Here is a 57,548-nt window from a genome sequence, read left to right as displayed (position 1 = left end):
AGTCGGACAGATAACGGATTGCCTCCTCCTTCTCTGAAAAATAATGGCATCTGACACCCTCCGGTTTTGTTTCATCTACCGCATAGCGCCCAAGCACTTCAATCATGTGCCTGGGCGTATCAGTTTCTCTCAGCACACCGCGGCACATAAAGCCGACACGGTCGCAGAGTGATTCAGCCTCTTCCATATAATGTGTAGTAAGAAGAATCGTCAGATTCTGTTGGTTCAGCTTTTTTAAAAGATTCCACATCTGTCTGCGGGCCAGAGCATCCATTCCGGCTGTTGGCTCATCCAGCAATAATATTTCCGGTTCTGTTAACAGTGCACGGCAGACCATCAGTTTTCTTTTCATTCCGCCAGACAGCTTCCGGACGGTTCTTTTCCGGTAATCCAGCAGTTCGCAAAAGTTCAATAATTGTTCTGAACGTTCCCGTATTTTTTTTAATGGCATATAGTAAAGACGTCCCTGATATTCCATGATCTCATCCATAGTCATGTCCTGACGCATCGAGTACTCCTGTGTAACGACGCTGAGCTTTCTTTTTAACCGGTCATTTTGCCTGGTCAGCGGTTCTCCGTCAATCTGAATGGAGCCTTTGGTAGGAAGCAGAAGTGTAGACAGCATGCTGATCGTTGTTGTTTTTCCTGCACCATTTGGCCCCAGAAGTCCAAAAAACTCTCCGGTTTCGATCGTAAGGTTCAGATGATCCACCGCAAGGAACTTATCATATTGTTTCGTTAGATCCTGTAATTTAATCATGCGGTTCCTCTTTTACAACAATAATAGAATAGTAGCTTGCCTGATCCGGTATTTCGTCAATACAGTGATAAATATGCTCGTCCGGCATGCCGCAATTTTCAATCATAGAGCAGGTTGTATTGCTGCGTTTTAGAGCTTCCTTTACAAGCGGCATTTTGGAAGCAGCTTTCATCAGCACTTTTGTTCCCGAAAGGTTCAGTGCATCTTCGACTCCATAAGTAGATGGGATGATATGAATCTGCTCAGAACGGTCAGCAAGACTATCTTCGAGTTTGGCACTGACAGCACAGAATGACGGAATTCCATTGATGATCTTTGCGTCATATCCGCGGGCTTTTACCAGACGGTGAATGTAAATATAAGTGCTGTAAATGGTCGGATCTCCAAGAGTAAGACAGGCTACATCCAGTCCCTGTTCCAGCTTTTCTATGATTCGGTCCGCTGCAGTCTGGTATGCAGCGTCCAGAACAGCCCGATCCTTTGTCATGGGTGTAGCAAGGTTCAGACATTCTTTCTGGTCGAGATTCTTTACAACGCCGCTTGCAATCCGGTAAGCGACTGCCTTTCCCTTGCCATCTGCCGGTACCGCCAGGACCGGACAGCACTTAATTGTGTCGACTGCAAGATAGGTCATAAGGCGAGGATCTCCAGGACCAACACCAACACCGTATAACGTTCCATTCATAATGTTTCTTCCTCTCGTTCTTAAAATTAAAGAATTTTATATACAGCGTGTTTCTTTGAATTGTAGTTACCGGTAAATCGTATTTTGGTTTGATATTCTTCGGTAACCAGATTGAAAAATTTACGACCAAATTGACCGGCCATACCATTTGGAAGGTTCCAGTCTTCTCCGTAGATTTCCGGAACTGAGAATAACTCGCCTTTTTTGTATTTTTGCAAAGCTCTTTGAACTGCATCGGGAGGGGTGATAGTAATCTGACCAGGGAATAGAATGCTTCTTATAAAATCCTGGAGTGAATTGGCACCTGCTCGTCGAACCAAATCGTCATAGTTGTCATCAGATACAGTGATTTTAATTGTTTTTGACATATGAGTACCTCCTTAAACACAAACTCATGGACTTTGCAAACGCGTGTCCATGCCATCTATGCCTGTATAATAACGCGCTACCATGCCTTTGTCAACTGCAATTTGCAATTTTCATTTTGTAAAAACACTGCTTTGTGAGATTGACAATGATTGTCTGAAGGTGTAATTTTCAGAACTTATTTCTTATCTTTTGGTATTCTCTAGGTGAATATCCTTTTAGCTTGTGGAAGAGTCGGCTGAAATAAAGCTGGTTATCATACCCGACAATCTTAGAAATCTCATTGATGGAATAAGTTGTTGTTTCAAGTAAAATCTGAGCATTGGTGATTCGGATTCCTACTGGATAGTGGATTTGAAAGTCAAAGAACGTTTAACCGAACATTTAAAGAAAGATACAAAATATCGCCGAGTGACTATCGGAGTAAATGCGTGAAAGATATGTTGTTATAAACGGTTCTATTAATGGAAAAGAGCTTACTGTATCCACAAAGAAAAATCCGGAACGGAAGTTGCAGACGGAAACCCATACCGTTATAGGAAAAGCAGTCGGAGACTTCCAGAACCAACAGAAGATCCAGAAAAATGATCGTGAACAGAGGCTGGCAGGAATCTACTACAACCGAGGAAGAAATAGGAATGTCCTATTCAACCTGTCAAGCGTATGGTTATCGAGGACTTTATCCTGAAGCATCGCATGTTGAGTTATTTCCCGTTCATGTATCGTTTTCCAAAGCGGTGTATAGTCAACCATGATCCGTCCTCCTACGGACAATCATAGCGAATGTTTTCACAAATCCATATTGTGTATACAAAAACAGAGGGGAACACATTTACAAAGAAAATTGGCAGACAGTCTATGATGTCCGTTATCATTTCAATGAAGATACAAAGGAAACAATGCAGGAGAAGATTAAACGGATGCCGGTTACAGAAGCAAGCCGAATGGCAGTGTACTAAAATTTGGTGGATGTAATTGAAGAAAAAATATGATATAATGTGAGTAACAAGTCGGAATTTGCCTGGCTGTATCCGTCTATCCATGAGAATGACCTGATGATCCAGATGTATGGAACGGAAGTCTATCATACAGTACGCCTTCTGAATGATTATTCGGAATATGGAGGATGATAAAGATTTTTACAGCAAGAATTCCGAAGATGTGCGCAAAACGAATGTTCGTCGGCGGTGTCTGAATGTAAGTCAAATGTCTGTGGGACTTAAGAAAGGAGGAAAATGTGCGTATGAGCTTGAGTAATAAAAGTAGAAGGAAAGCAGGTCTGCTGATACTTGCCGTGACAGGCCTTTTAGCTGTAACGCCTATGCTGTCTGGCTGCGGCGGCAGCGGGAGGGAGGAAGCATTGAAGCAGGCTATTTATGTAGGAACCGGCGGATATGATCCGGCCAATGATGGAAAAATCGTCATTGTCTGCGGAAAACTGGAACTTCTGGAACCTGCCTATGATGAGGATCTGGGCATCACCATTGAGGCACCTCGTGTGATGCGTTCCGGCCAGAAACTGAAAAAGAAGGAATTGAATCAGGGCATGACCGGCAATAACATGGAATGGAATTCTAATTTTCAATATGGTGATTTTATCGGAAAAGCAGATGTGGGCGAGTTCCATCTGGGCGAGGATTTCTTGCAGAACATGATGGTGAGATATGACCCTGACTTGGATGAGAAGATGCTTGAAGAGGCTGGATATGCGATTGTAAGGGATTTTAAGGGTAATACCAGGGAGGAGGATAAAAACGCAAGGCCTTATGTGGGAACTGCCAGAATGGGCCGGGGTGTCTATGAAGAAGGGGACGTCCGGTATGATTATACGGTTCCGGGACCAAAGCCGGGAGAGATGGTGACCATCATAGGCATTCAGAACCAGGATACTATCAATTATGTAGAGGGAACCTATGAAAATATGTTGAGTGGAGAGCTGGATAAGGACACGGCGATCCATAAAACAACACATCCTTAAGATTGTTCGTATTTGAGTGAAAGTGAATGTCCGTGAAGCTTCAGTTTGCCGATGCCAAAAGCTTAAAACAGAATATCGCGGAGACGATGGCATGAATAAATTATACGATTTATTAAAATATATTATCTATGCGAGTTTCTACATGATTGTGATTACATGGCTGCCATTCGACTTCAAGTACCAGCTACTATGTCACGTTTCAGGTAGAGAGCGGTGACCGGATGGAACTGCCGGTTTCTGGCAGAGAATATGGAATGCTGGCGGAAGGCGACATTGGGAAACTTACGTTTCAGGGAACGAGATATCTGTCATTTGAGCGCGTGTGATTCTGGAGGTGTTTATGAAAAAGTTTATGTCCATTATCTATGTTATAGCATTTGTTATTGGTATTATCTTCATCGTAACAGCAGATACAGGCTTGATTACAAGTTATTATCCTGCTTTGATTGCAGGCATAATCATTAGTTGCTTTGCGGGAGTGTTCATTGCTATCTACTTATATGCTTGGCATAAGCAATCTAATTCAAGTTAACGAATCCAGAATTAATGTCGCGATGGTCTTCTAATAATGAAGAACCCATGTCACATTATTTGAATAATTCATGTTACCGAGCACTCTGGAAATGCCCTGATTGTGGTGGCGAATATATACGTTCTATTCGAGATATGGCAACGGGAAACGTGGATTGTGTGTATTATTCAATGAAAGAAGTTCTTCCGGGTGTTAATTCCTTTGCCGTATTGCATCCGGATTTAATGAATGAGTGGAACCATTTGGATAACTATTTGTTATGTGATCCTGATCAAATTTTGGATAATTGCATAACACCTGTTTGGTGGACATGCCCAGTGTGTGAACACGATTATAAGTGCTCACCAAAGCAACGGATTCTTTATCAAAAACGAAACATGGATGCTTGTACTTTCTGTAAAGGTTTGCGAAGAAAGGAACGGCATTATATTTGACTAAGAGAAGGTCACTTTACATCCCTCAAAATGGGTAAAGAGACCTTTTTATATTATCTTTTATTTAAAGGGAATCATGTATTAGAAACTATTATAATAGTATAATTTAAAAATCTTTATACTTTATACAGTTTTACTTTTTACTTGGCAAATATGAATTTTGAACTTTATTTTAGCAAAATACTTTTCCAAAGTTTTACTTTAAACGGAAATAAAGTACATTTTTTGCCCAAAATGCTGAAAAAAATTTTTTCCAAATGATATTAACTTAAATTTCCCGCAATTTCACTACATTTCTGGCACTTCTTCTCCGTTCATCTTCCAGTGCAGCGTAGTGTTTTTTGGTGGTGTTTACATCGGAATGTCCGAGAACATCTGCTACAAGATAGATATCGCCTGTTTCCCGGTACAGATTGGTGCCATAGGTACTGCGCAGTTTGTGCGGGGTAATCTTTTTGAGCGGTGTGACGATACGAGCGTATTTTTTAACCAGGTTTTCTACCGAGCGGACATTCATGCGTTTGCGCTGCATGGAAAGGAAGAGTGCCTGCTCGCTTCCTTCTTCCGGAATGATTCCAAAGCGTTCATCAAGATAGTCCTGAAGTGCATTTTCTACTTCTGACCCGAAATACACCGTTACTTCTTTTCCGCCTTTGCGATGAATATGTATGCCACCGTTTTTAAAGTCTACATCGTTGATATCGAGACCGACACATTCGGAAACGCGGATTCCGGTTCCGAGAAGCAGCGTCAGGAGTGCCAGATCACGAAGCCGTGTACGTTTATGAAAGGTTTTTTGTTTTTCAGTCAGGCCTTCTCCCTGCTCTACGGCATCCAGAAGAAGGGCTACTTCATCTACATCGAGGCGGATGATTTCTTTATCATGCAGCTTTGGGAGCCGGACGAGAGCTGCCGGGTTTGTTGCAAGCTTTTCTGTTCGAAAAAAATAATTATAAAAGCTTTTCAGAGAAGATATTTTACGCATGATACCTCGTTCCTGATTCATAATCTCATGATTCTGTTCGTTGAATCGGTATTTCAGGTATTCCATATATTCTTCAAGATCCGTCACCGTGATCTGGTCCAGCTGTTCCAGCTGAAAATCCATTCGTTCCATTTTGGAAAAGACAGGATTTTCTTTTTTCAGAAAGTCAAAGAAAACAGATAAGTCATAGGCATAGGCAATCCGGGTCCTTGTAGAGGTGCGCGGTTCAATCCCACGGAAAAACTCGGTGCAAAATGGAGGAAGCTCTTTCATCATTTCCCTGAGCTTTTTGATATTTTCAATGTCTTTCTGCTGATAATAAGGTATATTTGCCATAATTGTGTCTCTTTCCGAATTTGTTATTTATGTTTATCAGGGTTTTCCCATCCGGGAAGGTTTCCATATGATACTGCATGAAACAGTCGTTCCCGCACACCAGGTGCCTCCGCATTGATGGAACGGATCAGATTTTTGATTGCTTCGCGATTTGTGTGACCGTCCATCGGACAGGGATTTTTGCAGACCGGAAGCTGATACTTGTTCCGGAAGCCTTTTACATCGGCCTCGGAAACCAGCATCAGCGGCCGAATGACGGTAAGGTCTGTGCGGTCTAAATGGGTAACCGGTGGAAATGCATAGAAACGTCCTTCATAGAGAAGAGACATCATTGCAGTTTCGATGATGTCGTCCTTATGGTGGGCATAAGCGATTTTATTGCATCCAAGTTCCATGGCTTTCTGGTTTAGCGCGCCTTTTCTCATCTTTGCGCAGAGAGAACATGGATTTGTTTCTTTGCGGATGTCGAAGAGGATTTTTCCAATCTCGGTGGTCACAATCTCGTAAGGAATGTGAAAGCTGCTGCAAAGCGCCTGAATTGGTCCCAGGTTCATAGGTTCCAGTCCGAGATCTACGGTAATGGCAGATAATGTAAAGGGAATCGGATAGAATTTCTGAAGACTGGCGAGACCATACAGTAAGGTAAGGCTGTCTTTGCCGCCGGAGATTCCTATCGCTATGTGATCTTTTGCTTCAATCATATGATATTGGTCAATGGCCTGACGCAGCAGGCTGAGTAGTTTTTGAAGTTTCATCTTTTTTATACGAGGATCCTTTCTCTAAAACGTAAGACTATCTTACCACAAAAAAGCTTCTGCGTCATACTTATCTTTATTGAGCAATGTTTCTCATCTGACGAATATGAAATTGACAATCGAAGTTCTACTTTTTATACTAAATCCGTTATTGGAGTTAGCACATGCTAATTTACAGGATGAAATTGCGTAACGGAAGGGGAAGAAAAATGAGAACACGCAAGATTCAAAAACAGGCGTTTGCTGTATGTCTGGCTATTATGACTGCAGCTCAGACAATGACTGGTTACGGTGCGACGATCACAGCTGGGGGGCACCGGATCATGGAAGCTGGGTCTGTGAGGGGCAGAACTGGAGATACCAGGCAGCAGATGGAAGCTTTGCAAAGGGCTGGATTCATACGGCATCCGGCTGGTATTATTTAGATCCGGATACCGGAGTTATGAAAACAGGAAAAGTTGTTATCGATGGAAAACAATACTATTTTGACCAGCAATCCGATGGCTTTGAGGGAAGAATGCATACCGGATGGATCAAAGATGAGGCAGGTGACTGGTATTTCTACAGTACAAATGCAGATGTAACCGAGGGTGCTATGGTATCCGGATGGCAGTGGATTGATGGCAGATGTTATTATTTTGAGTCGGAATCCGGTGAATGCCCTGGAAAAATGTTTACGGACGGAACGACGCCTGACGGCTATCAGGTAAATCAGGATGGCGCATGGCTGGATGAAAACGGAAAGGTTCAGGAACGCCCGGGTCAGGGATATTCAGGGATGAGCGGACAAAACAGAGCCTCTGGCAGTACGCAGACAAGCAGTGGCGGTTCTTCAGGCAGTGGATCCGGCAGCAGCTCCAGCGGATCCGGCAGCAGCGCTAATGGATCTGGAAGCGGTTCAGGTACTTCTTCCGGAAATACGAACAGCAATCCATCATCTCCTGGTACTTCAAACGGACGGGATGAACAGCAGAGTTCCCTTCTTCTGGAAAGCCAGACCAGAGTCGTAGATCTTGGCTGGAGCCAATACGTGTCAGTTGCTTTCGCAAAAGGATATTCTCTGAATAACTGCAGAGTCATGATCGATGGAGTTGATGTCACCGAGGCAATGACTCCTGTGGATACGGACGGTACCATTGCAAAATGGGAGCTGACGGTTTTAAATCCCGGCAGTATTACTGCGATGGATCCAGAAGGTCACACACAGACCGTGTCCCTTGGAGGCAGTCAGAATGGTTCTGGCATGATTCAAGTGAGAAAGCATACAGCACCTTCTGCATTTCTTGCACATGGATCTGTTAATGTATGGGATTATCATCTGACCAATTATGATGATCATGGTCAGGTCCGTGTGAAGCCGTCAACAACTACTTTTTCGCTCGGACAGAAAAAAGATGAGATCCGGTATTATGCGCCGAAAGCAGAATTGAAGGACGATGAGACAGCAGACAATGTATATCATGTCAGTGGTGAAGCCATCGTGATGTTTAACTATACATCTGAGGCAGATAAACAGTGGTTTAACAGTATTTCTGATGTGGATCTTGTTTCCGGAAACGGAAATAAAAATACGATCAATGCGGATCTGACATGGAGCAGTGATCTTGCGGATCATCACGGAAAAACGGTTGGACAGATCACAGTGCCGCTTGGACAGACGAACTTTTATTCCAATGGTCTGTATTATCTTCGTGTAAAATCAGGAAATACGGATACGCTGATTCCGATCGAGGTTGTAAACGGCACGGCACCTTCCATGATCTTAAGTGAAGCCGGTGCGATCGTCAGCGGGAAAAATCTTCATTTTACAGTTCAGAATATGACGTATGGAGCAACGATGCCGGTGAATCGTGTAGAGCTGAAACGCCCGGACGGAACTACCGAAGATCTGGAAAAGATTCGTGACTGGTATCTGATCGGTGACAGCTTTGTTCTTTATAACGACGAATCTGCCACAAACGGCAGAAATAACATTCCGGTTCCGGGTAAATATACCATCACAGTTCATGCTACCGGATTTAAGGATATGTCTTACACCTTTACGGTATCTGACGCAGCAAGTGCGGTCCGTGAAGAAGCACATGCATCCTATACACTTGCCGCAGTGGATGCCATCTCCAGTGCAACGGTCAGCGGCGGAAGCAGCAGCGGAAGTTCTGACGGATCAGACGGTGGAAGCACTACGATGACTGCTGACCTGATTTTTGATGCGGATCTTCTCGCAAACGCGCTGATCTTAAGCAAGCTCCAGGTTGAAAATGAAGCTGCTGATGCGATTGCAGATCGCTGGTTATCCGATATGTCTGGTTACGATGCGGTTATTGGCGAGGACAGAAAAACCTTTTACAGCTTTAAAGCATACCGGGATGCAGTAGAGCAGGCAAAGAATGCCGGAACTTATTTAAGCTTTGCGGATTATTTAGCAGCAGGAAATGCAGAGACAACTCCAAATCGTCCTTATGCAGTGAAATATGTACTGGAAGATAACCTGCTTGGTGAGACACAGATGAATGGCAATTACCTTGGAAAAGAGGCTCCTGTGATTCATTTGACGGATGAGACCGGAAATACGATCACGGAGATCAAAGAAGGAACGGATGTTTATCTTTCCTGTGAAGATCTTGCTTATCTTAAGACTGTAGCGGAGGAGGCGAAGCTCTATGTTAATGGAGATTATCAGGAGCTTTCCAACACGAAATATGCATTAACGGAAAGTGGTCGTTTATTGCGGCTGGATGCAGATGTGTTCCGTCTTGAAAAGGACAGTAATACGCTTGTGATCAAGCTGGATGGCTATCAGGATAATACAGTTTCGGTACCGGTTGTAAAGGATAAAAAGGATGTTCATCTGTCGGTAGAGGAGAAGCTGAAAGTTGGCGATGCAGTGATCCTTACAAATGATGCAGACGAAAGCGGAGATATCTGGAAGCATATCACAAAGGTGTCATTGAAAAAACCAGACGGAACCGTGAAAAACATTCTTCCGGATGAACAGGAGAATATCTGGGAAAAAGTTGGTTACAGCATCAGTGAGGAACAGAAAAATCAGCTGATCCTTGGAAAAGACCTGTTTGATACGGATGGGGAATACGAAGTAACGATCGAAACTGCATATTATGAAAACCAGACGATCACCTTTGAAATTTCAAAAGCGGACCAGACGGATCCTGGTGAAACAAATCCGGATGAAGCGAAGGAGCCGCCGGCAGCAGTAGATGGGGAAGATCGTTGGAACATGGGGGCATATACCTTCCAGTTTGGCACAGCTTACGGTGACTGGATCAAAAATATCAGTAATGTAAGCGTCAATGATCAGCCATACGAAAAAGGAAGCTATGTTTATGGGTCTGCCCAGTATACGATTTCGGAGACGGATGGTTTTGTTATGCTCGGAAATCAGGAAATCACGGAAGATAAAAATAAAATTGTAATTTCAGCAGCAGGATACGAGGACCTGACCTTCTGTATTGACAAAACAGGAAAACTGGTAGACGAAACATCAAATCCGGATACAGAAAATAAGGAAACGCTTGCAGAACCTGTTGATATCAAGGGTATCTCCGATGGATTCGCACTTCAGTTTGATAACACAGATTGGTTTGACAAGATCACTTCCGTTATGGTGAATGAAACTGCGTATCAAAAAGCTGATTATGATTTAAACAGTAATAAATATCGCACGAGCTTATATCTGAACCAGATCTTATTAAGCAATTCTGCTTTTCATAATTCTGAGGAAAATGAAGTCGTTATTGAGGCAGAGGGTTATGAAAAGCTGGTTGTGACGATCACTCTGGATCAGAACGGAAAGATTTCCGACGGTTTGAATGGTGATATCGGAAACGAAGATGGTGAGGAAAATGCAGCGCCGGAAGTCAGTACCGCCGCAAAAGATACGTGGTCTGGCAATTATACAGTAACATTAAGCGGTGAAAAGTTAGATGACTGGTTTGATGCTATAAAATTGATCACCTTGAATGAGACGGAGCTTACTGCAGTTTCTAATTCATTCTATCTGGAACAGAATAAGTATCTTCTTAGGCCAACTGATTGCCAAATTTACATTGGTAAGAATTCCCTCACTGAGAGTGAGAACGAAATCGTAATTTCAGCAGATGGTTATCAAAATCTGACATTCATGCTGGATCAGAATGGAGCACTTATTGCTGAAGAGCATTCAGAAGCAGCAATTATGCTGGTCTCTGATGAGGAAGAAGCATCAGATGATGATCAGATTCTTGATGAAGATACGATCATTTCTGATGACAGCGATGAAAAATCCACAGACCAGGACAGAATGGATTCTGCTGAAGGCAAGGATTCGGAAGATAAGAAAAAACAGACAGATGCTGCAGAATCAAAGAATACGAATGATAGCAAATCAAATCAGCAGACAGCTGAGAACGATGCAAAGGAAGATGCAGAGGAAGTCAAGAAAGACACGTTAGTGGATGATGACTCTTCCTCAGAAGAAGCCCAGGATCCGGATACGGAAGACAACAAAGATGCAGTGGCAATCACCGAGGATCAAGCAGAAGAGTAGGAAGTATAGTATGATGCTCTGATGTTTCGGAAAACGGAGTGTATAACTCATGACATGAGCGATACACTCCGTTTTATTGCTGGATTTTTTATAAATACTCATTATAATTTAGTATGAATGAAGTACTGTATACAGTATTGCAATATCCATAACTATATGGTAAAATTGCCTTACTGAAAAGGATTTCAGTTATGGAAAAGAGGAAAAGTGCACATGAAAAAAAGAAAAATCACGATTAAAGATGTAGCTGAATATGCAAGTGTGTCGCCAGCTACGGTCTCACGTGTACTCAATGACTATAAGTGGATCAATCCAGAGGTAAAGGAACGCGTTCAGAAAGCCATTGACGAACTTAACTATGTGCCGGATTTTACAGCTAAGGCTATGGTACGAGGTCGAAGCCAGATGGTGATCGTGATCGTACCGGTCATTAATAATCACTTTTTCATTCAGTTGATTAATACGGTAATCCAGGAAATGAAAAGATATGGCTATTATGTAGTTGTATATACAACTGAATCTGCAGAAGAAGAATGTCTGTTTCTGGGAAGTCCGATTTGTCAGATGGCGGATGGAATTTTGAATGCTACTTCTTTAAAGGAATTGTTGCCGCTGCAAAAGGTAAAAAAGCCTATGGTGCTGATTGACCGTTACTTTGAAGGAAATACTTCTATTGACTGTGTTATGAACCGAAATTACGAGGCACTTTATCGAGGCACGGAGTATTTGATTCAACATGGACATCAAAAAATGGTATTTCTTGTTGGAGCTGAAGGAAATGGTATTGCTGAAGAACGAATCCGCGGATTTCGTGATGGCCTAAAGTCTCATGGACTTCCATGGAGGAATGAATATGTGATACAGGACTGCTGGAAGATTGAAGCAGGTATCCGGTATGCATCGCTGCTGCTGGAACAGCCTGATCCACCAACGGCTATCATAGCAGGAAATAATACACTGACTGTCGGAGTTCTTGAGGCTATTCGAAATCACGGGATGGTACTGGGAAAAGACATTTCTCTTATTGGATTTGAAGAATCTGACGAAGACGTACAGGCATTTGCCCGCTATGGAATCACCAGTTTTCGTCTGGACACTTCTGCAATTGCCAGTTCAGCTGTAAAGCTGTTGCTTGACAGACTGGAAGGTGCAGGAACGAATGCGGGTGCCTGTATAGAAAGCCTGGAATTAAAGTTTATTGAACGTACATCGGTCATTCATATTTCATAGGAAATTGCGTCCTATGAAATTGAAAGTGCTCCATATGGATGCGCATTCTTTTTTGTAATAGTTGGAGGGCAAAAAAATGTGGTCGTAAAAAGGCCAACATTTTTTTACTCATACTGAAAACGATTTCAGTATGGAATATTTTTATACTCACGGAAATTCCGAGAGTAAATAAAAAGGAGAAGGAGAAGGAACAATGAAACCAATAGGAATTATCGGAGGCAGTGGATTTTATGAGCTTTTAGAAAACCCAAGAATGTTTGTTCATAATAATCGATATGGGCGTTCCTCAGAGATATTTGAGGGTACTATTCAGGGACGTAAGGTTTATTTTCTTCCGCGTCATGGTGAGGAGCACAAGATCATTGTACCACGTATTAATTACAGAGCTAATATTTGGGCATTTAAGGAACTGGGGGTCGAGCGGATTCTGGCGACCAATTGTGTGGGAAGCAGTAACCCGGAAATTGAGCTCGGCAGTCTCGTGATTCCTCATGATTTTTGTGATTGGACCAGAAGATTTCCACGTTCCTTATATGATGATGAGGTGGAAGCATATCATGTGGATATGACCCCGGCATATTGTCCGGATTTAAGAAAGGCTCTGATTGATGCAGCAAATAAGGTAAAACCTGGTCATGTCCATGACAAGGCAGTTATTTTTGTCAATGAGGGGCTTAGATTTGAAACACCATTTGAACTGAAAATGTTCAGACAGCTTGGTGCAGATCTTATTGGCATGACTACCCTGCCGGAGGCTGTATTTGCAAGAGAAGCAGCAATCTGTTATGCACATATCTGCGTTCCAACGAACTGGTGTCTCGGAGAACAGATTGAAGCAGATGACTTCCCAAGATTACTCAAGCAGGGTATTGAGGACTTTAAGCAGGTTCTGTATCTTGCAATACCGACGCTTTCCGACGACAGAGATTGTCCGTGCAGTCATGCACTGGATCATGCAATATTGAAAAAATGAGGAGACAAGTTGAAATGTCAGGATATCAGGCACTGCTAACGGATCTGGACGGAACCCTGATCCATTCACAGGACTGCATCTGTGATGCACTGTTTGCTGCTTTTCAAAAGGTAAGCAGGGTGATTCCTTCAAAAGAACAGATCATGGGGATGTTTGGCCTTCCGGTTGAGGTCATGCTTACTACCCTTACAGATATCAGTCAGGATAACAAAGAAACGATCACCCAGTTTATTGAAGAATATAAAAGGCAGTATCCCATACATATGGAGCATGCAAGGCTCATAGATGGAGCGCTGGAAACGATGCAGTACATTGAGAGTCTGGGATGTCCCATCTGCCTGATCACATCGGAACGGAGAAAGAATGCCGCACATATCCTGAAACAAATGGGGTTGGATCGCTATATTCGATATATGGTTTCCAGAGATGATGTAACTTGTTTCAAACCGGATCCGGAACCAATTTTAAAAGGAGCTGCAGCCTGTGGGATGAATCCTGAAGATTGTGTCTATATTGGCGAATCCCCCTTTGATATCAAAGCAGGCGTAACGGCAGGTGTGTACACAGTAGCGGTACCATCAGGAAACTGGTCACTGGACTCCCTTATGGAACAGTCACCGGATTGTGTGGTAAATGAAATTAAAGAGTTGTGTTCTATTTTTGACCATTCAGAAAAAAGGAGAAGGATATGAGAAAGATGAGAAAGGTATTGACTGCAGCAGCTGTGCTTTGTGCACTTTCAGGATGTGCGGGCAAGAAGGAAGCTCCTAAGGATCCGGCACCGGCAGCAAGTGAGGCAAAAACTGAGAATAAGGATCAAAAAGATGAAAAGGAAAAGCCGGAAAATGAGAAACTGTTTACCTGTTTGATCTCTGAGGCGCCGGCTGGTGTTCCATTTACAGATCTGACCTGGACTGGTTTTGAACGGATTGCGGATGAGTATGGAGCGGATGTCAAGTTAATTGAAGCGCTTGATAAGGCTGAGTATTCTGAGCAGATCAGAGCCATGGCAGAGATGGGCGCAAATCCGATCTACACCATGTTTGATACGATCAATGAGGTGGCTGTTGAGCTGGCACCGGAATATCCGGATACCATGTTTTGTCTGATCGATAGCAGTTTGGATACAAAGTATGATAATGTAGCCAACGTATATGTAGACTCCCTGGAACCAGCGTTTGTTTCCGGATTTGTAGCAGCTAAGACAACGGAGTCCGGAACTATTGGATGGATTGGAAGTCTGGATATTCCGGTTATTAACCGTTTCCGTGATGCATATCTTGCCGGAGCAAATTATGGCAACCCGGATGTAGTTGTTCAGACTGCTTATGTGGGCGATGACAGTGACACGGTAAAAGCAGGAGAACAGACTAAAATTATGGTCAGCCAGGGCGCAGATATTATTTTCCAGACTGCGAATTTAGCTGGACTTGGCGTAATTCAGGGCTGCTCAGATGCCGGAATTAAATGCATTGGTGTAGACGAGTGGCAGGGCGATGTTGATGACTGTGTATTCTGGTCCTCCTTAACGGATATTAACGGAGCAGTATTCGATTCATTTACCGCATATAAAGAGGGAAATTTCGCAGCAGGTAAAACGAATTACGGAATTGAGACGCAGTCTGCAATTTATGATGAGAGAGATTATGATAAACTTCCAGATGATGTAAAGTCACAGTTGGATGAGCTTCTTGAAGCAGTAAAATCCGGATCTCTTGATATGGAGAGTTTACTGAAATAGCAGGTCATAGTGACATAAAGGAGGCATCTATGGACTTTGTGCTGGAATTAAGAGGGATAACCAAGCGCTTCGGAAGTCTGACTGCAAATGACAAGATCAGCCTGTCTGTCAGAAAAGGAACGGTTCACGCTGTTATTGGTGAAAATGGAGCAGGAAAGAGCACACTCATGAATGTGATCAGCGGTCTGTACCGGCCGGATGAGGGAGAACTGTTTGTACACGGAAAAAAAGTTGATTTCCGAAATCCCAATGATGCCAGTAAAGCTGGTATCGGAATGGTTCATCAGGAATTTATGCTATTCCCGGAATTGACGGTGCTTGATAATATCATGATGGGGTACGAAAAGAAAAAATGGGGTATTTTCCTGAACCGGGAAGAAGCCCGGCGGCATGTGGAGAACATTTGCAGGGAATACCATTTTAACATTCCCCTGGATGAATTTGTTCAGAATCTTTCGGTTTCGATGCTGCAGCAGGTAGAAATCGTGAAGATTCTGTATCGTGGAGTAGATATTATTATTTTTGATGAACCCACATCTGTGCTGACACCTCAGGGAATTCAGGGTTTGTTTGAAGCTATCCGTTTTCTGGTTAAAAACGGCAAGACAGTTTTGTTCATTACGCACAAACTGAAGGAAGTAATGGAAATCTCCGACAGCATAACAGTCTTGAAAAATGGACATTATGTTGATACAGTCACTCCAGATCAAACAGATGAACACGGCCTTGCTACTATGATGGTAGGAAGAGAGGTTATCCTGACTGCACAGAAGAAAGATAAGAAACAGGGAGATGCACTTTTAAAGGTCAGACATTTATCTATGCCGGATTATCTTGGAAGAGAAAAGCTCAAAGATGTTTCCTTTGAAATCCGCAGCGGAGAGATTCTCGGAATTGCAGGTGTAGCAGGTTCTGGCCAGCAGGAACTGGTAGAGGCCCTCTTTGGACTTAGAACTGGAAGTCATGGGGAAATTCTCTTTGATGGGAAAAATATTACAAGTTTAAACTGTCGTGAACACAGGCTATGTCATATTGGGTATGTACCTCAGGATCGAATCAGTGAGGGTATTAACCGAGAAGCAACTCTATGGGAAAATGCTATTATGGGCTATCATATTGTGAAGGGATTTGGTAACCGTTATCTTTTGAATCGAAAGCAGGCATTATCCTTTACCAATCATATCATTCAGGATTTTCATGTAAAGGCATCCTCACCGAACCTGAAGATACAGACTCTTTCAGGCGGAAATATACAAAAGCTGATTGTTGGACGTGAATTCTTGCAGGACAACCGTTTGTTGATCATTGAGGATCCAACCCGTGGTATTGATATCGGAGCAATTGAGTTTATCTGGAAAAAGATTGAAAGTCTTGCAAGTGCAGGTGCGGCAATTTTACTTGTCAGCCATGAATTGAACGAGGTTATGGAGGTCTCAGACCGCATTCTTGTGATGTACGATGGACAACTCTACGATGGAGGAGTGCATGGTCAGAAGACGGAAACGGAAATCGGCCTTTTGATGGCGGGAGGTGGCTGCGCATGAGCAAAATAATAAGGCTTCCTGGGCAGTATATCGCTTGGAATGTGATGAAATATGTATGTTCTTTTATGGCTGTTATGTTGATCGGCAGTGTCCTTATTTTATGGCAGGGTGAAAATCCTGCAACTGCCATGCAATACATCCTTCAGGGAGCTTTCGGAAGTGTCCGGAATTTTGGAAATACGCTTCGCTGGATCACACCTTGTATTTTAACCGGAATTGCGGCAACAATCGCATTCAAATCAGGTGTTATGAATCTTGGAATTGAAGGACAGCTTTACTTTGGAGCGTATGCTGCGGCGCTGTTTGGATTTTATATCCATCTGCCAAAGCCTCTTCATGTGACAGGATGTCTGCTTGCAGCAGGTGTATCGGGAATGCTGTTTGCGCTGGTCCCGGCAGTGATGAAGTTGGTATTTCATGTCAATGAGATGATTACTACACTGATGCTGAATTACATTGCGGTTCTGATCACGGAGTATCTTACCTACATTGTAATGGGGATCAGTGCTGCCGGAGACTCTCTGGCATTGTCCACACCTCCCATTGAAGACACAGCTCGCCTTACAAATCTGATTCCGAAAACAAATGCAAGCACAGGAATCCTGATCGCGGTCGGACTTGTAGTGATCATTTATCTTGTTTATCGATGTACGATCATCGGCTATGAGTTAAAGCAGGTTGGTGAAAACCGCAGGTTTTCCAGAATAGGTGGTATCAATGTGACGAGAACCTTCCTCGCAATCTTTCTGCTTTCCGGATTTGTAGCCGGATTATGCGGAAGTATTGAGGTGCAGGGTACATATGGAAAGTTTACAGCCAGCTTTTCTAACAATCTGGGCTGGGATGGTATCATGATTTCTATGATCGCGGGGAATAATCCGATCATGGTATTTGTGGTTGCTGTGATTTGGGGTATTCTGAAGGCAGGCTCCCTTCACATGGAGCGTATGTGTAATGTAAATCGTTTGACAGTATTGCTGATTCAGGCTCTTTTTGTGCTGTTTATCACATTGGATTACAGGAAACTGGCTGGTATGTTTAGAAGAAAGGTGGTGGGAAGATAATGCTGTCTATATTAATCGGAACCATTACCATGGCAGCGGCATTGAGAATGGCTGTGCCGCTGATCCTGTCCTCTGTTGGAGGCTGCTTTGGTGACAGAACAGGGATCTTTAACATTGCCTTAGAAAGTTTTATGTTATGTGCAGCTTTTTTTGCAACTCTTGGTACATATTATTCAGGTAATCCTTATATTGGAGTATTATGCGGTATTCTGGCCGGTTTGGTGTGTGCAGTTATATTTGGCACACTGGTATTTCATCTTGGCTCCAGTGGGATGGTGGTCAGCATTGCCATGAATCTCGGAATGGATGCATTTACGTCCTTTCTGCTCTTAAATATATTTGGGAAACGCGGATCATTTATGGATTCTCGTCTGATCAGCCTTCCGGTGATCAAACTTCCGTTGCTCAGCAAAATCCCATATTTAGGAGAAATTTTGGGTGCCCATAATCTTGTGGTGTATTTTACGCTTTTATCCATACTGGGTGCCTGGATTGCCATGTATAAGACACCGTTTGGCCTTAGGCTTAGAAGCGTTGGAATTAATGAAAAGGCAGCCCAGACAACAGGGACAAACGTTCTGCGCTACAAGTGGTATTCTGTCTTGATTACCGGCTTTTTTGTTGGAATTGCGGGAGCAATCCTGCCGTTAGGCGGTACATCCATCTTCACGGAAAACATGTCTGCCGGACGTGGCTTCTTAGCAGTTGCAGCTATCATGATCGCAAAAGGAAATCCTGTAATGGCAGCGGTATATAGTTTTATGTTTGCGTATGCACAGGCCCTGGCCGCAAGCATGCAGAATTTCGGAATTCCCTCACAAATAGTCCTGGCTTTGCCATACGTTATGACTATTGTTGTGCTTCTGATTTCAGGAATCCGTTCCAGGATGAAGGGGCACGGTTTGGAGCTGTCTTTTTAAAGTTTCAATTTGGAGGCGTATTCTATGAAGACGATGTATGGACAGATGAACAGGATAACCTGCATGTTGTACTTCGAGACATCCGGACAGCAAAGTACCAGGTGACAGATTTTATCTATGACTTAGAAAATAAGGAGTGGGTTGGCAGTGATTTATTACATGCAGATGGGATCAATTATATGGGAACAACCGGTAAGTAGCTTTCCAACTATTCGTTAAAATCCACACTTTCGCGAATAATCACGGCGAGCCATATCCAATAGAACATATAAGCGAGCCGTTATTGTTTGCGAAAGTTAAGTTTAACGAATAGTTTAAACAACATATACAATTAACACATCATTCATAATAACAGTTTGTTCTATCTGATATGCACCATACCGATTCGATACATCAGCAGAATAACCACCACCGATATAAGTCATCTTACCAAATGCACGGCGGCGAATTGATATCTGCCCTTGATACTTAAGAGCAGCTAGAACAGAAGCAAGATCCTTTTTCATGGTATCACCTCAGCTTTCAAAGGGAACAAACTCGCTATCAAAGAGAGTCCGGAAACCGTCCGGAGCCACTTGAATATGACCGATACGAATACCCTTAGGAGTATAATGCTTGACAGAATGAATACGGCGAAGAAAAGCATGAAAGTCTTCGACACAGTCACGCTGAACATTTTTATACTGTTCCGCGAGCGATATATTCGTTGTGATATAGACTTTCGTGAAGCAAGCCTGTTTATTGGAATACCGGCAAGGTAAAACAACCGGGTAACCATCCAGATACTTAAGCATATCACCAAGGGAAAGAGAAGATCGGAACTCTTCAAAAAGAATCACATCCTGACCTTGATAGCCGTCAAATGGATGACTATAATCAGTCACGCGGTATACATTTCGATATCCGTATTTATCCATGACAGAACGAGTTTTACCAGTTCCAGTAGTACCATATATGTATTCAGTATAGACATCACGGCGAACATCTTTATACTGTTCATCCTTGAGCATCTGACGAACCTGTTCGATACGGTCCAATTGGAACATGAAATCCGGAACCTGTTCGACAATTTCAAAATCGGTTAAACCGTCCTTAATCATGGAATAGAGATCAGCAAGGTCGTTCCTGGCACCTTGACGCTCAACAGGCATTTCGCCCCATTCTTCAAAAGTGCCGTCAACCTTAGTTTCATGTTTCTTATCATGTTCCCACTTGCCAGATTTCGAGATATAATCACGATTTTGCTGAGCAGTACCATATTTTGCAATCTCAAAATGACCGCCATCAAAGCGGCGCTTAATCGTACTAAACAGGATACCACCACGACCTTGCAAGAACAAGTGTGTATGATAAGTTCCCTCTTCACCAATCTCATCAGCCATACACCAGTAGACAACTGATTTCATTGATGATAAAATATCCTTTAGGCGGTCATGTGTATATCCTTTTTCAACTGGGTTGTTGAATGTTAATTGCCATTTCCTCGACTGGGGATCTTTCTTTTTATCCGGTGCATCCGTTTTAGAAGTCGCAGCCATTTGAAACACCTCATTTCGTTTTTCGACATGTTTTTCGACTTCGATAGTATCGACAAGGAGATGTCGAAACCGGCGAGCCTAGGTTTTAAGCTTGTTGGCGAGTTTTTCGACAGAAGTCGCTAGGTAATACTTACTAGCGACTGCGCGCTTGCGCGCGAGAGAATCGAAACCGCCAGGTAAAGCAAGTGAGAGCCGACGCCACACAGCACAATCAGACGCACTAGGAAAACAGCCTCCAGTTTGTCTGGCACTATGGGCGAACAAGGGAAAAGCCCTACTTTCGCTTAAACAAAATACTGGCAATAGCCTATGAAGCTACTGCCAGTAATACAACAACAGCGCCCAGAGGGCACCCGCTGTTAGGTTTGTTATTTGGAGAGTCTAACGTCCTGGACATAGCCACGATTGTTATACTCAATGTCAACCAGGGACCCTGGCTGAATCTCAGATACACAAGGAAGCTGTAAATTATCGGAGACGAAGATACTAGACACAGCTTCGCCGTTAACCTGAGCATCCTTAAAGACAGAGTGAAGCGTTACACCCTTAACCGGATTTCCGGTCTTACGACTAACATAATCAACAGACTGAACACCTACAACACGTACACGCATAAATAACACCATCCTTTCATATTATATTCCAGTAAACGCACTTATACAGGGGATTTTAGGTATACCCCTTACGGGTAGCCAAACCGTTGCGTGATAGATTTAATTGGCAAAGTGCGCATATCTGGAGTTACATCGACAGATAAGTTTGTAAATCAGACCTAACAAAGGCATGAACACAACAAGACCGACATTTTCACCGCATTTCTCAATAGCTCTGCGGAAACAAACCACTTGAACACTACCACTAATGTGGTATGATAGAATATGGCACATACTGTAAATTAACCATATCTATCTTATAACCATAGTATAGCATTTATAGGCCTATAAATCCATTGACAGATTCACTAAATATAGGCCTATAAATCTATGCACATTTTATAGGCCTATAAAAATGGACAAAAACGAACTTAATAACTACAGACGAGAGTATAACAAGGAAACTTACAAAACAATAAAAGTATACATCCGAGAAGAAGAGTACCAACCAATCATTGAACACATGAAAAGACAGGGTTATACAAAACTAAGTGGATATATAAAAGACTTAATAACCAAGGATATGAATTCCGATTCCTAGTCCTGGAGCCTGCACGACTAACGCGCGACCTAAAGTCGCGCTGTTTGTCGTGCTTCCATCACCAGAAAGGAGGTGACAGAATGATACAAACGATATGGACAATGCTTGTAGAGTCCCCACTCGGAATAGCAGTCCTCGCCGTAATCGTGTTAGGCATCATAAAAATCATGTCTAACAGATAATTTATAATCAACGCAATGCGTTAATTATCAGATATTACTTCGCTGCAGTTGGATAATTGTATATGCAATTCGCACTGCAGAGAAAGGATTTGTCGTGCCTATTCTTCCTTTTCACAAGGAGGAGTATAAAATTCATCATGGGACAAAAATGCATAAGCGCATTCATACTCTGTAACATCAGAGTCTTCCAGTAATCGAGAATAAAAGCAAAATTGACAACAACAATAGTCAAAATCATAATCCGACATATAAGCACCCCCTACAACTTAGGTTCCGGAAGAGTCTTTTTTCGTCCGGATGAGAGCTTGCGCACGATCGCGGACACATCCAATACCAAACTTGCAAAGCCGTACAACAGCAGAAACCATGCAACGAGCATCATAAACAAACTTTTCCTTTCTATTTGAATATGGCAGATCAGGCAACGGACACAATGCGTATTCGCCTGGAGGGAGTTGTGGAGGATTGAAACTTTTGAAGTAGATAGAATACTTCGGGATAAAGGTCAGCTTCACAGCCCCCGCCCAGAACAGTAGGAGAGTATCGAATTGCATATCATCGGCAAGGTGAGACTCACCAGTGCCGGAATCTGCATGGACAATAGTTATAGATTTATTAATACGACGCGCCACCGAGAACACGTTGAAGTAGCATCTTATCAGATACATCTGGTCAGTAAGATCGCGAAGTTTTTTGTCGATATCAAAAGTCTGGGATAAAAGATAGACCGTATGCCTATACTGGCGCTGATATTTGAAGTAGTCCCGATATTCTTTCTTGAAAGACTTGAAGTCCCTAGAATCCCAGATTAGTCCTACTTCATCAATCATTATCACACTGTTAGGCGGTATATCCTTAAATCCAATGTCAAGAGGATTAAAAAGATAGGCACCTGGAATATAGACATTACTATAGACCGGTATGCCTTTCTTTAAGTACCTTAAGGTAAGTTTGGTTAAAATGGTGGTCTTGCCAGACCCCTTTTTACCGAAGATCATAATAAGTTTATATGGATTCCTATAGCGATACGCATAGAGCATAAAGCACAGGAGAACCACAAGAAAAGCTAAGATAATACGCGCTACCACATCCGCACCAACTTTCGAAAAGAGAGTACAAGCATTGACAGGATAATCAGTAAAAGAGGGGCGGATATCACGATATTATCAAAAGTAACCTGGCCTAAAAGATACAGAACCATGTCCATGAGTGCATTCATAAATTCTATCATAACAACCGCCCCCTTTCACTAGGCACTATGAAGCACACGGAACAGCATAGCAACAGCTGCGCCAATGATGAAGATACCCAGATAGATCTGACCGAGTTCGTTCCCGATCAGCCAGGTACAAATGGACGTCATAGAAGCCGTGAACCAAGTAAGAAGCGTAGTTACATTAGTAAGTACACCAGACATACTATTTCCCCCTTTCTAGGCACTGTGAAGCACACGAAACAGCATTGCAACAGCGGCACCAATGATAAAGATACCAAGATAGATGGAACCTAACTCATTGCCAATCAACCAGGTACAAATAGAAGTCATGGACTTCGTAAACCATCCAAGAAGCGTGGTTACATTTCCAAGGACTCCTTCCATTCCGGTAGTGCCTGCGCCTGAATCTGCCGCATACGCAGGAAAAGCGCACGCAACAGCCACCAGACCAGACGCACACGGGACCGTACCATAACGGCGAAACGCATTTTTAAGCTTCAGCATATTTTACTCCTTTCATTTCAAGCCACGATAGGCAATTTTTAAGAGACTGCAAAAACAGTCAATGATATATAGCAAGACAAGCGCACATACAATATATACGATGTCTTCACTACCTGGGGGAATCTCACCAATTAAAGCCGTGAGTTTTTCCAAGAGCATAAAGTTATCACCCCTAACATAAAGAGACAAGCAACAGTAACATAATAGGTGCGGTAATCAATATCAAGTGAACGTTTAATTTCGGTATCCTCAACAACAAAGTTTCCATAAGTGGGCGAGGATGTCAAGCTGTTATAGCTACCCTGAACATAATAATAAGTCATATACGACAGGGAACCATACCGATAAAGGTTATTAGCACTGTTACCCAGGACTGGAAGCAAGGTAAAGGTACGATAATTGTAATCACTGGAGTCAAATGACTCCGAAGTGAATAACCGCCCCGTAATGTTGCCGGAAGAAAGATTATAAAGAATACCATTTTCCGACACATTCAATTTGTTATAGTATTCTATCGGAAATACGAGAATATAGTCCGTACCGTTGAACTGTCCACGATACCAAACGCAATCATGACTAGGAAGAGTAAGAGAAGCATAAACGCTAATGTCATCAGCGAGCAGAACGCTTTCTTCGTTTTCCTCAAGATCATCCAGTAAATCCGCATCAGACGGCGACGCAACAAGCGCACCACGTATTGCATTAACACCGTCCAGAATTTCATATAAGACTCCATTTGCATCCCCCTCATCCGTATGGATATCGTCGATTAATTCGATCTCATCAGGATACAAATCATCAACATCAATATCACTGTCAGCATCATATTCAGTGTTGGAAGAAGTCGCAACAGCTGCATAGGAAACAGTAGGTACACACAGATACATAAACAGAGACAGCAACCCAACAAATAACCGAAAGCACATATCATTAATAAACCTTTCTAATCAGATTCACAATCTTACGGAGTAGGACCAGACCGACGATAGAAGCACCAACCCAAGACCAGTTAGAGAGCATCCGGAAGAGTATGACAACGGATTGCAAAAGCCAGTCAAACAGTACCGTCAGACTTTGCATCAGCACCACCCTTTCCAAGAGACCTTACGCGAATAGCATCCCTACGGTTCGCAACTGATGCCTCATGACCAAGCGAAGCACCACGAAGCGAAGAGAGGAGAGCAGCAATCACAACAGAAAGGATAGCCGCGGCGAGGCAGAAATCACCCAAGCCGAACGATTTACCGTTATACGCAACCGTTAAGTTATTAAAGAGAAGCGATACAGTGCGTTGAATCATGTAAATGCAGAACGAGAAGAAAGAGCCAACATCAACCATATTAATCCCCCTTATTTAGAATGTTAAAAATAATACAAGTACCGGCAAACAGTAAAACAAATGTTTGTACATAAGTAGGCAGATAAGCAACAACCTTGACTATAAAAGCCAAAGCAACCGGTATCTGGGTAAGCACAAACACGATCATATTGACAACTGAAATGACAAAGTGAACAACCGTGCCGATAACAGATGCAATCCCGTCAAAGAACTGAAACATTTAACCACCTCAATTCCGGAAACGATGATAACCTAACAGCATCGTTACAAAGATAAGAGTAAACGATACAGTAACCGGAAGACTTAAAGCCCCCATAGCAACAAAGAACTGCTGCATCAAATCAGCTATGATACCGATGCAATCAGATGCATGAGTTTTACCCAATTCTGACTCAAGATCCGGATATTCAAAATCTCGTATGTAACCCATAGCATCATCAGAAGCCGCAGATTCAGCAGATTCATAGCCGGAAAGCGAATCGTTCAAATCTGAGTTTGATTTATCAATAGAGCCTTTATCATACCCATTTGTTATTGTTTCTGTATTGCGATCATCGTTTTCTATTTCGACCGTCAGACCGTTCTGCAGAGCATCAACAATCTTATCGGCATTCTTATCAGCGTTCGCCATATCTTCGAGATGAATGTAGTTATACATCTGATTCCAGAGGGCTTCCAACTGTTTACTGATCGTCTGAACGATTTCTTTTAGAGTATCGTTCATGGATGCGGTATTCTGGGCAATCTGAGAAGTGTTAGATGCTGTGACGTCACCGGAGTTGGAAGAGCCGTTTGCAACGTCAGGGGAAACGACTGTGTTACCAGTTTGCTTATCAAACGTAAAAGAACAAGGATCAGTTTTAGAAACCTGAACATCAATAGCGTCATAAGCAGTTTTCAAAGAATAGACAACAACAACTAAAGACGTAGAATAACCAATCTCAATGTTACCCGTAGCCGTATAATTGCTATAAGAACCAGAACTAGCATTAACTTTCAACTTTACACCAGATTTATAAGCGTGCGCTTGAATAGATACAGATGAAACGTCAAGACCTAAATTATAAGGCGAAATTACAGATTTAACACCATAAACACCAGGGGAAGGCAAATCCTTCTTTAAAACCTGAACATGAATAGCATTATATTTTCGCCCATTTGACAAAACAGGCCATGAAAACTGATAATAATTACTATTAGAGCCCTTATAAGTTGCCGTAACGCTAGAAACCCATTTACCAGAAGAATCTACAACATCAGCAATAACTCTAAAATTAGTCGGAGCCGCATCAGTATAAGCATCAATTTCATACGGATCATCAACAAAATTCTCATCCAGAAAAAAATCCTCATCCATAATATCCGCATCCGATAGCGTAGCATCCGAAGCAGTAGCCAAAGAAGCAAAGGACGGAAATACCGACATTATGGAAAAAACAAAAGCCATGAGGACATAGCCCCATGGCTTTAAAAATTTAATCACAAGAGTCATCACCGCCTTTCCAACTATTCGTTAAACTATTCTTTCGCGAATAGTTGGAAATAGCAAAGGAACACTGCTATTCAGCTTATATGGCTGTTTAGATGTGTTCCTTTGTTGTTTATGGCGCATTAACTATAATGCCGTTTGGCGTATGTATATTTGTACTGCTTTTATGTATGCGAGAAAAAAATAACACATAAGCCAAAACGGCTATTGCTATAATCATTTGTATTGCCGTGATTATGCCTTTAATAAATCTGCCTATAAAATGAAATACATCACCTACGGTAATTGCTCCGGGTGGTAAATCTGGATGCCGATTAACGGGTTCATTTTCGTAAATATACGTTGGCTTATGGTTTTTATCTGGTTTAACGTGTATTATCATGTCTTACTCCATATGGATTGAACCACTATTTCCAATAATAACGTTGTTGCTGTTCTTTATGCTGGTTGCGTTCTGCTCCATATCCCGTTTAATTAAATCATTCACATAGGCGTTAAGGGATTTGTACCCTCGCGCTTTTCTATGTTCGTCTATTCTTGCTTTTTCCCCTTTAGGCACTTGCACTTTGAATGTATCGTACTTGTCTTTTATAAAGTCATTAATATATTTGGATTGGTTGAAATCTGACATAGTGTTTACCTCTATACATTATGGTCATAATGTACGAAAATAATATATAAATTATGGTCATAATGCCAATTTACATTATGGTCATAATACTATATACTATAGTTGTCGATGGGACAGAGGGTGTAGCAATGAGAACCACCCCCGTGTACGGTGGTAGCAATGAGAACGTCCTCTCTCCTGTCGCAGTTACAATATCATTCTAACAGAAATGCTTTAAATGGGCAAGGTGAAGACATGACGAAAAAAGAAAAAGCCATATTCCAGCAGTACCGTGAACGGGCAAGCGTGGAATATAGAGCGTGCCTTAAAGCAAAGGATACACCGGAAGATGCACTACTCGCATCTCGCGAAAAGTGGCAGATGCTGGAAGACCTTTACGAAGATTTAAACAATGATGTATCGGAATAAAAACCATCTCTGACCGGAAGCGGTCGGAGGGGTGCAAGTATCACTGGATAGTGACTTGTTGTGTTGTAGTTAGCTATTAGCGCAGTACCTATTGTTGTGAAGCATTTGGGCGGCTGTTGCGTGATAGTCGGTCGGATTGATGGAAATGCTCCGGCTGGCAGATTGACAAATAAATAAAGCCTCACTGAAAGGAGAAAAGGAAACTATGAGTAAACTTGTGGGATTTAGACGTTTTACTTCCAAAAAGAATGGAAAAGACTATTGTGTTGCTGAGGTGGTAACACCTTTCAATCAGCGTGAACTGAACGCCGGTGCTGTTGGTAGCAAAACTGAACAGTTATTCATGCCGGAAAACCAGTATGACCTGTTAAAGGCGTCTGACGTAGGCAAGGAATTGCAGTTTGATTATGAGTTAAGCGGCGGTCGTGCCTATCTCGTCAATGTAACTGTGAAATGATAACGGTTACGTTTAATGAAGCTACTCTCTCATTTGCATCTGATTCGGATGCAGATGATTGGGTGGATGATGAAATCTTTCTGGAAAATGACTTAGAAATATCTGAGTCAGAAATTGGTTATGCGTCCCAGCTTAATGACATGCAGTCGTTGCTGGTGCTTAACATATTTGCCATGGGCGTCTTAGCTGGCGTTATGATGGGCGTTGTATTGTGGGGGAAATTGTGATGATTGAGGAAACGGTTGCTTTATACGCCGCTGGTGTAGGTTGTGGTGTTTTGCTCTCTCTCATTCCTTACGCGGTCGGCGCGGTTATAAGGTTAGCACTTGATATCATGGGGAAAGGGGGATTATGACATGGGCGTATCTATGTTAGCGGCTGAAGCTGGTACTATCAGCACTGTAACAACTGCTTTAACCAGCGGTGTCACCACTATTGCTGGCGAAGCAATGTCTGCCATCGGTTCTGTAGTTCCGGCGGCTCTTCCGATTGCTGGCGCGGTTATCGTTGTTGGTATCGGTCTGAAAGTGTTCAAGAAAGTTACCGGACGTTAGTTCCAGTCACTTGGATTATTACACATTTGATGCGGGGGTGTGAGGTTAAGTCTCATGCCCCCTGTTTCCATGTTAGGGGGTAAAATGAATAAACGAATAAAAAGGATACTCGCATTAATGCTTGCGTGTACGATTGTCATAGGGTCTGTGAATAATGCCCGTTTTGAATCTCGCGCTTCTGCGGCTGGTATTATCGCGGGCGGTGGTGCGGCTGTTGTAGGCATTGAAGTGGCATTTCCGTATCTGTTAGCTGTGACTGGTGTCGTAGCCGCCGCAACCGGTGTATATAAAAACCGTGAAAGCATAAAAGAGTGGGGTTCTACTCAATGGGGTAATTTTAAGCAATGGTTTAATGATAATAAAGACAAATTCGGCTGGGCGGCTGATGCGGCTGTGGCTAGTGCTATTGTTGATAAATGGGGCGAAAAACTATCTTCTGGAAAACTCGATAAGGCAGACCCTACGTGGGATGTTTATGAAGAATGGCTGAAAAGTGTTGTTTATAAAAATTATGGGGTTTCCGGAAATCCTTATGTTGGTAAAGATGCGGGGTTATGCACAGTTGATGGAAGAGATAGTGATGGATATATACTTACTACAATTACCGTCAATAGTCCGGTGGATGAACAAGCGTTTTTTTCGTGGGAATGGGGTTCTTCAACTTATGCATGGTGGGGATTTGTTACTAAAGAACAGGGTACATATCTTAATTATCAAAGTGTTTATAGCAATGGGCAGATACGTAAAAAAGAACCTGTAGGGGTGAGTAATGAAGTAATAATGAATGGTGAGAAATGGTATTATGCTGTGAGGGACTACGGCTCTTTGATAGATTGGTCGTTGCGAACATATCCAAATTTTGTGCAAACATATAATAAAAATGCAATAACTCAAAATAGTGCCGCTATAGATGCAGTACAGAAAGTGATTACTGCATTAACAAATGGTGATTTAGTGGTAGATGGTGAGAAAGATTATAACTATGTTGGCGGTGTTGGTGAAGCTGGTGTTGATGACACGGATGTAGTTAATAAAGGTGCAAAAGAGGGTGAAACAGAGGTATCGCTCCCGTGGTCCCCTGATTTATCGTTAGATGATTTGTTGCGTGGCTTGTTGACTGGTGACAATACATGGACGGATATTCTTGAAAAGCTCGGCGTTGGCGTTATTGACCGTACTGCGGAGGGTGACATGATAATTGACGAAGATGGCGTAACAACAAAGAAATGGGAATATGCTCCGGCTGTTCCAACTACGCCAGACGTAACGCTTCCAGATGCCAGCACGAAACCGTCTAAAGAACTGGGTAACTATACGTTCGCTGGTCTGGAAAAAATCTTTCCGTTTTGTCTCCCGTTCGATGCGATAGATTTTGTAAAGGTATTAGAAGCTGAACCGCAAGCCCCGCACTTTACTTTTCCGATAAAATACCCTACGGGGAACGGCTGGGCAACGTATGACATAGATATAGACCTTTCGCCATTTGATGTGGCGGCTGAAATATTGCGTGATATGGAGTGTTTGCTATTTATCGTTGGCTTAATCATGGTAACGCGTTCGCAGATGATAAGGGGGTAATGTTATGCTTGCTTTTTTCAGTGAAATGATGTCAGCGTTTGCGGCGGCACTTGCTAAAGTGCTTCCTCTCTCGCCGTTCCAGCAGTACATTCAAGCGTTTGGTAATTTGCCGTATTTGGGTATTCTTAACTGGTTTATCCCGGTATCGGCGTTGATTAAGATAGGCGCGGCGTGGTTAGGATGCATTGCGTTATTCTATTTGTATTCTATCGTGATGCGCTGGGTTAAGATGATTGGAGATTGATATGATTTATTTATATAGCGGTACTCCGGGCAGTGGAAAGTCATTGCATACGGCGCGCGTTATACGCAATACATTGATGCTTAATAAGCCTGTGATTGCGAATATTCCCATCAATACAAGCCTGTGCAAGCATCCGGAACGGTTCTTACATATCACGGACGGGATGCTCCGCCCCTCTGCGCTGGTGGACTATAGCCGCGAATATTTCAAGGACAGACCGGTTAAAGAGGGTGAAATCCTGTTAATCATTGATGAAGCGCAACGTATGTTCAACGCGCGCGATTGGTCGAAATCGGATCGCGCCGGATGGAATGAGTTTTTCCAGCTTCATAGGCATTATGGCTATGATATTATCCTTGTAGCGCAGTTTGATAGGATGTTGGACAGACAAGTACGGTCTGTGATTGAGTACGAACAGATTCATCGTAAGGTATCGAACTACGGTTGGCGTGGTATGCTTCTGTGCGCGCTTATGGTGTCTCCATGCTTGTTTGTATCAGTCAAAATGTGGTATCCGATGAAAGAACGCGTAGGAAGTGAATTTTTTCGCTACAATCGCAAGTTAGGGCGGCTGTATGATACATACATGACCTTTCCGGCGGTCGCAGATGCGAAGCAATAAGGGGTGGTGACTTGTCTGCCGCTGGGGGCTAGGGGGTCCCTAGCGGCGGGCGAGTTACTGCCCCACAAACCTATGACCGGGTGCCCTCTGGGCGGGCATGATAACCCATACGCAGACGCGGCGGTGTTTCCTACCTTAAGGTAGTTCCTTGCTCTGTCAGTACCTTTCCTGGTTTTTCCTTGGCTACTATGCGCGCTTGCGCGCCTATCCTAGTGGTCGTCACTGCAGTGAGGTGGGAAGTTGGGGTTAGTATTACCCCCAACTTCTGTGACATTCCCGCAAAGCCTTGTAGAATCTGGCTTTCCAGCTTGTCACACGAAAATGTGACTTCTGTGACATGTGACAAAAGAAAGGACGGTAAAAACATGGGTGAAAACATTGAAAACGGGAAAGATACTCGCTCCCGTAAATGGCAAATAACGATAAACAATCCCAAGGAAAAGGGATTGACACATGAGGAAATATGTAAGCGTATAGGCGACATGCGTGGTATTATGTATTGGTGCATGGCTGACGAAATCGGCGAAGAGGGAACATACCACACGCATATATATCTGCATGGCATTAATGCTATTCGCTTCTCAACTATCAAGGGTAAATTTGATGGTGGTCATTTTGAAATGGCAAAAGGTACGGCACAACAAAATAAAGATTATGTCGCAAAAGACGGTAAATGGTTGAATGACCGAAAGCATGAAACGTGCGTAGACGGGTCGTTCTATGAGGTTGGAGAATGTCCGATAGAGCGACAGGGCAAGCGCAATGATTTGGATGATTTGTATGCAATGATTAAAGAGGGATTAAGCAACTATGATATTCTGGAGCAGAACCCGTCTTTCATGCTTAATCTGGATAAAATCGAACGGGCGCGACAAGTGGTTAATGAGGAACGCTACAAGCACGAATGGCGCGAACTGGACGTAACATATATTTATGGAACGACCGGTACGGGAAAAACGCGCGGGGTTATGGAATGTTACGGGTATGAGTCAGTATACCGCGTAACGGATTATTTACATCCGTTCGATAACTACAAAGGACAGGACGTTATTGTGTTTGAAGAGTTCCGTTCTTCTATCCGTGTTGCTGATATGTTGAACTATCTGGACGGTTACCCGTTGGAATTACCATGCCGGTATAATAATAAGGTGGCTTGCTTCACCAAGGTATACCTTATTACGAATATCCCGTTATCCGAACAGTATACGAACATACAGACAGAATCGCCGGAAACATGGAACGCATTTTTGCGGCGTATCAAGCACGTTGTCCAGTACAAAGAACACGACATATTAAAACACAACATAAGACTGCTGGACGGTGGTTTTGTTGGATTGCTGGATGATGAGGGCGTGCCTTTTGATAAGATTAAGGTAGCGGACATTAGCAAACTGTAACAACTAATTCGCGAAAGAACTATTTCGCAAATAGTTGCGACCCGTGCCGCGCTCCGGCGGGATAATTGATGTCGCGCGGCTCGCAACTACCACTTCCTTGACATGCGTACCGCATGACGTTTTCGCGAAACATGTGTGCACTTTCGCGAATAGTTGGAAATAGCAAAGGAACACTGCTATTCAGCTTATATGGCTGTTTATCCTGAAAAAAAGGAAGCTGGATTTTACCAACTTCCTTTTTTTCTTTATTCGATTGGGTATCCCCAAAATGCCGTTGCGCCTCGGCTGCGTTACAGACAGCTTTCTGTCTGGTACTGGATTCCTTCTTTCATGACAAAAGCACAGTCCAGAAGTGCTTTTTTGTCATGCATCAGATCCCGCTTCCATGCAGAGATATCAGCCAGTTTTCCTGGTTCCAGAGTACCGATCTGGTCAGAAAGCTGTAAAATATCCGCATTCACGGAGGTTGCGGCCTTCAGTGCGGCAAATGGGTGCATGCCGCTGCTTAACCATGCTTCATATTCGTAGCCGCTCTCGTAATTCTGGTGGTTTGCCACAAAATCGGTGCCGTATCCGAGTTTGATCTTACTGCTGCAGATGACTTCGCGGCCAGCCTGCAGTGCATCCTTGTAAAGTTCCAGTTTTTTGCGGAACTCCGGCTGTTTCTTTTTGATCTCTTCCGGATCATAGTGAACGGCTTCCTCGTACGGGCTGAAGGTCGGTACCAGGTAAATCCCCTTTTCTTCCAGGATCTGGGCGGTTTCCCGATTCATCAGGCTTCCGTGCTCCATTCCGTCAATGCCGAAAGAAATCAGCTTCTGCATCAGTTCATTGGTGTACACGTGCGCAGTCACAGTCTTTCCAAGCTCATGCGCGGTATCCATAATGGCTTTTAATTCTTCGTCATTGAGCTGCTGCTGGATCGGGGTATCATAGGGCGTGAAAAAGCCTCCGGTTGCCATGATCTTTAAGAAATCTGAGCCATATTTGACCTGTTCCCGCACAGCATTTACAAAATAGTCTTTGCCAACACCAAGGGTCATGCGCTCGTTCTGAAGCTTCTGGGAAAGAAGCGGATTTCTGGCAAAGCCCTGACTGAGATCCCCGTGGCTTCCTGCAGAGCAGAGAAACATCGGGGCAGCCACGATACGGCTTCCGGCGAAGTAGCCCTTTTCAATGGCATGCTTTACATCCAGAACACCGTAGCCGTTGCTGGTGATGCCGCCTACATGGCGGACGGTTGTAAAGCCTCTGCGCAGTGCTTTCTTTGCACAGCGGGCGATTGCCAGTGTTTTGGCTTCTTCACTCTGGGAATAGACCTCTTCGCGTACGGTATGCCAGTCAAAAAAGTCCATGTGCATATGCGCATCAATCATACCAGGAGTAACCTGGCAGTCAGTCAGATCAATGATCCTGGCCCCTTCCGGGATATTCACCTCATTGCCGATCTCAGCAATGTGGTCATCTTCGATTAAAATACTTTGCCCAGTCTTCCACTCCGGGGTAATGCCATCGTAGAGACGGCCGCAGCGAAGAACCTGATAACGTTTTTCCATTTGTAAATCCTCTTTATCGTTCATTTTTTATGGTTACCGTTTCTAAATGTGAGTACAGTAGCCTGTTGTTATAATTTTGTGTTGCGATCCGGCATTGCTTATTCTCCGAAGATTTCCGGATCCTCTGTACCAAGCAGGTTCCGGACAAAATAATCCATCTTTCGGCGCACAAAGTAGGCATTTGCCGGTACATTGTGGTTGGCTCTTGGCAGGACAACCAGATCATACCGTTTGTTGTGTGCGTTGAGTTCATCGCAAAGCCGCAGGGTCTGTGCCATGGAAACATTGTCATCCATAGCGCCGTAAGCCAGCATCAGCTTTCCGCTCAGGTTGCCAGCCAGCCTGGTGATGTCTCCGTACCGGTAAACTTCCTCATTGTAAAGTCCGTTGTAACGCTCGGTCCAGGAATGCTCATACATGCGCTGGTCGTAGTTTCCGGAGGAAGCAACACCAACACGGTAAACCTCCGGGTATTTCAACATGGCAGAAACGGTTGCATAGCCGCCGGCAGAATTGCCCCACATGCCGATCCGGTTGAAATCAATCTGCGGATACAGATTTTTCAGCTCATTTAACGCGTAGACATGGTCTTCCAGTCCTGCGCAGGCATGAATGTTGTGGTAGCTGAGCTTATGGAAGTCCATGCCGCGACCGGGGATTCCGCGACCATCGAGGATCAGTCCGGCAAATCCAAGCTTTGCAAATGATTCCAGTCCGCCGTAGATCTCGCGATCCATGCCGTTATCCCAGGTGAAATCACGCGGGACATTGTAAAGCTGGGCACCGCCGTAAATATAGTCGATCAGCGGCCAGAAATCCTGATGTTCGGAATCCGGTGTATCCGGGCGGAAAAAAACGCCGTAAAGCTTTGTCTTTCCGTCTGCTGCCGTCAATGTGATCCGCTCCGGCATCTGGTAACCTAAGGCAAGAAGATCCGTGATATCCGCCTGCTCCAGTTCGCGCACCAGCGTTCCGTCTGTTTTCCGGAGTACGGTAACCGGAGGAAGGTCAACGCGGGAATAGGTATCCACAAAGGCATCCTGTCCCATAGAAATGTGGTGAACGGCATCCTCCGGGGTCAGGCGGGTAAGGGCGCTGCCATCAAAATGGATGGAATAAAGCTGGTAATACAGCGGGTCGGAGCATTCCGGCACGTTGTTTGCCATAAAATAGATCGTTTCTGTATTCTCATCAACCCGGATCAGCTTTTGCACGATCAGGTCTTTGTGAGACTCATCAAACAGATCACCTTCACAGCTCCATGTCTGGTTGTTTTTGCGGTAACGGTAAAGATGGGCATAGCCGTTTCGCTCACTCTGCCAGAAGGCTAAGGTACCGTCACGCGTGATGCAGTTGGAAAACAGATAGCTTCCGTAGCCGTCTACCAGACCAAACGCGCCAAGGTTCAGAAACAGATCGGTAGTTTCGTCTACAACGATCTCGCAGGCTCCTGTTTCGGCATCGCCGAGGTAGAGGCGCCCGTTCTGAAAGCCTCTCGCGGTCCAGGTGAAATAGAAATGTCTGCTATCTTCCATCCATTTTACCGTAGACTGGTTTGCTGCGGTAAACACAGGATAGAGAAACTCCGGTGCATCGACCCGTGTCATGGATTTGTCTTTGACAGAGCCAAGATACAGGCTGTAGTGAGGAACCTCGTCATCGGCATCCGTCACAAACGGGCACGGATATTCATAAAGCTCCGGCCGTAAATCCTTAAGACTGTCAGAATAGGACGCGATCAGCGGGAGCTTCTTGGTCTGTCTGCGGTCTGCAAGGTAGGTGATAAAACGGGTGCCATCCGGACTCCATAAAACGTTCGGGCACTCCTTCATTCTCTGACGCTTTACGGTGATCTGGCTGTAAATGTCAATATAACAGCTGTACTCGAAATCTTCGCTCCCGTCAGAGGTAAGCTGTGTCTGCTCTCCTGTTTTTATCTCAGTCAGAAACAGGTTGTGACGGATATTGGAAATTGCATAATGTCCATCCGGAGAAAAAATTGTATTTTCTGGAATGATTTTTGAAATGTCTGGTGTGATACGATCATCTGCCGGAATACAACCGGAAACAGAGCTGCTTTCGCGGCTCTGTCCGTTACAAGGTAAATCTTGCTGATTCAGGCTTATGATTGTTTCTGTTCCATCGGATGCATTGACGCATACGGTAACGTTTAAAACATCTCCGTTAGAACGGGTCTGGCGTTCATACTGGAATGCAGTGTGATCTGGATTCCAGATGATTTTTGGATTTCCGTTCAGAACGGCATGTCTGGTATGTGCAGTCAGGAGTTTCTCTGCTGCTGCATACCGTGTACTCATAATCCCTTTTTTCATGATAAGTCTCCTGTTTGTTTATAAAAATACGTTGACACCCGGGCCAAGCGGCAGGTTTAACAGTACCCAGACAATCATCTGGACGATCCATACGAGCAGGAATGCAATGGAGTACGGAAGCATCATGGAGATCAGGCTTCCCATACCGAAGTTGCGGTCGTATTTCTTTGCCATTCCGATCGCGATCGGGATATACGGATAGATCGGGGTGATCGCGTTTGTGGTGGAATCACCGATACGGTATACGATCTGGGCGAATGCCGGGCTGTATCCGAGCATCATCATCATCGGAACCAGGATCGGTGCGAAGATGTACCATTTACCGGAGCCGCTGGTCATGAACAGGTTAACTACGCAGCAAAGGATGATGAAGAACAGCATCAGCGGGATGCCGGTAAAGCCTGCTGCCTGCAGCGCATCGGCACTCTTCACGGCGATGATCATACCAAGGTTGGTATAGCTGAACATGTTGATGAACTGTGCGATGACAAATACCAGTACGATGTAACCGGTCATGCCTTCCAGAGCCTGCCCCATTAACAGCGGAACATCGGAGCTCTTTTTGATCGTGCCTGCGATCAGACCATACACAACGCCTACCAGGATAAAGTAGATCATCAGGATCGGAACCAGACCTTTGATGAACGGACCATTTAAGATGGAGCCGTCCTCCGCACGCAGGATACCGCCGGACGGGATGACCATCAGTGCGAACAGTACAATGTAGAGAACGCTGAAGATACCTGCACCGCGCAGTGCCTTTGCCTGAACGGGTGTGATCTCAGAACTGGATGCTACAGCATCGACACCCTCTCCGTCTGCCGGATCATAGGTGCCAAGACGCGGAACGATAAACTTCTTGTTAACAAAGACACCTGCTATAGTCAGGGTAAATACAGATACGAACATAAAGTACCAGTTGCAGGTCGCATTTACGGTCATGGCTGGATCGATCATCTGTGCTGCAGATTCGGTAACACCGGAAAGAAGCACGTCCGTACCGGCTACGATCACGCAGGCGGTAAAGCCCGCATTCGTTGCGGCATATCCTGCAAGAAGACCTGCGATCGGGTGCATGCCAACGGATTCAAACGCAGCAGCTGCCAGCGCCGGAACGACGATGATGGAAGCCTCGGAAGCGATACTTCCGTTGATACCAAGGAACAATACGGTTGCGGTCAATGCCCAGAGCGGAACTCCAAGAATCGCTCTTCGCATAGCCGTGGTCAGCAGCCCCACTTTTTCCGAAAATCCAATTGCGATCTGCATGGCAAGGACCAGACCGAGCGGGGAGAATCCCTGGAAGTTGGAAAGCAGATTTTCCAGAAGCCAGATCAGTCCGTCTTTGCTGATGAGGCTCTTGGCCAGAACCGTTTCTCCGTTGGTGGGGTTTACGACGCTGACACCTGCCATGCTGCAGGCCAGGCTGATCAGCGCAAGGATGAGACATAACCATAAAAACAAAATGTAAGGATGAGGAAGCTGGTTCCCGACCCGCTCAATAAAATCGAGGACTTTTCCGTCCTTTTTCTTTTGTGCCATTCCCTGCATAAAAGTACCTCCTAGTTCATTTTCTTTTTTAGACCATGGTCTTATTATAAACAAAAAAAGAAGAAGGCGCAACAATTCCTTCATGCACCTTCTAAAATTAAGTAAACCGTGTCATTTTGACCGGAAAAACATCCAATTTCCTTTTATTGTTTTTTGATTGCTTCATATTGAGAAGAATAACCGATATAAGAACGCTCCAGCTTTGGAATGCTGACTGCTGCAAGGTCATAGCTTCCTCCAGCAAGGCACCAGGAAATTAATTGACTGCGTTCCTCTGCCACGATGTCAGAAGCCAGCGTGTGCCGGTCGATATCTTTGCGGATTTCGCCTCTTTCCTGTCCTTGGGTTACGATCTTTAGAATGATTTTAATAAAAGAACGCTGTTCTCCCCAGAAACGGATCCCTGTGGTACCGGAAAGCTGGCTGACATAAAGGCTGGTAAGCAATTCTTTTCCAATCTGACGGCTCATAAAATCAAACATGAAACGGTTTAAGGAAAGCAGCTGTTCAAAGCTTCCCAGTGTCGGATCAATGCTCTGGTAAAACTCCTCATATTTTTCATCGAACAGTTCATACATGGAATCCAACAGTTCGGCCTTTGCGTGAAAGTAATAATAAAATCTTCCTTTTGAGCAATGGGCTTCTTTCAGAATGTCATCCAAGGTCGTGTCCTGATATCCTTTTTCATAGAAAAGTTTCCAGGCAGCGTTCAAAAGCTGCTGCCGCTGTTTTTGTTCATTGAATTCGTCTTTGGTTCGCATAAGTTGGTCCCCTTCATTTTTCGTCTTTTGCATGATATTTTACCATGAAAATAAAATTCTTTCAAATTCAGTGGAATCAGCGGATATGCTATCTGAGGTTTTTTATCTGCAATCCAATGAAAAAGGTGCCCATGCAGTATGGACACCTGAAATAGAACAATTTTATTTGAAGATTTTTCCGAAAATAAAACGAACCAGCGGACCTGCTGCAAACAGCTGCCAGAAGAATGCCATCGGGAAGTTCTTGATCGTGGTGGAGATCCAGATGCTTAAGAACTCCGGCTGCAGACCGTTCTTGAATAAAATGGTTGCCATCAGGCTCATGTACGGGCACATCATCCAGATGGAAAGGACAGAGATCATCAGGATTACGAAAATAGGCTTATCTTCTGCCGGATTGAAAATTCGGAATGTAACTTTTTTGGCAATTGGTCCAACTACAAAAAAGTCAAAGATAAACGCCAGCGGACACATGATCGGGAGTTCATGAAGTGCAGCTGCAAATACGAAGTTCTGCATGCCGCCTACGTTCAGCGTTACATTGTAGCAAACCATAGCGTAAACCATGGCAAAGACCATCATGATTCCATAAACAATTTCCTGTTTTAAAGATTTTGGCATAATTTCCTCCTTGATTGCATGAGAACATCGTGCAGCTGCAAAGTATGTAGGAGAATTTCGCATGGATAAAAGAGCTGTCAGCTGGTATACTGCCAACACCGCATCAATATGAATGCAACAAAAAATGCAGCGAAGTCGTCAAACTCGTTGCGACTCCACTGCATTCTGATTTCAGATATCGGAACCCTTTATGGCAGATTTCCGGTGTGCATCTCACTGCGTTCTCATAAAACTGTATTTTGTATTTTCTTACCGAGGTGCTATTATAGCGGAAATTTTGATTTTGTATAATAGTTTTTTGGTAATTTTTTGAATTTTGTCTCATTAGACAAAAGTATACTCGATACAGACATATTTCTGTATATTATGACGAGTTTCACAGGAAACGCGGTACGGTGTATGTCCGGATCTGGATTTAAACACCTGGACCGGCTTCTTCTGGCTGACCAACTGCGTTCTGACCCGGTGCTTCCAGGGCTGCATTCGTTTCTGCGGCAGTTGGTGCATTGGATGAAACAGGACCATTTGATGAATTTCCAGGAGCATTCGATGTACCAGGTCCTGTCATTTCATGATCTGGCGCAGTTGATTCCGATGATCCCGGACGATCCTGCGGTGCACTGATCACACCAGAGGGGGTTTCCGGTTCTTCCTGGGATCCTGTTTCTGTGTTTCCTGTTGCTTCCATGGTCTCTTCTGCAGATTCTGAACTCTCCTCGATCCCTGCTGCACTGCTCTCTTCCACTGCAGGCTCTGTCTGGACCGGCGCTGCAGCAGGCTGCTCAGATTTTCCACCAGTCTGTCCACCGCCGCTGTTGCCCTCTGCGCCGATGTTCTTGCCGGATTCGGTATCTTTACCAGGATCTCCAAGACCGGTTTTTTGGGCAATATAGCTGCTGATCTCCTGCACAGACTGCGGCGCTGCATAGGAGGTATCATCAAATAAGAATGCATGAAGCTGGACAACGTTGCTTTCCAGTGTGGTCGGGATGACACAGGATTTCTTTCCGATCTTCGTTTCCTGATGCGAAAAAGGGAAACCGGAGGTCTGGCCGATGTAGTATTTTTTGGCACCTTTTGCAAGGGTAAGAACATCATTGACGCCGATGCTGGTAGAAATCTGAGGATAAACTGCCCCAACCAGTGTCTTTAAGGTCTTAAATCCAGAAGATTTTGCCTTTTCCATCGCCTGACCCAGCACTTTCCGCTGACGTTCCGTCCGGTTAAAGTCTGTATCCATCAGACGCAGTCTCGCATAAGCAACTGCCTGGACACCATCTAAGTGGTTCATACCGCTATGTTCCAGCTGGTAGGATCCTACGCCGGTGGAGTTTACGGTTTCTGTGATAAAGGAATTGATATAGGCAAATTCTTTGTCGGTGATTTCGATATCAACACCGCCAAGTACGTTGATGGCGTCGACGACTGCCTTCCAGTTAAAGGTTGCATAATCATCGATCCGGATGTTTAAATTGTTTTCCAATGCCTGAACCGCCTGCTCGTGTCCGCCGAGAAAATAAGCTTCATTGATCTTGTCGTATTTTTCTTCTTCGTTGGAAATGCGCAGGTAGCTGTCACGGAAAACAGATACCAGTCTGATCTCACCGGTCTTTTTGTTGATGCTTGCCAGCATTTCTACATCAGACAGCGCCCCTTTTCCAAGATTTCCGTCGCGGGAGTCTACTCCGAATACTGCAATCGTCCAGTATCCATTATCACGGAAATGATGATAGAGAGAAAGACCGGCGACAAGGATAACAACCAGGAAAAGGATTTTTCCCATTTCTTTCTTTTTTCTGCGTTTTTTATGCGGTCTTTCGTAAGCAGAACGATCCTGTCTCATACGGTTCTGTTGACTCCTCCTTTCTGCTGCATTCCGGTTCTTTGGATATGGATTTCCCATTTCGCTTTGTTCGATGGTGCGGTCCAGTTCTTTTTGCAGTGCATTTTCATAGGTGTCATAATCCTCCAGATCCAGTTCTTCAATCTGGTCCGGACGTAAGTCATCCTCTTCTTCGACTGGATCATAATGTGCTGTTCTTGCTGTATTTCGTGCGTAACCGGTTATTCCAGGATCCGAACTATGCCGTCTGGAACTGGAAGCTTGGGCAGTTCCCTGTTTTTTCCGTTGCTGTCTGGCACGCATGCGGTCCAGCTCGTCGCCTTCAAAGGCATCGTCTCTGTAATTCAAAGTTCCTCCTCCCTGATCTCATTCAGGATCTGTAAGATGTTTGGTTTTAATCAATCAGTCTTCGGTAATATGGCCATCCAGCGTCTCTGGTTCCGACGGTGGCATTGTTGATAGAACCGCTGGTTTCATGGACGCAGCGGACTTTTCCATCGGAAGTCCAGCCAAGAAACATGACAACATGGGCATCTGCTCCGGTGCGGATCAAAAGGTCGCCCGGCTGTAAGTCTTCCCGGCTGATCCGTGTTCCAAGGGCAGCCAGGCCACTGGTACTTTCATAAGGCAGATGGTTCCCTGTCACGGACCAGTATACCCAGCTGATCCAGCCGGAGCAATCCAGACCCTTTAGGGTACGACCATCTACGTCTGGAGAGACCAGCGTACCGAAATGATTTCCATCGTAGTTTTTGGCAGATGGTTTTCCGCCCCAATAATAAGGTACCTTACCGACGGAATTCAATGCAAACCGCAAAAGTTCTTTTCTGGTCTCGGAAATGTCCGCTGGCAACCCATCCAGATATTCTTCAATTTCCGAAGCGGTCAGCGGTGTCCCGGTAGAAATAGAAGATACGCTCAGTCCATATTTCTGGTACCAGTCTTCGGATGCAAGTGCAATCGCAGCCTGCCGGTTCTCTTCTGTCCAGCCCTGCCAGCCGCCTTCTGTGAATTTGCTTTCGTCATTTCCGGCTGTATCCAGTGAAAAAAGGCTGGCGCTTTCCGTCAATCCACCAATCTTCATGGTAACGGTCAGGTCGACATGTCCAGGGCAGCTCAGCGTGGCCGGGCCTGTCCCGGATGCGGCTGGTGTTTCGGCATTTGAAACCGATGCTTCTGAATCCTGTCCAGATGTTGCATGCCCGGATGATTCCGATGATGTTTCCTCCGTAACGGCAATGGACTGTCCACCTTCGGATGCCTGTATGGAGACTGCCTGTTCGGCATCGGATGGAGATGCAGTCTTTTCCTGTGCCGCATAGGAAGAAGACGCCTGGGATGCATTCGCTGCCCTGGTTGGTGCCGTGATCACACCGCTGGTGGATTCCGGTATGGTTTCTGTTTCCCTGGTTTCAGCAGCAATGCTTTCCGCATTGCTTGATTCCTGTGCCTTTTTTTCGGCTGTGGCAGCTCCGGCTGTAATCACGCCATGCGCATTGGGTGCTGTTGTTTTATCTTCGGAAGAACTTGTTTCTGATTCTGTATGTTCTCCGGCTGTTTCATAAGGAAGTTCCAGATCATCCTGTTCTTTTTCGGCTTCTGCTTCTTCCAACAATGCCTTTTTCTCCAGCTCTTCCGCAGATTTTCCAACACAGCCGGAACAGTAATATACATCACTGATGGACATAGTATAGGAATGTGCAGCTTCCCACAGTGCTTTTGCATAGGAAAGAAAGGCGGCGCTGTCTTCCGGATTATGATAATAGGTATAGACGTTGGCCATAGCCATGATCTGTGGAACATCGGAATAAGGAGAAATCGTATGACCCTCTCCATCCACTGCCTGGATCCGCACATTGCGGAAGCTGCCGATGGTCCAGGTAGATGGATCTTCTTTTTTATGCTGCGAATCTTCCGGATTATATTTGCCAAGGATCCGTTCCCTGGGAAGTCCAAGCTTCGCTGCCATATCAGCCGGTGTGACATCGGAATAACTGTAGAGGGCGCTGGACCAGTTTGCGTCACGCGTCATCAGTTCGTGGAATACCTGTCCGGCAAGACTTTTGGTGATATCGGTGGTGTCTTCCCCTTCTGGAAAGTAGTGAGCCAGATTTAACTCATCCAGAGTGGGAATCCAGACGGTCTCGGTTTCGGTCTCTGGTGTTGCAGCTAAAGATGCTGCAGCAGTCGTTTCTTCCTCCGTTTCCTGTTCGGTGGGCATCTCGTCCACGGCTGGATGATATAGAAAAGAAATACCAATGCTTCCGGCACCAAGAACCAGCGCCATACCGGCGGCGGCCCATTTGTTTTTATAGCGGATCATGGAATCCATCAGAAGTTTCCCGATCTGCTCAGAATGTAAATGTCGTTTCATGTTTATGATCTCGTTTTTCTTTGGTTTCATATAATAATACAACATCGTATTTTAACACAGAAGTTTTCGGAAATACAGAGTGGAAACTTTAATATTTCATGAAGAAATGGTATTTCGTTGACGAAAATACCATTCTGGTCTATAATAGACGCGATTTCGTTTTGAGGAGGAACGACAATCCAATAGCAAAGCTAAGCGCCATGCACCTGAACGCCGCACGTGAAAGCCTTAGGCATAAGGCTGGCTGGCAGGTTAACGAGGTGGAGAGATAATCGAACATTCGGCGGGTACTCTCCCATGCTTCTCCGGGCGTGTGTATTCTGTGAAATATGCGGGCAACTGCAAAACAAACACAGGATAACCGGAGGGTCTTCTTTTTGTACGCATTTTTCCGAAACGATCCGAATCGTGTATGGAATCCGTGAAAAAGAAACCATTTATTTTGGCACCATGACAACAGAACAGAAAGGAATTTTTTGATATTATGTGTGGAATTATTGGATATTCAGGACCTTTAGACGCAGCAAAGATCCTCTTAGACGGGCTCAGCGGTCTGGAATACCGCGGTTATGACAGCGCCGGAATCGGACTCTGTATGGAGGATACCAGTATCTGTATCGCAAAAAAGGTCGGAAAAGTGAAAAATTTGCGGGAGTACTGCAAAGAACATGTGCATGGAACCGCTCACAGCGGAATCGGTCATACCCGCTGGGCTACCCATGGCGGAGTAACCGATGCAAATGCGCACCCACATCGTGCGGGCAAGGTAACTTTGATCCACAATGGAATTATTGAAAATTACCATGAACTGACCGAACGCTTCCATCTGGATGGCAAGCTTGTTTCCCAGACAGACAGTGAAGTGGCTGCACGCGTGCTCGACGCCCTTTACGATGGGGATCCGCTTCTGGCAATCCGGAAACTGCAGGATCTGCTGGAGGGTTCTTATGGCTTCTGCATCATGTTTGATGATCAGCCTGGCTCTGTGTATGCGATCCGAAAGGTAAGTCCTCTGGTAGCATCTTACACTCCGGCCGGTGCACTGATCGCTTCCGATCTTACCGCGCTGATCCCGTACAGCAATCAGTACTTTGTAGTCCCGGAAGATAAGATTGTACGCCTGACTCCGTATAAAGTGCATGTTTACAATCTGGATGATATCTTTTCTAAGGTTTATCCGGAAATCCTGACCGTAAACTGGAACATGGATGCAGCCATGAAGAACGGATACCCGCATTTCATGATGAAAGAGATCCATGAACAGCCGGAGGCAATGAAAAACACGATCATGCCGCGTATCAGCAAAGGGCTTCCTGACTTTTCAGATGATGGGATCCCGGATGAACTGTTCCAGAATTGCGATCAGATCCACATTGTAGCGTGCGGAACGGCCATGCATACCGGCATGGTGGCGCGTGCCCTGATCGAACCGATTCTCCGAATTCCGGTTACCGTAACCATTGCTTCAGAATTTCGATATGAACAGCCGTTGATTGATGAGCGCACCCTGGTCTTGATCATCTCCCAGTCCGGTGAAACGATTGACACGCTGGCTGCGCTTCGTCTGGCACATGACTATGGCGCGAAAACCCTTGCAATCGTAAATGTAAAGGGTTCTACCATTGCGCGGGAAAGTGACTATGTTTTATATACGCATGCCGGTCCGGAAATTGCTGTGGCAAGCACCAAGGCTTACTCCGTACAGCTTGCCGCACTTTATATGATCGGATGCCGCATGGCCCTGGTACGTGGAAAATTTACGGAAAACCAAGCCATGGATTTCCTTGCTGATCTTCTGGATGTGATTCCGGCTATGGAAACCATGATCGCACAGGAAGAAGAGATCAAGGCTGTAGTCTCCCATATCATTCCGAAGCCGGATGCGTTCTTTATCGGACGCGGACTGGACTATGCGTTTTCCTTGGAGGGCGCACTGAAGCTAAAGGAAATCTCCTACATCCATGCGGAGGCTTATGCAGCAGGAGAACTGAAGCACGGAACGATCGCTTTGATCTCCGACCAGGTTCCGGTCATTGCCATTGCAACACAGGAACATGTGTTTGCAAAGACCATTTCCAATATCCGCGAGGTAAAGGCCCGTGGGGCATTTGTGATCCTGCTCACGAAGGAATCTTCCGTGGTAGATGAGAATCTGGCAGATATTTTGATCCGCATTCCAGATGTGGATGACCACTTTACGGTATTCCCGATCGCGGTCGTACTGCAGCTGATCGCGTACTACGCTTCTCTTGGAAAGAACCTGGATGTGGACCAGCCGAGAAACTTAGCGAAGTCCGTAACGGTGGAATAAGATAAAATCCTCAAAAAAGTCAGGATGCTTGCTGTGATTACCCTAAATATGTCATCTCCATGATAACACCAAACCATTTATTTACAAAATTATATTTAACCTGAATTATTCATAGAGCATCATCAATTTTACCACAAATGGATGCTCTTTTTTCATTTACTTGATAAGTGAAAAGCAATATTCAATTAAAATATAGTAACTATGTGGCTTTCAGCCACACTCACGGATTTGCCGTGAATAATTCAGGTTAAAATTTTACTGAATGAAATAAACGCAAGAGAAGATTCCAGAATACAAATCTTCGCCAATATTTCATTCATCTATTCCTTTTAAATTACTTTAGGCTATCGGGATTGCACCTCTTTATCAGTCGGCCATGCTCTCCGAAGAGCCACATAGGATATTAAAAAGTTTGCAAACCAACCTGCTGGTACAGCAAGCCAGACAAATACAATACCAAAACGCGGTGCACAAATCAACGCAACCGACAGGCGGATCGCCAGGTTCACCATATTTGCAATAAGGAACGGGCGCATGATTCCAAGACCACGCAGAACCCCATCGGTTGCCATTTTGATTCCCATAAAGATGAAGAAGTAACCGAGCCATCTCATATAACCCTCGGATACCTGATAAGCCAGGGCAGTTCCATCTTTGCCAAGGAATAGCGAGGAAATCTGAGTATGCAATGTTTCAATGACTATAAAAGCAAGAACTGCAAAACATACATCTAACACCAGTGCAGCGTGATATCCTTTTTTGATCCGTTCAATTTTCTTTGCACCAAGATTCTGGGAAACATATGGGGAAACCGCATTGCCAATGGATACAAAAATCAATGAAAAAACATTCTCTACCCGCATCGTCGCCGCATACCCCGCAAGTGCCTGTGTACCGAAAGGATTTACAACAGCCTGTACGATCATCATACCGATGGACACTGTAGACTGCTGAAGAACCGAAGGTACAGCAATTTGAAGCATGGAATATAACTCCTGCCTGTTAAACCAATCAAAGCGACTTTTATATCGACGCATCCGGCTAAGGAAAAGAAAAAGTGAACACACCGCAGAAATCCCCTGTGCTATAAGAGTCGCAAGGGCTGCACCAAACACACCGAGACCAAGTCCGGCCACCATCCAAAGATCCATAAAAATATTTAAGATTGACGAGAATACCAAGAGTCCCAGTGGGATTTTTGATTCACCAATGGAAGTGAACATGTTGGAAAGAATATTATACATAAACAGAAACGGAAAGCCCACAAAATAGACCCGTAGATATAACACTGCATCATTCAGTATATCGCCAGGGGTTTGTAATACCCGCATCATCGAGTGGGAAAAGCAAAAGCCAAAAACACCAAGGACTATGCTTAGAATTAAAAAGCTAAACAAGGATGTTGACACGATGGTCTTCATTTTTCCATACTCCCTGGCACCGAAATAGCGGCTCACGAGCACACCGGCACCGACACCTGCTCCCAGTGCCACACAAATGAAAACATTGGTCAGCGCTGCGCAGGCCCCGATAGCTGCAAGTGCAGAGGAGCCAACAAATTGGCCGACGATGATAGAGTCAGCCATATTGTATATTTGCTGAAAAAAACTGCCCAAAATCATCGGCATTGCAAAAACCGTCAACGCTTTAAGAGGCGTTTCTGCGATCAAATATTCATCTTTTGACATTATCATATTCCTCCACAGCCTTTATAATTTCACTTATTCTTTTCTTCACCAGAATTGATTCCTTGTATTCAAAATGCAAGTTTTAAATTACGTTTCGAAATAATTATATGTAGTTACAGCTGCTAAGTCAAGCCAGAGTTTACTTTCAGCAACATAAATGATATGATATTTAAGGAAAATTACTATCCGGAGGATATTATTTTACAGGGGGAAACTTATGTACCTGAACGGTTTAGATGAACTGGATCAGAAGATCATCCAGTTGCTTATAGAAAATGCACGTATTTCTTACTCTGATATTGGTAAAGAAACCGGTATTTCCAGAGTGGCAGTAAAAGCCCGGATTCAGGCTCTGGAGAAAAAAGGCATAATTGAAGAATATACAACTATAATAAACCCTCAAAAGATCAGCGGTGCTGTTTCATGCTATTTTGAAATCGAAACAAAACCAGACCATCTGTCGCAGGTGACAGATATATTACATAATAATGATACCGTTACGCAGATTTACCGTGTCACAGGAAGAGACAAGCTGCATGTACATGCCGTTGCTTCATCAAGTGATGAAATGGAACACTTCCTGCACACAGTCATTGATACACTTCCCGGCGTTATCAGCTGCAGCTGCAATACGATCCTATCACGTATTAAAGATATTAAAGGATTACGGCTATAGAAGCCTGCATATAAGGCAATGAACCATTTCTGATCCATTACCTTTTACTTTACATACGCTATAATTGATTCGATCCTGGACCACGCTTCGGCGTTCTTGAAGAGCCAAACAGCTCGCTTCAACCTCCGCCAACGGCTACAAACATGTCTGGGTTGTTTTCGATACCGATGATTTTCCGGCGGAACATATCGACAAAACGGCTGATCTGTGTAAAGCGGAATCAACGGAAGATACAATCTTCCATGCGGTCTGGTCAAACGTATGCAATCCTGTTTCCATATATGGATGCTGCCATTGCAAATGCAGAGAAATTAGAAAAAATCAATGTTGGCAGACGTCCGTCTGATTCTGCTCCCGGAACTATGGCCCATCTCCTTGTTAAGAAACTAAAACTCTATCTTAAATAAGTCGTACAAGCACAGTCGTCCGATTTTCTACTTTATTTAAGAAAGCACATGCTGCGGTGAGTCTGTGCTTTCTGTGTGAGTTGTATGCATTGATTAGGTGGTTGGGGTGAATGTGCCGTTGTACCAGGTGCCTATTCGTTTTATATCATAACATTTGCGATATCCCAATCATTAACAGCGGATACATTGCTAAGTTTCGTGCACTCACCAAACATATATCCAATATCTGTCACATTGCCAATATAAGTAAATGCTCTGTGTCCATGCTTGTCATTGTTCGTGATTCCACTCTATACTAATATTCATTTCATCTTTATTCTTAATTTTTTGAATTTGCAATGCTCTTTTATTGTACCTCTCCCATGTACAAAATCCTCTTTTGTAGACCATATCATTGGCTGGTTGACTGAATATTGTATATACTCTTTTTCCATCATGGTATGATAGCATGTTTTCTCTCATTTCAGCCGTAATATCAGTACCATCTATTTCATATTTTTCCATTTTGAAAAAACAACCATTAAAAAGAGATTCATACCTAAGAATTTTACAGAGTATCACATGTACATTTCCAAAAAGCACCCTTTGATCGAGCCGAAGACCTTTCTGGGTGATGCCGCCTTTGATACAGTTGAAATCTATGAATCTCTGGACTTCAGGGACGGAGGGTGAGCGGCAGCTTATCCAGGAAAAAATCGGATATGCGCTGCGCTGGCAGGAGGAAACAGGGGTACCGACCTGGGTGGGAGCCTGGATGCCTGGAAATTATAACGATGAAAATGATTATACCCTGAATGAGCAAATGGAATTTGCGGCTTTCATGTGTGACTCTCTGGAGGCGGCAGGCATCCCATTTGCAGTAAATTCAGATACAAAGTTTTATGACAGGGAAAACGGCGTATGGATGGAGGAGATGGCACCACTCAGACAGTTAATCTGGGCAGATTAACTGTTAAATGACAGGTATATTATTGTGTGCAGAATGAAAAGTATATCAGACGGGATTTTTTATCATAACAGGCAGAGAACTAGACATTTTCTATCAAAATATAGAATGTACTGTTCATCATTCTGCTCTTTTCCACTAATCACAGCCTCCACGCTATCTTCTTTCCAGATAACCTGCCATGAATCGGAATGAACAGAAGCGCCATCATTTCTTACATCAAAAGAATACTTTGCAATCGTTCCTAATTCATCTTTAAGAACCAGTCTGGCATGTGTATATCCAAATAGCCAGTCTGGATCTCCTATCTGTTGAAACAGTAATTCATACTTCCCATCTTGAGAGGTGGACGAGTCAACGGAATTAACCCGATATTTTGTCGTATAGGTAACGCTACCGATCAGAACTGCAAGCATTAGGCCCAAAACAGCTATGATTCCAAGTCCAATCCTTACCGCAGGTTTCTTTATGCAAACACATCCAAACAAGGAAAAAATGTTCAAAATTTACCTTGTATATTAATTTACATCATCTGTCTGCCTTGCGATCGACTTCAACTGTAATTTTATATTTCTTTTTGATGTCACTCCCGCCCGACCCTGATCCGCTTTCCCAAAAGGACATGGCAAAACGCCTGACCGGAAACCCAGACTATCCGTATAAGCTGTTAAAAAAAGACATGATCATTCCGGCATTGAATCAGATCAACGAACTTACCGGATGGTCCCTTCATCTTACGGAATTCAGAAACGGAAATCGTGTTGCGGAAATTTGTTTTCTGTCGAAGGAAACCAGCATAGAATCTGGTAATGATGGGACACTCGATAAACTAGATCACGAAGAAGTATCCAGATTTCGCCTACAGAAATAAAATTTCGCTGTTCAATCTACCACAGCCGTGATAGAATGGAAACAAGTGTTTCGGGATGGTACAGAATCATGGAGGGATGCAAATGGAACCGATGTATTTGTCAATCCAACCCGTGGAAACCGGGAAGCGGATCAAGCAGCTGCTTTCAGAGCAGAACTACACGATCCGCGAGATCCAGGGAGCATTCGGCTTTGAAAACCCACAGGCAATCTACAAATGGATTGCCGGGAAATCCCTGCCGAGCCTGGACAACTTTATCATTCTCAGCAGACTGTTACATACCAGCATTGAAAATATCCTCGTCATTGACGGGGATATTTCTCGTTTTTGGGTCGCTTTAAACCAGCGGTTCAATGACATCTTCCCTCTCTCGCCTTATAATCGTGTTATAAGGAATTGATGCGAAGGAGGCGAATACATCATGAAAATGACTTCGGCTTATGCCAATAAACTGCTCAAAAGCCTGTCGGACGAAAAGTCCTACTGGGAAGCCAAAGAGGTGGCATCCCGTACATACGTTGCTGCCGTCGGCGAGGAACCGGTCATCCCGGAATATGACTACTCCGCCGTTTCCGAGACGTTGAAAGAGATTGATCAAAAAACCGTTATTATCAAGCACGCCCTGAACCTGGCCAACGCAACAGCAAAGATCCTGGTAGGCGATACGCAAATGAGCGTTGACAGCATTCTGGTAAGAATGGCACAGCTCAACTCCCGCAAAGCGACTCTGGACGCCATGCGGAAATGCCTGCCGAAAATGAGGGAATCTTCCCATGCATTCAGCTCCAGGAATGCCGTTCCTGAGTATCGCTATACCAATTACGATCCGGAACTGGTAAAACAGGATTACGAACGCATTTCCGGCGAAATCATGGAAATGCAGATTGCTCTTGACCGGTACAATCAGACGTTCCTGTTTGAAGCGGACATTTAAAGAATTTTCCGTACAGGGTCTTTAAAAATGCAGATGGGATTGTTAACGTTCAGTGACATGGATTGTTTTGTTATTTTTTATCCATTGTATCTTTCGGTTCATGGTACGCTAATTCAGCAAATATCAATGGTAAATGATCCCCTGTAGAAAACCCGTGAGCGATCACGCCGGTGCCGGGGTACGGTTTCAGGCACCACGGCTGCGGAATGGAAATTCCGCAGCCTTTTCCTTACATACAGCTATCACAAAGGAGGATCCCATGAAAAATTTCCTGAGACTGGACGGTCTGTCCATCATGTCCGTCCAGTATATGTACATTGACCATAAAGACTACCTTGCGGATTCCCTGTTCGCACAGAACCATGTTTCCGTGCGGTTCGGAAACGAATTCTCACGGGACGATTCCCCGTACCGCATCATTCTCTGCAAAGTCAGAAAGAAAGACACGGCGGAATTTGAGAAATCCATGGAATTGCTGTGCAACAAGATGTTGCTTTTCGGACACAACGATTACACAGAATTCTGCAATAACATCATGGAAACACTGGAACAGAATCGAGGTGCCGCATGAAGAAATCATTTATCCCGATCAGCAAACAGAGTAAGAAAGCACAAAAAACATACCATTCCGGCCAGCGTTCCACCTGGGGCATCTTGAACCCGGCAACGCGGACCATGCCGAACGGCAAGGCATACAACCGGAAGAAGCAGAAAGCGAACGACAGAAGCGGCAGGGAATCCTCCTTCGACTCCCCGCCGCTTTCTTTTTGCCCGTTCCTGCTGATCAATCCCAGAGGTTCCAAAAATATTTTGTCATAAGCTCCATCCCCTGCTTCAGGCACCGGTTCCGGTACTCACGCAGTTCTCCCTCAGCCGCCAGCCACCTTTCCGAAATCTCCGCATATTCCGGCACATCACTCATCATATTTCTCAGAATACGTTCTCACTTCCGGATATTCTCTTCTTCCGGACCTTCAAAGGAGCCAGGATAACCATGGCTGTTGACACGAATATCATGGATCATGTTCGGAACAACCGTAAGGAACCATTGGTCGATCGACCAGGTATCACGGTAACAGTATCCGTACCTTAGTCTCTGATAAATGCAGATGATGTCTTCCTTCCATATGGAAATTGTATTGTTTTGGCTGCATGGGCTGGAGCCGGAGTGGCCGATTCTTTCCGTTCCTTGTTTCAGAAATAAAAGGAATTAAACAAAAATTCATTCCGCAAATTCCTTCGCATCCATGATCTTCCCGTCTCTCCAAATACGTTCCAGATCATAGAACAAGCGGTCTTCCTTATCAAAGACATGCACAATGATGTCACCGTAGTCCATCAGGATCCAGTTAGCACTCTGGTAGCCCTCTACCTGCTTGCATGGATATCCGGCTTTTCCAAGCTCCTCTTCTACGTTGTCGGCCATAGCCTGTACCTGGTTTCCGTTGGAACCACTTGCAATGAGGAAGTAGTCTGCCAGTACGGAGACTTCGCGGATATCGATCACGCGGATATCTTCACCCTTTTTATCTTCGAGGGCGGTGATCGCCAGTTTTACCATTTCATTTGCCTGACTCATTCATGTTCTCCTTCTTTGTTTTGTTTAATCTATAACTCCATTCATGCACAGAAATCGCAGCTTTCGCTTTATAGCAGCCTGACATGGCTTTTCCTTACACGGTTTCTGTTTGTTTCTTTTGTTCCATAATGCTTTCAAAATACTGGTATGCCTGCATCGTCATCGGGTCAATGCTGCTTCCCTTTTTATTGAGGTAATCCAGGGTTCCTTTTAAAATCTCATACATGGTCTGATCCAGATCCTGAAAGGCCAGATAGCGGATTTGTGGAAGGTTATCGGCTTTATCCCTGCGCGGCTCGATATAGTCCGCGATATAGAGGATTTTGTCCAGTGTTGTCATATCCGGCTTTCCGGTCGTATGACATGCAATGGCAGAGATGATCTCTGCATCGTGAATGCCATATTTATTTTCTGCCAGAAATGCGCCATATTTTGCGTGGATCACGGCCGGAGCCTTGATTTCTGCCTCCGTCAGCGGGACATTATGCTTCTGACATTTCTGGATCAGCTCGCTGTCTGTAAAACGCTTGGCGCAGTCATGCATCAGCCCGGCAAGCTCCGCTTTCCTGATGTCATAGCCATAGCGCATGGCAAGCGCGGTGCAGGTAAAGGATACACTTACGGAATGTTCGTAGCGCATCGGGTCCAGCTTTGATTTCAGCTGTTTGCGCAGTGTAATGATCTGTTCTGTTATCATAGGTATTTCCTCCTCCTTATAGTCAGAGCTTCTCAGGATTCTGGTATAAACCGTGTTCTTCAATATAGCGTTCTACGTTTTCCGGAACCTGATTATGGATTCCGCCTCCGTTCATTTCACGCTCTCGCAGTTCCTGGGAAGAAACCTCCATGGTATCGCTGTGTAAAAGAAAAATTGCGGCTCTGTATTTCTTGATCAGGTACGCAGCCTGCTCTTCTAACGTACAGGGAGCATCTTCGCATTCCCGCCCGGCAGCCAGGATTGTAACCTGGCGCATGACTTCCTCCGGATGATACCAGCTTTCGATATGATACAAGGAATCTGCGCCCAGGATAAAGAAAAAGGTATGCTCCGGATAAGCTTCTTTTAAAAGCTTTAAGGTCTGGGCCGTGTAGGTATTGCCTGAACGTGTAATCTCGAAATCGGAAAAACGAAAACACGGTTCTCCTGCGATAGCCAGCTTTACCATTTCACACCGGTCTTTTGTACCGGTTACACGATGATCTGTTTTGTGCGGGGGATTGTGGGAAGGCATAAACCAGACCTCATCGAGGTGATATTCTTTTAAAGCCTGTCTGCCAAGCATCAGGTGCGCATTGTGGATGGGATCAAAGGTTCCACCCATAATTCCGATCTTAGCCAATCACAGTCACTCCCTTCGCAAACAATGTTATTTCTATGATATTACGAACCCACAGGAGCAGATCATATGGTTTGTTCCTGTGGGCTATAAATCAATGTTTTGTAACTGTACAAGCAATGCAATGCGCTGCCTGTACAATTATGACTTTCCTTTATTAAGGCAGAACGATCTTGCGCTTTGCCTCGTCTTTTGCCGGCTTGTAAAGAACGATCTTTTTGCCGATCACCTGAACGACCTCGGAACGAGTGCGCTCAGCCAGAACTTCTGCGATGGAACGTCCATCGTCCAGGCAGTTCTTTAATACGGTGATCTTGATCAGCTCCCGTGCTTCCAGTGCTTCTGCGATTGCTGCAGTCAGCTCCGGAGTTACACTGGACTTGCCGATCTGAAAGATCGGATCCATCGTCATAGCCAGTCCCTTTAAATAGGATCTCTGCTTACTTGTCATGTTTTATCTCCTGTTATTTATAATAATCAAATGCAAGGCCATACATACGGACAGTGTCGCCCTCTTTGATGCCTGCAGCTTCAAGTTCGTCTAAAATACCATTTTCCTTTAAGAACTTCTGGAAGAACTGGAAGCCCTTCTCGGATTCCAGGTTGGTATAACCCAGCATCTTCTCGATACGAGGTCCCTCTACCACAAACTCACCGTCCTCGTTCTGCTCTACGGTGTACGGCAGGTTGCGGTCGCCGGCGTACTCAATCTCGAATTCTTTCTCAAAGATGACCGGATCAAGGTTTACGGTCTTAAGCAGCTCGTAAACCGCGTATAACAGCTCTTTTACGCCCTTACCGCTGACTGCGGAAATCGGGAATACCTTGATGCCTTCCGGTTCAAACTCCTGTTTCAAGATCTCTACCGGATCCTCATCTTCTGAGTAAACGGCATCAATCTTGTTGGCTGCAATGACCATAGGGCGCTTTAACAGATCCGGATTGTATGCTTCCAGCTCTGCGTTGATCGCGTGGATGTCCGCGATCGGGTCACGCCCCTCGGTACCTGCGGCATCTACCACATGAACCAGAACGCGGCAGCGTTCGATGTGGCGTAAGAAGTCATGACCAAGACCGATTCCCTGGGAAGCGCCCTCGATCAGCCCCGGAATATCTGCCATAACAAAACCGGCTCCGCCGTCTAAGTCAACCACACCCAGATGCGGGTTTAAGGTCGTAAAATGATAATTTGCAATTTTCGGTTTTGCATTGGACACGCGGGAAAGAAGGGTGGACTTTCCTACGTTTGGGAAACCAACCAGTCCAACGTCTGCAATGACCTTCAGCTCCAGCTGAACCCAGAGCTCGTGGCCCTGCTGACCTGGCTGTGCATATTTCGGAGCCTGCATGGTCGGGGTTGCAAAGTTCATGTTGCCAAGACCACCTTTACCGCCCCGTAAAATGGTCTCCCGTTTATTTTCACCGGACATATCCGCGATGACTTTGCCAGTCTCAAAATCCTTAATGACCGTTCCTTCCGGAACCTTGATCACCAGGTTTTCTGCGTTGGCACCGTGGCACCGCTTCTTGCCGCCTTGTTCTCCATCTCGTGCCACATATTTCCGAACGTGACGAAAATCTGTCAATGTATTTAAACCCGGATCCACCTCAAAAATGATGTCTCCGCCTTTTCCTCCATCACCGCCGTCAGGACCGCCTGCCGGCACAAACAATTCTTTGCGGAAGCTTACATGGCCGTCTCCGCCTTTTCCTGATTTAATAAAAATCTTTGCATTATCTGCAAACATGGATTCACCTAAATCCTTTCCTGTGTATCAGCAAACGTATGGGATACGTTTATGATGTCTCTGGCAAAAAAAGGCTTCATACCAGCAATCAGTATGAAGCCCTGTCAGTGTCATTATTCGTTGATTGTTCTCGGGTATACAGAAACCTGCTTTTTGTCTCTGCCCTTTCTCTCAAATCTTACAACGCCGTCTACAGTTGCGAATAAAGTATCATCGCCGCCGCGACCTACGTTCAGACCCGGATGGATCTTGGTACCGCGCTGTCTGTAAAGAATGTTACCAGCTAATACGAACTGACCATCTGCTCTTTTAGCGCCAAGTCTCTTGGACTCAGAATCTCTACCGTTCTTGGTAGAACCTACACCTTTTTTATGAGCGAATAACTGAAGGTTCATTTTAAACATCTCTTACACCTCCTCAAATCGAATTTTTATATACGGTTCTCCGTATGTTTCCTCAATGTCCTCTAAACCAAGGACCAGAGAATTCATAAGGAGTGCTGCTTCCGGACTAATCGTTCCGGTAAAGCGGAAACGGAACATCCCGGACTGCTCGTCCTCATCTGCCTCAAACTGGTCTTCCGTGAAGTGTTCCACAGAGTTTGCCATGTTGAGGGTCAGGGCAGACACAGCTGCACAAACCAGCTCCTGTCCTTCCTGATAGTCATCGGCAAGGCCTGCATGACCCAGAAAAGAAATCCCATGATAACGATGTTCGGAATCAACAGATACGGTTACGTTAATCATGATTAATTAAGCATTGATCTTGTCGATCTTGATCTCGGTAAAGAGCTGTCTGTGACCATTTTTCTTATGATAGCCAGTTTTTCTCTTGTACTTATAAACGATCACCTTTTTTGCTTTTGCCTCTTTAACTACGGTTCCGGTAACAGTTGCACCTGCTACGGTCGGGCATCCGATGGATAACTCTCCGTTGTTAACTGCAAGAACCTGGTCAAACGTAACGGTTTCGCCAGCGTTTACACCAAGCTTTTCAACCTTAATGATATCGCCTTCTGCTACTTTGTACTGCTTACCACCTGTTGCAATAATCGCGTACATATGGCACCTCCTATTATCATTACTCGCCAGTTTCGGTGTCCGGATCCGATGGACTCGGAACTTTCAAACCTCGCTGTGCGGCACATACTCATGTATATTAGCATGAAATGTTATCAATGTCAATCTTAATTTTATCTTTTTTAAAACTTTTTTCTCTACTCTCTCACCCACGTACGCGGGGAAAACAAAAGCAGCATTGGGAACAGTTCCAGACGTCCAGCCAGCATGTCAAACATCAGGATATATTTGTTAAACGGATTAAAAATCCCGAAGTTGCAGGTCGGACCCACTTTTGAAAGTCCCGGACCAATGTTATTCAAGGTCGCTGCTACCGCCGTAAAGTTGGTAGTCATGTCGAAATTGTCCAGGCTGATCAGAAGCAGGGACACGGTAAAGATTAAAATATAAGCCACCAGATACGTGTTAATGGAACGCAGCACATTATGCTCGATCGGCTTTCCTTCATATTTCAATACCTTGACGTTCCGCGGGTGGATCAGGGAAGACAGCTCTTTGTTTACGGTCTTCACGGCAATGGCGATACGGGAAACCTTAATACCGCCGCCGGTACTTCCGGCACAGGCACCCACAAACATCAGACATACCAGGATTGTTTTGGAAAAGCCCGGCCATAAGTCAAAATCGGTTGTGGAATAACCAGTTGTGGTGATGATAGATCCAACCTGGAAGGCTGCATGCTTTAACGCCGTCAGGATATCCGGGAACATACCACGGATATTCCATGTGATGAG

General features: G+C 44.5%; 63 protein-coding genes and 2 pseudogenes (2 of these 65 running past the window's edge). 30 read left to right on the top strand and 35 right to left on the bottom strand.

All coding sequences use genetic code 11. The annotated features are described in order from the left end of the window. From DWZ40_RS02940 to DWZ40_RS02925, 4 genes are all read right to left on the bottom strand, one after another. Positions 1-760 carry the 5' portion of an ABC transporter ATP-binding protein gene (locus tag DWZ40_RS02940; RefSeq protein WP_118540608.1) on the bottom strand. It extends 83 nt beyond the left edge of the window, so 760 of the gene's 843 nt are visible here — the first part of the coding sequence; the start codon lies at positions 758-760; its stop codon lies off the left edge, out of view. Further along, positions 753-1,445: a precorrin-2 C(20)-methyltransferase gene (gene cobI / locus DWZ40_RS02935; protein ID WP_118540607.1), complete on the bottom strand. Its 693-nt coding sequence runs from the start codon at positions 1,443-1,445 to the stop codon at positions 753-755. The genes DWZ40_RS02940 and cobI overlap by 8 nt, the downstream gene beginning before the upstream one ends. A 26-nt stretch (positions 1,446-1,471) precedes the next feature. Next, entirely contained in the window at positions 1,472-1,813 is a 342-nt protein-coding gene (locus DWZ40_RS02930) for a DUF1413 domain-containing protein (RefSeq protein WP_118540606.1), read from the bottom strand. A 169-nt stretch (positions 1,814-1,982) separates the two neighbouring features. Continuing rightward, positions 1,983-2,141, bottom strand: coding sequence for a helix-turn-helix domain-containing protein (locus DWZ40_RS02925; RefSeq protein ID WP_333489807.1), 159 nt, complete (start codon positions 2,139-2,141; stop codon positions 1,983-1,985). Between the two features lie 11 nt (positions 2,142-2,152). On the opposite strand from DWZ40_RS02925, the pseudogene DWZ40_RS02920 reads away from it, so the two are divergent. From DWZ40_RS02920 to DWZ40_RS02900, 6 genes and pseudogenes are all read left to right on the top strand, one after another. Then, positions 2,153-2,263 (top strand): annotated as a pseudogene (locus DWZ40_RS02920) (AraC family transcriptional regulator); the annotation flags it as partial. Between the two features lie 321 nt (positions 2,264-2,584). Further along, on the top strand, positions 2,585-2,770 hold the full coding sequence (locus tag DWZ40_RS02915; RefSeq protein WP_347560036.1) for a transposon-encoded TnpW family protein: 186 nt from the start codon (positions 2,585-2,587) through the stop codon (positions 2,768-2,770). A gap of 39 nt (positions 2,771-2,809) precedes the next feature. Then, complete coding sequence (locus tag DWZ40_RS20270) at positions 2,810-2,941, top strand: hypothetical protein (protein ID WP_270487071.1); 132 nt, start codon at positions 2,810-2,812, stop codon at positions 2,939-2,941. Positions 2,942-3,054: 113 nt separating this feature from the next. After that, the gene (locus DWZ40_RS02910) at positions 3,055-3,789 is read left to right on the top strand and encodes a hypothetical protein (RefSeq protein WP_118540605.1); all 735 of its coding nucleotides are present in this window, start codon (positions 3,055-3,057) and stop codon (positions 3,787-3,789) included. A 164-nt stretch (positions 3,790-3,953) separates the two neighbouring features. After that, a pseudogene (locus tag DWZ40_RS02905) lies at positions 3,954-4,115 on the top strand (DUF2500 domain-containing protein); the annotation flags it as partial. 14 nt (positions 4,116-4,129) lie between these two features. Continuing rightward, positions 4,130-4,321: a hypothetical protein gene (locus tag DWZ40_RS02900; protein WP_118540604.1), complete on the top strand. Its 192-nt coding sequence runs from the start codon at positions 4,130-4,132 to the stop codon at positions 4,319-4,321. A 702-nt stretch (positions 4,322-5,023) separates the two neighbouring features. Here DWZ40_RS02900 and DWZ40_RS02890 read toward each other — a convergent pair. Together DWZ40_RS02890 and DWZ40_RS02885 are read right to left on the bottom strand one after the other, a co-directional pair. Beyond that, positions 5,024-6,076 carry a tyrosine-type recombinase/integrase gene (locus tag DWZ40_RS02890; RefSeq protein ID WP_118540602.1) on the bottom strand — a complete coding sequence of 351 codons (1,053 nt, stop codon included), beginning with the start codon at positions 6,074-6,076 and terminating at the stop codon, positions 5,024-5,026. Positions 6,077-6,099: 23 nt separating this feature from the next. After that, positions 6,100-6,831 (bottom strand): tRNA 2-thiocytidine biosynthesis TtcA family protein, encoded by a 732-nt coding sequence (locus DWZ40_RS02885; RefSeq protein ID WP_118540601.1) that lies wholly within the window; start codon positions 6,829-6,831, stop codon positions 6,100-6,102. Positions 6,832-7,078: 247 nt separating this feature from the next. Here DWZ40_RS02885 and DWZ40_RS02880 point away from each other — a divergent pair, with 247 nt between their 5' ends. The 8 genes from DWZ40_RS02880 (at position 7,079) to DWZ40_RS02845 (ending at position 18,846) form a co-directional block, all read left to right on the top strand. Next, positions 7,079-11,374: a hemoblobin-interacting domain-containing protein gene (locus tag DWZ40_RS02880; protein ID WP_118540600.1), complete on the top strand. Its 4,296-nt coding sequence runs from the start codon at positions 7,079-7,081 to the stop codon at positions 11,372-11,374. 213 nt (positions 11,375-11,587) lie between these two features. Further along, positions 11,588-12,604, top strand: a complete 1,017-nt coding sequence (locus DWZ40_RS02875; protein WP_118540599.1) for a LacI family DNA-binding transcriptional regulator — start codon at positions 11,588-11,590, stop codon at positions 12,602-12,604. A gap of 193 nt (positions 12,605-12,797) precedes the next feature. Beyond that, positions 12,798-13,577 (top strand): MTAP family purine nucleoside phosphorylase, encoded by a 780-nt coding sequence (locus DWZ40_RS02870; protein ID WP_118540598.1) that lies wholly within the window; start codon positions 12,798-12,800, stop codon positions 13,575-13,577. 14 nt (positions 13,578-13,591) lie between these two features. After that, the gene (locus tag DWZ40_RS02865; protein WP_118540597.1) at positions 13,592-14,269 is read left to right on the top strand and encodes an HAD family hydrolase; all 678 of its coding nucleotides are present in this window, start codon (positions 13,592-13,594) and stop codon (positions 14,267-14,269) included. Then, positions 14,266-15,318, top strand: a complete 1,053-nt coding sequence (locus DWZ40_RS02860) for a BMP family ABC transporter substrate-binding protein (protein WP_118540596.1) — start codon at positions 14,266-14,268, stop codon at positions 15,316-15,318. The genes DWZ40_RS02865 and DWZ40_RS02860 overlap by 4 nt, the downstream gene beginning before the upstream one ends. A gap of 29 nt (positions 15,319-15,347) precedes the next feature. Further along, on the top strand, positions 15,348-16,862 hold the full coding sequence (locus tag DWZ40_RS02855; protein WP_118540595.1) for an ABC transporter ATP-binding protein: 1,515 nt from the start codon (positions 15,348-15,350) through the stop codon (positions 16,860-16,862). Beyond that, positions 16,859-17,926 (top strand): ABC transporter permease, encoded by a 1,068-nt coding sequence (locus DWZ40_RS02850; protein ID WP_118540594.1) that lies wholly within the window; start codon positions 16,859-16,861, stop codon positions 17,924-17,926. Before DWZ40_RS02855 ends, DWZ40_RS02850 begins: the two co-directional genes overlap by 4 nt. Beyond that, positions 17,926-18,846: an ABC transporter permease gene (locus tag DWZ40_RS02845; RefSeq protein ID WP_118540593.1), complete on the top strand. Its 921-nt coding sequence runs from the start codon at positions 17,926-17,928 to the stop codon at positions 18,844-18,846. Before DWZ40_RS02850 ends, DWZ40_RS02845 begins: the two co-directional genes overlap by 1 nt. A gap of 314 nt (positions 18,847-19,160) precedes the next feature. Here DWZ40_RS02845 and DWZ40_RS02840 read toward each other — a convergent pair whose 3' ends face one another. The 10 genes from DWZ40_RS02840 to DWZ40_RS02785 all read right to left on the bottom strand — a co-directional run bounded on the left by DWZ40_RS02840 (position 19,161) and on the right by DWZ40_RS02785 (position 26,939). After that, complete coding sequence (locus tag DWZ40_RS02840; protein ID WP_118540592.1) at positions 19,161-19,352, bottom strand: hypothetical protein; 192 nt, start codon at positions 19,350-19,352, stop codon at positions 19,161-19,163. A 9-nt stretch (positions 19,353-19,361) separates the two neighbouring features. Then, the gene (locus DWZ40_RS02835; protein ID WP_118540591.1) at positions 19,362-20,384 is read right to left on the bottom strand and encodes a replication protein; all 1,023 of its coding nucleotides are present in this window, start codon (positions 20,382-20,384) and stop codon (positions 19,362-19,364) included. 1,642 nt (positions 20,385-22,026) lie between these two features. Then, a complete protein-coding gene (locus DWZ40_RS02820) occupies positions 22,027-22,848 on the bottom strand; it encodes a zonular occludens toxin domain-containing protein (RefSeq protein ID WP_243035170.1) in 822 nt (273 codons plus the stop codon). Between the two features lie 161 nt (positions 22,849-23,009). Next, positions 23,010-23,177, bottom strand: a complete 168-nt coding sequence (locus tag DWZ40_RS19365; protein ID WP_182431604.1) for a hypothetical protein — start codon at positions 23,175-23,177, stop codon at positions 23,010-23,012. A 15-nt stretch (positions 23,178-23,192) separates the two neighbouring features. Next, entirely contained in the window at positions 23,193-23,480 is a 288-nt protein-coding gene (locus DWZ40_RS02815) for a hypothetical protein (RefSeq protein WP_118540588.1), read from the bottom strand. 131 nt (positions 23,481-23,611) lie between these two features. Beyond that, positions 23,612-24,367: a hypothetical protein gene (locus DWZ40_RS02810; protein ID WP_182431603.1), complete on the bottom strand. Its 756-nt coding sequence runs from the start codon at positions 24,365-24,367 to the stop codon at positions 23,612-23,614. Between the two features lie 167 nt (positions 24,368-24,534). Next, a complete protein-coding gene (locus DWZ40_RS02805) occupies positions 24,535-24,819 on the bottom strand; it encodes a hypothetical protein (RefSeq protein WP_118540586.1) in 285 nt (94 codons plus the stop codon). Position 24,820: 1 nt separating this feature from the next. Continuing rightward, a complete protein-coding gene (locus tag DWZ40_RS02800) occupies positions 24,821-25,039 on the bottom strand; it encodes a hypothetical protein (protein WP_118540585.1) in 219 nt (72 codons plus the stop codon). A 9-nt stretch (positions 25,040-25,048) separates the two neighbouring features. After that, the gene (locus DWZ40_RS02795; RefSeq protein WP_147354127.1) at positions 25,049-26,302 is read right to left on the bottom strand and encodes a hypothetical protein; all 1,254 of its coding nucleotides are present in this window, start codon (positions 26,300-26,302) and stop codon (positions 25,049-25,051) included. A gap of 391 nt (positions 26,303-26,693) precedes the next feature. Further along, positions 26,694-26,939 (bottom strand): hypothetical protein, encoded by a 246-nt coding sequence (locus DWZ40_RS02785; protein ID WP_118540582.1) that lies wholly within the window; start codon positions 26,937-26,939, stop codon positions 26,694-26,696. Positions 26,940-27,173: 234 nt separating this feature from the next. On the opposite strand from DWZ40_RS02785, the gene DWZ40_RS19355 reads away from it, so the two are divergent. From DWZ40_RS19355 to DWZ40_RS02745, 8 genes are all read left to right on the top strand, one after another. After that, positions 27,174-27,347 (top strand): hypothetical protein, encoded by a 174-nt coding sequence (locus DWZ40_RS19355; RefSeq protein WP_182431602.1) that lies wholly within the window; start codon positions 27,174-27,176, stop codon positions 27,345-27,347. A 205-nt stretch (positions 27,348-27,552) separates the two neighbouring features. Then, positions 27,553-27,804, top strand: coding sequence for a hypothetical protein (locus DWZ40_RS02780; protein ID WP_118540581.1), 252 nt, complete (start codon positions 27,553-27,555; stop codon positions 27,802-27,804). Then, positions 27,801-28,031: a hypothetical protein gene (locus DWZ40_RS02775; protein ID WP_118540580.1), complete on the top strand. Its 231-nt coding sequence runs from the start codon at positions 27,801-27,803 to the stop codon at positions 28,029-28,031. The genes DWZ40_RS02780 and DWZ40_RS02775 overlap by 4 nt, the downstream gene beginning before the upstream one ends. Positions 28,032-28,160: 129 nt before the next feature. After that, positions 28,161-28,358, top strand: coding sequence for a hypothetical protein (locus DWZ40_RS02770; protein WP_118540579.1), 198 nt, complete (start codon positions 28,161-28,163; stop codon positions 28,356-28,358). 84 nt (positions 28,359-28,442) lie between these two features. Further along, positions 28,443-29,936, top strand: a complete 1,494-nt coding sequence (locus tag DWZ40_RS02765; protein ID WP_118540578.1) for a hypothetical protein — start codon at positions 28,443-28,445, stop codon at positions 29,934-29,936. Between the two features lie 4 nt (positions 29,937-29,940). Continuing rightward, positions 29,941-30,180, top strand: a complete 240-nt coding sequence (locus tag DWZ40_RS02760) for a hypothetical protein (protein WP_118540577.1) — start codon at positions 29,941-29,943, stop codon at positions 30,178-30,180. A 1-nt stretch (position 30,181) separates the two neighbouring features. Beyond that, on the top strand, positions 30,182-30,802 hold the full coding sequence (locus DWZ40_RS02755) for a zonular occludens toxin domain-containing protein (protein WP_118540576.1): 621 nt from the start codon (positions 30,182-30,184) through the stop codon (positions 30,800-30,802). 365 nt (positions 30,803-31,167) lie between these two features. Continuing rightward, positions 31,168-32,199 (top strand): replication protein, encoded by a 1,032-nt coding sequence (locus DWZ40_RS02745; protein ID WP_118540574.1) that lies wholly within the window; start codon positions 31,168-31,170, stop codon positions 32,197-32,199. A 290-nt stretch (positions 32,200-32,489) separates the two neighbouring features. Here DWZ40_RS02745 and DWZ40_RS02740 read toward each other — a convergent pair whose 3' ends face one another. The 7 genes from DWZ40_RS02740 to DWZ40_RS02710 all read right to left on the bottom strand — a co-directional run bounded on the left by DWZ40_RS02740 (position 32,490) and on the right by DWZ40_RS02710 (position 43,238). After that, positions 32,490-33,755: an amidohydrolase family protein gene (locus DWZ40_RS02740; protein WP_118540573.1), complete on the bottom strand. Its 1,266-nt coding sequence runs from the start codon at positions 33,753-33,755 to the stop codon at positions 32,490-32,492. Between the two features lie 98 nt (positions 33,756-33,853). Then, a complete protein-coding gene (locus DWZ40_RS02735) occupies positions 33,854-36,088 on the bottom strand; it encodes a DPP IV N-terminal domain-containing protein (protein ID WP_118540572.1) in 2,235 nt (744 codons plus the stop codon). Between the two features lie 18 nt (positions 36,089-36,106). Continuing rightward, complete coding sequence (locus DWZ40_RS02730; RefSeq protein WP_243035168.1) at positions 36,107-37,639, bottom strand: AbgT family transporter; 1,533 nt, start codon at positions 37,637-37,639, stop codon at positions 36,107-36,109. Between the two features lie 143 nt (positions 37,640-37,782). Continuing rightward, entirely contained in the window at positions 37,783-38,400 is a 618-nt protein-coding gene (locus tag DWZ40_RS02725; protein WP_182431600.1) for a TetR/AcrR family transcriptional regulator, read from the bottom strand. A 162-nt stretch (positions 38,401-38,562) separates the two neighbouring features. Further along, positions 38,563-39,021: a DUF2798 domain-containing protein gene (locus tag DWZ40_RS02720; RefSeq protein WP_118540570.1), complete on the bottom strand. Its 459-nt coding sequence runs from the start codon at positions 39,019-39,021 to the stop codon at positions 38,563-38,565. 415 nt (positions 39,022-39,436) lie between these two features. After that, the gene (locus DWZ40_RS02715; RefSeq protein ID WP_243035167.1) at positions 39,437-41,212 is read right to left on the bottom strand and encodes an LCP family protein; all 1,776 of its coding nucleotides are present in this window, start codon (positions 41,210-41,212) and stop codon (positions 39,437-39,439) included. A gap of 46 nt (positions 41,213-41,258) precedes the next feature. Then, a complete protein-coding gene (locus DWZ40_RS02710; protein WP_182431599.1) occupies positions 41,259-43,238 on the bottom strand; it encodes an NlpC/P60 family protein in 1,980 nt (659 codons plus the stop codon). A gap of 98 nt (positions 43,239-43,336) precedes the next feature. Here DWZ40_RS02710 and DWZ40_RS19350 point away from each other — a divergent pair, with 98 nt between their 5' ends. Both DWZ40_RS19350 and glmS read left to right on the top strand, forming a co-directional pair. Then, the gene (locus DWZ40_RS19350) at positions 43,337-43,510 is read left to right on the top strand and encodes a hypothetical protein (RefSeq protein ID WP_182431598.1); all 174 of its coding nucleotides are present in this window, start codon (positions 43,337-43,339) and stop codon (positions 43,508-43,510) included. Between the two features lie 212 nt (positions 43,511-43,722). Further along, positions 43,723-45,549, top strand: coding sequence for a glutamine--fructose-6-phosphate transaminase (isomerizing) (gene glmS / locus DWZ40_RS02700; protein ID WP_118540567.1), 1,827 nt, complete (start codon positions 43,723-43,725; stop codon positions 45,547-45,549). A gap of 344 nt (positions 45,550-45,893) precedes the next feature. On the opposite strand, the gene DWZ40_RS02695 is transcribed toward glmS, so the two are convergent. Beyond that, the gene (locus DWZ40_RS02695) at positions 45,894-47,237 is read right to left on the bottom strand and encodes an MATE family efflux transporter (protein WP_118540566.1); all 1,344 of its coding nucleotides are present in this window, start codon (positions 47,235-47,237) and stop codon (positions 45,894-45,896) included. A gap of 217 nt (positions 47,238-47,454) precedes the next feature. Between DWZ40_RS02695 and DWZ40_RS02690 the strand changes: the two genes are divergently transcribed. Further along, positions 47,455-47,913, top strand: a complete 459-nt coding sequence (locus tag DWZ40_RS02690) for an Lrp/AsnC family transcriptional regulator (protein ID WP_117677391.1) — start codon at positions 47,455-47,457, stop codon at positions 47,911-47,913. A gap of 677 nt (positions 47,914-48,590) precedes the next feature. Here DWZ40_RS02690 and DWZ40_RS02685 read toward each other — a convergent pair. Further along, positions 48,591-48,824: a hypothetical protein gene (locus DWZ40_RS02685; protein ID WP_147354126.1), complete on the bottom strand. Its 234-nt coding sequence runs from the start codon at positions 48,822-48,824 to the stop codon at positions 48,591-48,593. 136 nt (positions 48,825-48,960) lie between these two features. Between DWZ40_RS02685 and DWZ40_RS19235 the strand changes: the two genes are divergently transcribed. Continuing rightward, positions 48,961-49,269 carry a hypothetical protein gene (locus DWZ40_RS19235; RefSeq protein ID WP_147354125.1) on the top strand — a complete coding sequence of 103 codons (309 nt, stop codon included), beginning with the start codon at positions 48,961-48,963 and terminating at the stop codon, positions 49,267-49,269. Positions 49,270-49,331: 62 nt separating this feature from the next. Here DWZ40_RS19235 and DWZ40_RS02675 read toward each other — a convergent pair whose 3' ends face one another. Next, on the bottom strand, positions 49,332-49,769 hold the full coding sequence (locus tag DWZ40_RS02675) for a hypothetical protein (protein WP_118540563.1): 438 nt from the start codon (positions 49,767-49,769) through the stop codon (positions 49,332-49,334). A 450-nt stretch (positions 49,770-50,219) separates the two neighbouring features. Between DWZ40_RS02675 and DWZ40_RS02665 the strand changes: the two genes are divergently transcribed. The 4 genes from DWZ40_RS02665 (at position 50,220) to DWZ40_RS02650 (ending at position 51,890) form a co-directional block, all read left to right on the top strand. Beyond that, positions 50,220-50,537 (top strand): helix-turn-helix transcriptional regulator, encoded by a 318-nt coding sequence (locus DWZ40_RS02665; protein WP_118540561.1) that lies wholly within the window; start codon positions 50,220-50,222, stop codon positions 50,535-50,537. 21 nt (positions 50,538-50,558) lie between these two features. Further along, positions 50,559-51,071, top strand: coding sequence for a hypothetical protein (locus DWZ40_RS02660; RefSeq protein WP_182431595.1), 513 nt, complete (start codon positions 50,559-50,561; stop codon positions 51,069-51,071). Positions 51,072-51,330: 259 nt separating this feature from the next. Next, complete coding sequence (locus DWZ40_RS02655) at positions 51,331-51,642, top strand: hypothetical protein (protein WP_118540559.1); 312 nt, start codon at positions 51,331-51,333, stop codon at positions 51,640-51,642. Continuing rightward, positions 51,639-51,890 carry a hypothetical protein gene (locus tag DWZ40_RS02650; RefSeq protein ID WP_118540558.1) on the top strand — a complete coding sequence of 84 codons (252 nt, stop codon included), beginning with the start codon at positions 51,639-51,641 and terminating at the stop codon, positions 51,888-51,890. Before DWZ40_RS02655 ends, DWZ40_RS02650 begins: the two co-directional genes overlap by 4 nt. Positions 51,891-52,293: 403 nt before the next feature. On the opposite strand, the gene rsfS is transcribed toward DWZ40_RS02650, so the two are convergent. From rsfS to DWZ40_RS02605, 9 genes are all read right to left on the bottom strand, one after another. Continuing rightward, entirely contained in the window at positions 52,294-52,650 is a 357-nt protein-coding gene (rsfS, locus tag DWZ40_RS02645; RefSeq protein ID WP_118540557.1) for a ribosome silencing factor, read from the bottom strand. 94 nt (positions 52,651-52,744) lie between these two features. Further along, positions 52,745-53,347, bottom strand: coding sequence for a bis(5'-nucleosyl)-tetraphosphatase (symmetrical) YqeK (yqeK, locus tag DWZ40_RS02640; RefSeq protein WP_118540556.1), 603 nt, complete (start codon positions 53,345-53,347; stop codon positions 52,745-52,747). A 22-nt stretch (positions 53,348-53,369) separates the two neighbouring features. Then, positions 53,370-53,990: a nicotinate-nucleotide adenylyltransferase gene (gene nadD / locus DWZ40_RS02635; RefSeq protein WP_118540555.1), complete on the bottom strand. Its 621-nt coding sequence runs from the start codon at positions 53,988-53,990 to the stop codon at positions 53,370-53,372. Positions 53,991-54,144: 154 nt separating this feature from the next. After that, the gene (gene yhbY, locus DWZ40_RS02630) at positions 54,145-54,438 is read right to left on the bottom strand and encodes a ribosome assembly RNA-binding protein YhbY (RefSeq protein WP_118534197.1); all 294 of its coding nucleotides are present in this window, start codon (positions 54,436-54,438) and stop codon (positions 54,145-54,147) included. Between the two features lie 13 nt (positions 54,439-54,451). Then, on the bottom strand, positions 54,452-55,735 hold the full coding sequence (gene obgE, locus DWZ40_RS02625; protein WP_118540554.1) for a GTPase ObgE: 1,284 nt from the start codon (positions 55,733-55,735) through the stop codon (positions 54,452-54,454). 113 nt (positions 55,736-55,848) lie between these two features. After that, complete coding sequence (gene rpmA, locus DWZ40_RS02620) at positions 55,849-56,139, bottom strand: 50S ribosomal protein L27 (protein ID WP_118534195.1); 291 nt, start codon at positions 56,137-56,139, stop codon at positions 55,849-55,851. A 3-nt stretch (positions 56,140-56,142) separates the two neighbouring features. Continuing rightward, the gene (locus tag DWZ40_RS02615; RefSeq protein ID WP_118540553.1) at positions 56,143-56,481 is read right to left on the bottom strand and encodes a ribosomal-processing cysteine protease Prp; all 339 of its coding nucleotides are present in this window, start codon (positions 56,479-56,481) and stop codon (positions 56,143-56,145) included. Between the two features lie 6 nt (positions 56,482-56,487). Then, complete coding sequence (gene rplU / locus DWZ40_RS02610) at positions 56,488-56,796, bottom strand: 50S ribosomal protein L21 (protein ID WP_118540552.1); 309 nt, start codon at positions 56,794-56,796, stop codon at positions 56,488-56,490. Positions 56,797-56,951: 155 nt separating this feature from the next. Next, positions 56,952-57,548, bottom strand: partial view of a TrkH family potassium uptake protein gene (locus DWZ40_RS02605; protein ID WP_118540551.1) — the end only. Its footprint extends 843 nt past the window's final position; 597 of the gene's 1,440 nt are visible here — the last part of the coding sequence; its start codon lies beyond the right edge, outside the window — the gene reads right to left on this strand; it ends in the stop codon at positions 56,952-56,954.

This window comes from Clostridium sp. AF32-12BH (assembly GCF_003477935.1).
Taxonomy (GTDB): Bacteria; Bacillota; Clostridia; order Lachnospirales; family Lachnospiraceae; genus Brotaphodocola.
Note: the sequence above shows the minus strand (reverse complement) of the source record. Positions and strands in the feature narration are given on the sequence as shown.

Coding starts and splice junctions, on each gene's coding strand:
- cobI (WP_118540607.1), bottom strand. CDS start 1,445: ATGAATGGAACGTTATACGGTGTTGGTGTTGGTCCTGGAGATCCTCGC.
- DWZ40_RS02930 (WP_118540606.1), bottom strand. CDS start 1,813: ATGTCAAAAACAATTAAAATCACTGTATCTGATGACAACTATGACGAT.
- DWZ40_RS02910 (WP_118540605.1), top strand. CDS start 3,055: ATGAGCTTGAGTAATAAAAGTAGAAGGAAAGCAGGTCTGCTGATACTT.
- DWZ40_RS02900 (WP_118540604.1), top strand. CDS start 4,130: ATGAAAAAGTTTATGTCCATTATCTATGTTATAGCATTTGTTATTGGT.
- DWZ40_RS02890 (WP_118540602.1), bottom strand. CDS start 6,076: ATGGCAAATATACCTTATTATCAGCAGAAAGACATTGAAAATATCAAA.
- DWZ40_RS02885 (WP_118540601.1), bottom strand. CDS start 6,831: ATGAAACTTCAAAAACTACTCAGCCTGCTGCGTCAGGCCATTGACCAA.
- DWZ40_RS02880 (WP_118540600.1), top strand. CDS start 7,079: ATGTCTGGCTATTATGACTGCAGCTCAGACAATGACTGGTTACGGTGC.
- DWZ40_RS02875 (WP_118540599.1), top strand. CDS start 11,588: ATGAAAAAAAGAAAAATCACGATTAAAGATGTAGCTGAATATGCAAGT.
- DWZ40_RS02870 (WP_118540598.1), top strand. CDS start 12,798: ATGAAACCAATAGGAATTATCGGAGGCAGTGGATTTTATGAGCTTTTA.
- DWZ40_RS02865 (WP_118540597.1), top strand. CDS start 13,592: ATGTCAGGATATCAGGCACTGCTAACGGATCTGGACGGAACCCTGATC.
- DWZ40_RS02860 (WP_118540596.1), top strand. CDS start 14,266: ATGAGAAAGATGAGAAAGGTATTGACTGCAGCAGCTGTGCTTTGTGCA.
- DWZ40_RS02855 (WP_118540595.1), top strand. CDS start 15,348: ATGGACTTTGTGCTGGAATTAAGAGGGATAACCAAGCGCTTCGGAAGT.
- DWZ40_RS02850 (WP_118540594.1), top strand. CDS start 16,859: ATGAGCAAAATAATAAGGCTTCCTGGGCAGTATATCGCTTGGAATGTG.
- DWZ40_RS02845 (WP_118540593.1), top strand. CDS start 17,926: ATGCTGTCTATATTAATCGGAACCATTACCATGGCAGCGGCATTGAGA.
- DWZ40_RS02840 (WP_118540592.1), bottom strand. CDS start 19,352: ATGAAAAAGGATCTTGCTTCTGTTCTAGCTGCTCTTAAGTATCAAGGG.
- DWZ40_RS02835 (WP_118540591.1), bottom strand. CDS start 20,384: ATGGCTGCGACTTCTAAAACGGATGCACCGGATAAAAAGAAAGATCCC.
- DWZ40_RS19365 (WP_182431604.1), bottom strand. CDS start 23,177: ATGTCTGGTGTACTTACTAATGTAACTACGCTTCTTACTTGGTTCACG.
- DWZ40_RS02815 (WP_118540588.1), bottom strand. CDS start 23,480: ATGCTGAAGCTTAAAAATGCGTTTCGCCGTTATGGTACGGTCCCGTGT.
- DWZ40_RS02810 (WP_182431603.1), bottom strand. CDS start 24,367: ATGTATCTGTGTGTACCTACTGTTTCCTATGCAGCTGTTGCGACTTCT.
- DWZ40_RS02805 (WP_118540586.1), bottom strand. CDS start 24,819: ATGGTTGATGTTGGCTCTTTCTTCTCGTTCTGCATTTACATGATTCAA.
- DWZ40_RS02800 (WP_118540585.1), bottom strand. CDS start 25,039: ATGTTTCAGTTCTTTGACGGGATTGCATCTGTTATCGGCACGGTTGTT.
- DWZ40_RS02785 (WP_118540582.1), bottom strand. CDS start 26,939: ATGTCAGATTTCAACCAATCCAAATATATTAATGACTTTATAAAAGAC.
- DWZ40_RS19355 (WP_182431602.1), top strand. CDS start 27,174: ATGACGAAAAAAGAAAAAGCCATATTCCAGCAGTACCGTGAACGGGCA.
- DWZ40_RS02780 (WP_118540581.1), top strand. CDS start 27,553: ATGAGTAAACTTGTGGGATTTAGACGTTTTACTTCCAAAAAGAATGGA.
- DWZ40_RS02775 (WP_118540580.1), top strand. CDS start 27,801: ATGATAACGGTTACGTTTAATGAAGCTACTCTCTCATTTGCATCTGAT.
- DWZ40_RS02770 (WP_118540579.1), top strand. CDS start 28,161: ATGGGCGTATCTATGTTAGCGGCTGAAGCTGGTACTATCAGCACTGTA.
- DWZ40_RS02765 (WP_118540578.1), top strand. CDS start 28,443: ATGAATAAACGAATAAAAAGGATACTCGCATTAATGCTTGCGTGTACG.
- DWZ40_RS02760 (WP_118540577.1), top strand. CDS start 29,941: ATGCTTGCTTTTTTCAGTGAAATGATGTCAGCGTTTGCGGCGGCACTT.
- DWZ40_RS02755 (WP_118540576.1), top strand. CDS start 30,182: ATGATTTATTTATATAGCGGTACTCCGGGCAGTGGAAAGTCATTGCAT.
- DWZ40_RS02745 (WP_118540574.1), top strand. CDS start 31,168: ATGGGTGAAAACATTGAAAACGGGAAAGATACTCGCTCCCGTAAATGG.
- DWZ40_RS02740 (WP_118540573.1), bottom strand. CDS start 33,755: ATGGAAAAACGTTATCAGGTTCTTCGCTGCGGCCGTCTCTACGATGGC.
- DWZ40_RS02735 (WP_118540572.1), bottom strand. CDS start 36,088: ATGAAAAAAGGGATTATGAGTACACGGTATGCAGCAGCAGAGAAACTC.
- DWZ40_RS02730 (WP_243035168.1), bottom strand. CDS start 37,639: ATGCAGGGAATGGCACAAAAGAAAAAGGACGGAAAAGTCCTCGATTTT.
- DWZ40_RS02725 (WP_182431600.1), bottom strand. CDS start 38,400: ATGCGAACCAAAGACGAATTCAATGAACAAAAACAGCGGCAGCAGCTT.
- DWZ40_RS02720 (WP_118540570.1), bottom strand. CDS start 39,021: ATGCCAAAATCTTTAAAACAGGAAATTGTTTATGGAATCATGATGGTC.
- DWZ40_RS02710 (WP_182431599.1), bottom strand. CDS start 43,238: ATGAAACGACATTTACATTCTGAGCAGATCGGGAAACTTCTGATGGAT.
- DWZ40_RS19350 (WP_182431598.1), top strand. CDS start 43,337: ATGAAGAAATGGTATTTCGTTGACGAAAATACCATTCTGGTCTATAAT.
- glmS (WP_118540567.1), top strand. CDS start 43,723: ATGTGTGGAATTATTGGATATTCAGGACCTTTAGACGCAGCAAAGATC.
- DWZ40_RS02695 (WP_118540566.1), bottom strand. CDS start 47,237: ATGTCAAAAGATGAATATTTGATCGCAGAAACGCCTCTTAAAGCGTTG.
- DWZ40_RS02690 (WP_117677391.1), top strand. CDS start 47,455: ATGTACCTGAACGGTTTAGATGAACTGGATCAGAAGATCATCCAGTTG.
- DWZ40_RS02685 (WP_147354126.1), bottom strand. CDS start 48,824: ATGGAAAAATATGAAATAGATGGTACTGATATTACGGCTGAAATGAGA.
- DWZ40_RS19235 (WP_147354125.1), top strand. CDS start 48,961: ATGAATCTCTGGACTTCAGGGACGGAGGGTGAGCGGCAGCTTATCCAG.
- DWZ40_RS02665 (WP_118540561.1), top strand. CDS start 50,220: ATGGAACCGATGTATTTGTCAATCCAACCCGTGGAAACCGGGAAGCGG.
- DWZ40_RS02660 (WP_182431595.1), top strand. CDS start 50,559: ATGAAAATGACTTCGGCTTATGCCAATAAACTGCTCAAAAGCCTGTCG.
- DWZ40_RS02655 (WP_118540559.1), top strand. CDS start 51,331: ATGAAAAATTTCCTGAGACTGGACGGTCTGTCCATCATGTCCGTCCAG.
- DWZ40_RS02650 (WP_118540558.1), top strand. CDS start 51,639: ATGAAGAAATCATTTATCCCGATCAGCAAACAGAGTAAGAAAGCACAA.
- rsfS (WP_118540557.1), bottom strand. CDS start 52,650: ATGAGTCAGGCAAATGAAATGGTAAAACTGGCGATCACCGCCCTCGAA.
- yqeK (WP_118540556.1), bottom strand. CDS start 53,347: ATGATAACAGAACAGATCATTACACTGCGCAAACAGCTGAAATCAAAG.
- yhbY (WP_118534197.1), bottom strand. CDS start 54,438: ATGACAAGTAAGCAGAGATCCTATTTAAAGGGACTGGCTATGACGATG.
- obgE (WP_118540554.1), bottom strand. CDS start 55,735: ATGTTTGCAGATAATGCAAAGATTTTTATTAAATCAGGAAAAGGCGGA.
- rpmA (WP_118534195.1), bottom strand. CDS start 56,139: ATGTTTAAAATGAACCTTCAGTTATTCGCTCATAAAAAAGGTGTAGGT.
- DWZ40_RS02615 (WP_118540553.1), bottom strand. CDS start 56,481: ATGATTAACGTAACCGTATCTGTTGATTCCGAACATCGTTATCATGGG.
- rplU (WP_118540552.1), bottom strand. CDS start 56,796: ATGTACGCGATTATTGCAACAGGTGGTAAGCAGTACAAAGTAGCAGAA.